The sequence below is a fragment of the Curtobacterium sp. MCBA15_009 genome, assembly GCF_001864895.1.
Taxonomy (GTDB): domain Bacteria; phylum Actinomycetota; class Actinomycetes; order Actinomycetales; family Microbacteriaceae; genus Curtobacterium.
The window spans coordinates 170,759-227,377 of the sequence record NZ_MJGO01000037.1 but is presented as its reverse complement, the minus strand read 5'-3'; the positions used below and the strand labels follow the sequence as shown (position 1 = coordinate 227,377).

Annotated in this window: 54 protein-coding genes (1 of these 54 running past the window's edge); 31 read left to right on the top strand and 23 right to left on the bottom strand. The window is 72.2% G+C overall.

Features of this window, described 5'->3' with window-relative positions; all coding sequences use genetic code 11:
- A protein-coding gene (locus tag BIU97_RS17680) for a DUF1697 domain-containing protein (RefSeq protein ID WP_071259506.1) crosses the window boundary here: on the bottom strand, positions 1-301 show its 5' portion. It extends 221 nt beyond the left edge of the window; only the first 301 of its 522 coding nucleotides appear in the window; it begins with the start codon at positions 299-301; its stop codon lies beyond the left edge, outside the window.
- Between the two features lie 91 nt (positions 302-392).
- Between BIU97_RS17680 and BIU97_RS09360 the strand changes: the two genes are divergently transcribed.
- Complete coding sequence (locus BIU97_RS09360) at positions 393-965, top strand: ArsR/SmtB family transcription factor (protein WP_139195982.1); 573 nt, start codon at positions 393-395, stop codon at positions 963-965.
- Positions 962-2,212 carry an MFS transporter gene (locus BIU97_RS09355; RefSeq protein ID WP_071259512.1) on the top strand — a complete coding sequence of 417 codons (1,251 nt, stop codon included), beginning with the start codon at positions 962-964 and terminating at the stop codon, positions 2,210-2,212. The genes BIU97_RS09360 and BIU97_RS09355 overlap by 4 nt, the downstream gene beginning before the upstream one ends.
- Positions 2,213-2,243: 31 nt before the next feature.
- On the opposite strand, the gene BIU97_RS09350 is transcribed toward BIU97_RS09355, so the two are convergent.
- Positions 2,244-2,507: a hypothetical protein gene (locus tag BIU97_RS09350; protein WP_071259515.1), complete on the bottom strand. Its 264-nt coding sequence runs from the start codon at positions 2,505-2,507 to the stop codon at positions 2,244-2,246.
- A gap of 133 nt (positions 2,508-2,640) precedes the next feature.
- On the opposite strand from BIU97_RS09350, the gene BIU97_RS09345 reads away from it, so the two are divergent.
- Complete coding sequence (locus tag BIU97_RS09345) at positions 2,641-3,093, top strand: hypothetical protein (RefSeq protein ID WP_071259526.1); 453 nt, start codon at positions 2,641-2,643, stop codon at positions 3,091-3,093.
- Positions 3,094-3,323: 230 nt separating this feature from the next.
- On the opposite strand, the gene BIU97_RS09340 is transcribed toward BIU97_RS09345, so the two are convergent.
- Entirely contained in the window at positions 3,324-4,796 is a 1,473-nt protein-coding gene (locus BIU97_RS09340) for an NCS2 family permease (protein WP_071259529.1), read from the bottom strand.
- Positions 4,797-4,942: 146 nt separating this feature from the next.
- Between BIU97_RS09340 and folE the strand changes: the two genes are divergently transcribed.
- From folE to BIU97_RS09315, 5 genes are all read left to right on the top strand, one after another.
- Positions 4,943-5,560 (top strand): GTP cyclohydrolase I, encoded by a 618-nt coding sequence (gene folE, locus BIU97_RS09335; RefSeq protein ID WP_071259533.1) that lies wholly within the window; start codon positions 4,943-4,945, stop codon positions 5,558-5,560.
- Positions 5,557-6,459, top strand: a complete 903-nt coding sequence (gene folP / locus BIU97_RS09330; protein WP_071259536.1) for a dihydropteroate synthase — start codon at positions 5,557-5,559, stop codon at positions 6,457-6,459. Before folE ends, folP begins: the two co-directional genes overlap by 4 nt.
- Positions 6,456-7,193: a pyrimidine reductase family protein gene (locus BIU97_RS09325; protein WP_071259539.1), complete on the top strand. Its 738-nt coding sequence runs from the start codon at positions 6,456-6,458 to the stop codon at positions 7,191-7,193. The genes folP and BIU97_RS09325 overlap by 4 nt, the downstream gene beginning before the upstream one ends.
- 119 nt (positions 7,194-7,312) lie before the next feature.
- On the top strand, positions 7,313-7,966 hold the full coding sequence (locus BIU97_RS09320) for an HAD-IA family hydrolase (RefSeq protein ID WP_071259542.1): 654 nt from the start codon (positions 7,313-7,315) through the stop codon (positions 7,964-7,966).
- Between the two features lie 117 nt (positions 7,967-8,083).
- Positions 8,084-8,626, top strand: coding sequence for a type 1 glutamine amidotransferase domain-containing protein (locus tag BIU97_RS09315; RefSeq protein ID WP_071259545.1), 543 nt, complete (start codon positions 8,084-8,086; stop codon positions 8,624-8,626).
- 15 nt (positions 8,627-8,641) lie between these two features.
- Here BIU97_RS09315 and BIU97_RS09310 read toward each other — a convergent pair whose 3' ends face one another.
- On the bottom strand, positions 8,642-9,220 hold the full coding sequence (locus BIU97_RS09310) for an MOSC domain-containing protein (protein WP_083404755.1): 579 nt from the start codon (positions 9,218-9,220) through the stop codon (positions 8,642-8,644).
- A gap of 113 nt (positions 9,221-9,333) precedes the next feature.
- Here BIU97_RS09310 and BIU97_RS09305 point away from each other — a divergent pair, with 113 nt between their 5' ends.
- The 5 genes from BIU97_RS09305 (at position 9,334) to BIU97_RS09285 (ending at position 14,979) form a co-directional block, all read left to right on the top strand.
- The gene (locus BIU97_RS09305) at positions 9,334-10,899 is read left to right on the top strand and encodes a DNA-3-methyladenine glycosylase 2 family protein (protein WP_071259548.1); all 1,566 of its coding nucleotides are present in this window, start codon (positions 9,334-9,336) and stop codon (positions 10,897-10,899) included.
- The gene (locus BIU97_RS09300) at positions 10,896-11,408 is read left to right on the top strand and encodes a methylated-DNA--[protein]-cysteine S-methyltransferase (protein ID WP_071259551.1); all 513 of its coding nucleotides are present in this window, start codon (positions 10,896-10,898) and stop codon (positions 11,406-11,408) included. The genes BIU97_RS09305 and BIU97_RS09300 overlap by 4 nt, the downstream gene beginning before the upstream one ends.
- A gap of 177 nt (positions 11,409-11,585) precedes the next feature.
- Positions 11,586-12,407, top strand: coding sequence for an alpha/beta fold hydrolase (locus BIU97_RS09295; RefSeq protein ID WP_071297496.1), 822 nt, complete (start codon positions 11,586-11,588; stop codon positions 12,405-12,407).
- Positions 12,408-12,425: 18 nt separating this feature from the next.
- Complete coding sequence (locus tag BIU97_RS09290; RefSeq protein WP_083404756.1) at positions 12,426-13,298, top strand: hypothetical protein; 873 nt, start codon at positions 12,426-12,428, stop codon at positions 13,296-13,298.
- Positions 13,299-13,503: 205 nt separating this feature from the next.
- Positions 13,504-14,979, top strand: coding sequence for an APC family permease (locus BIU97_RS09285; RefSeq protein ID WP_071259561.1), 1,476 nt, complete (start codon positions 13,504-13,506; stop codon positions 14,977-14,979).
- Positions 14,980-15,105: 126 nt separating this feature from the next.
- On the opposite strand, the gene BIU97_RS09280 is transcribed toward BIU97_RS09285, so the two are convergent.
- Positions 15,106-15,870 (bottom strand): LysE/ArgO family amino acid transporter, encoded by a 765-nt coding sequence (locus tag BIU97_RS09280; protein WP_254782954.1) that lies wholly within the window; start codon positions 15,868-15,870, stop codon positions 15,106-15,108.
- A gap of 69 nt (positions 15,871-15,939) precedes the next feature.
- On the opposite strand from BIU97_RS09280, the gene BIU97_RS09275 reads away from it, so the two are divergent.
- A complete protein-coding gene (locus tag BIU97_RS09275; RefSeq protein WP_071259564.1) occupies positions 15,940-16,869 on the top strand; it encodes a LysR family transcriptional regulator ArgP in 930 nt (309 codons plus the stop codon).
- On the opposite strand, the gene BIU97_RS09270 is transcribed toward BIU97_RS09275, so the two are convergent.
- Positions 16,866-17,411, bottom strand: a complete 546-nt coding sequence (locus tag BIU97_RS09270; RefSeq protein WP_071259567.1) for a TetR/AcrR family transcriptional regulator — start codon at positions 17,409-17,411, stop codon at positions 16,866-16,868. The genes BIU97_RS09275 and BIU97_RS09270 overlap by 4 nt on opposite strands.
- A gap of 114 nt (positions 17,412-17,525) precedes the next feature.
- On the opposite strand from BIU97_RS09270, the gene BIU97_RS09265 reads away from it, so the two are divergent.
- Positions 17,526-18,563, top strand: coding sequence for an aldo/keto reductase (locus BIU97_RS09265; RefSeq protein WP_071259570.1), 1,038 nt, complete (start codon positions 17,526-17,528; stop codon positions 18,561-18,563).
- Between the two features lie 22 nt (positions 18,564-18,585).
- Here BIU97_RS09265 and BIU97_RS09260 read toward each other — a convergent pair whose 3' ends face one another.
- Together BIU97_RS09260 and BIU97_RS09255 are read right to left on the bottom strand one after the other, a co-directional pair.
- A complete protein-coding gene (locus BIU97_RS09260; protein WP_071259574.1) occupies positions 18,586-19,365 on the bottom strand; it encodes a DNA-formamidopyrimidine glycosylase family protein in 780 nt (259 codons plus the stop codon).
- Positions 19,358-24,112 carry an ATP-dependent helicase gene (locus BIU97_RS09255; protein WP_071297495.1) on the bottom strand — a complete coding sequence of 1,585 codons (4,755 nt, stop codon included), beginning with the start codon at positions 24,110-24,112 and terminating at the stop codon, positions 19,358-19,360. The genes BIU97_RS09260 and BIU97_RS09255 overlap by 8 nt, the downstream gene beginning before the upstream one ends.
- 160 nt (positions 24,113-24,272) lie before the next feature.
- Here BIU97_RS09255 and BIU97_RS09250 point away from each other — a divergent pair, with 160 nt between their 5' ends.
- Positions 24,273-24,920 (top strand): PadR family transcriptional regulator, encoded by a 648-nt coding sequence (locus BIU97_RS09250; protein WP_441294393.1) that lies wholly within the window; start codon positions 24,273-24,275, stop codon positions 24,918-24,920.
- A gap of 156 nt (positions 24,921-25,076) precedes the next feature.
- Here BIU97_RS09250 and BIU97_RS09245 read toward each other — a convergent pair whose 3' ends face one another.
- Positions 25,077-25,694 (bottom strand): alpha/beta hydrolase, encoded by a 618-nt coding sequence (locus tag BIU97_RS09245; protein WP_254782953.1) that lies wholly within the window; start codon positions 25,692-25,694, stop codon positions 25,077-25,079.
- A 74-nt stretch (positions 25,695-25,768) separates the two neighbouring features.
- Here BIU97_RS09245 and BIU97_RS09240 point away from each other — a divergent pair, with 74 nt between their 5' ends.
- Positions 25,769-26,323, top strand: coding sequence for an NUDIX hydrolase family protein (locus BIU97_RS09240; RefSeq protein ID WP_071259587.1), 555 nt, complete (start codon positions 25,769-25,771; stop codon positions 26,321-26,323).
- Between the two features lie 79 nt (positions 26,324-26,402).
- Here BIU97_RS09240 and BIU97_RS09235 read toward each other — a convergent pair whose 3' ends face one another.
- Both BIU97_RS09235 and BIU97_RS09230 read right to left on the bottom strand, forming a co-directional pair.
- Positions 26,403-26,606: a CsbD family protein gene (locus tag BIU97_RS09235; RefSeq protein WP_071259590.1), complete on the bottom strand. Its 204-nt coding sequence runs from the start codon at positions 26,604-26,606 to the stop codon at positions 26,403-26,405.
- Positions 26,607-26,735: 129 nt separating this feature from the next.
- The gene (locus BIU97_RS09230; protein WP_071297494.1) at positions 26,736-28,349 is read right to left on the bottom strand and encodes a DEAD/DEAH box helicase; all 1,614 of its coding nucleotides are present in this window, start codon (positions 28,347-28,349) and stop codon (positions 26,736-26,738) included.
- Positions 28,350-28,638: 289 nt separating this feature from the next.
- On the opposite strand from BIU97_RS09230, the gene BIU97_RS09225 reads away from it, so the two are divergent.
- On the top strand, positions 28,639-29,496 hold the full coding sequence (locus BIU97_RS09225) for an endo alpha-1,4 polygalactosaminidase (RefSeq protein ID WP_139195981.1): 858 nt from the start codon (positions 28,639-28,641) through the stop codon (positions 29,494-29,496).
- A 35-nt stretch (positions 29,497-29,531) separates the two neighbouring features.
- On the opposite strand, the gene BIU97_RS09220 is transcribed toward BIU97_RS09225, so the two are convergent.
- From BIU97_RS09220 to BIU97_RS09205, 4 genes are all read right to left on the bottom strand, one after another.
- A complete protein-coding gene (locus tag BIU97_RS09220) occupies positions 29,532-29,891 on the bottom strand; it encodes a GntR family transcriptional regulator (protein WP_071260361.1) in 360 nt (119 codons plus the stop codon).
- A gap of 10 nt (positions 29,892-29,901) precedes the next feature.
- Complete coding sequence (locus tag BIU97_RS09215) at positions 29,902-30,474, bottom strand: DUF1684 domain-containing protein (protein WP_071297710.1); 573 nt, start codon at positions 30,472-30,474, stop codon at positions 29,902-29,904.
- Between the two features lie 130 nt (positions 30,475-30,604).
- Positions 30,605-31,087 carry a hypothetical protein gene (locus tag BIU97_RS09210; RefSeq protein ID WP_071259618.1) on the bottom strand — a complete coding sequence of 161 codons (483 nt, stop codon included), beginning with the start codon at positions 31,085-31,087 and terminating at the stop codon, positions 30,605-30,607.
- Positions 31,088-31,112: 25 nt separating this feature from the next.
- The gene (locus tag BIU97_RS09205) at positions 31,113-31,745 is read right to left on the bottom strand and encodes a GNAT family N-acetyltransferase (protein WP_071297493.1); all 633 of its coding nucleotides are present in this window, start codon (positions 31,743-31,745) and stop codon (positions 31,113-31,115) included.
- Positions 31,746-31,863: 118 nt separating this feature from the next.
- On the opposite strand from BIU97_RS09205, the gene BIU97_RS09200 reads away from it, so the two are divergent.
- Positions 31,864-32,469 (top strand): hypothetical protein, encoded by a 606-nt coding sequence (locus BIU97_RS09200; RefSeq protein WP_071297492.1) that lies wholly within the window; start codon positions 31,864-31,866, stop codon positions 32,467-32,469.
- Positions 32,470-32,511: 42 nt separating this feature from the next.
- Positions 32,512-32,814, top strand: coding sequence for a DUF427 domain-containing protein (locus BIU97_RS09195; RefSeq protein WP_071259627.1), 303 nt, complete (start codon positions 32,512-32,514; stop codon positions 32,812-32,814).
- A gap of 29 nt (positions 32,815-32,843) precedes the next feature.
- On the opposite strand, the gene BIU97_RS09190 is transcribed toward BIU97_RS09195, so the two are convergent.
- Positions 32,844-34,094: an Nramp family divalent metal transporter gene (locus BIU97_RS09190; RefSeq protein WP_071297491.1), complete on the bottom strand. Its 1,251-nt coding sequence runs from the start codon at positions 34,092-34,094 to the stop codon at positions 32,844-32,846.
- A 201-nt stretch (positions 34,095-34,295) separates the two neighbouring features.
- Here BIU97_RS09190 and BIU97_RS09185 point away from each other — a divergent pair, with 201 nt between their 5' ends.
- The 4 genes from BIU97_RS09185 to BIU97_RS09170 all read left to right on the top strand — a co-directional run bounded on the left by BIU97_RS09185 (position 34,296) and on the right by BIU97_RS09170 (position 36,419).
- Complete coding sequence (locus BIU97_RS09185; RefSeq protein ID WP_071259636.1) at positions 34,296-34,982, top strand: hypothetical protein; 687 nt, start codon at positions 34,296-34,298, stop codon at positions 34,980-34,982.
- Entirely contained in the window at positions 34,982-35,548 is a 567-nt protein-coding gene (locus tag BIU97_RS09180) for a GTP-binding protein (protein ID WP_071259655.1), read from the top strand. The genes BIU97_RS09185 and BIU97_RS09180 overlap by 1 nt, the downstream gene beginning before the upstream one ends.
- Positions 35,548-35,985, top strand: a complete 438-nt coding sequence (locus BIU97_RS09175; protein WP_071259658.1) for a roadblock/LC7 domain-containing protein — start codon at positions 35,548-35,550, stop codon at positions 35,983-35,985. The genes BIU97_RS09180 and BIU97_RS09175 overlap by 1 nt, the downstream gene beginning before the upstream one ends.
- A gap of 74 nt (positions 35,986-36,059) precedes the next feature.
- Positions 36,060-36,419, top strand: a complete 360-nt coding sequence (locus BIU97_RS09170; RefSeq protein ID WP_071259664.1) for a hypothetical protein — start codon at positions 36,060-36,062, stop codon at positions 36,417-36,419.
- A gap of 70 nt (positions 36,420-36,489) precedes the next feature.
- On the opposite strand, the gene BIU97_RS09165 is transcribed toward BIU97_RS09170, so the two are convergent.
- From BIU97_RS09165 to BIU97_RS09145, 5 genes are all read right to left on the bottom strand, one after another.
- Positions 36,490-37,185 (bottom strand): CGNR zinc finger domain-containing protein, encoded by a 696-nt coding sequence (locus BIU97_RS09165; protein WP_071259668.1) that lies wholly within the window; start codon positions 37,183-37,185, stop codon positions 36,490-36,492.
- Between the two features lie 47 nt (positions 37,186-37,232).
- Positions 37,233-37,724 carry a SprT-like domain-containing protein gene (locus BIU97_RS09160; protein WP_071297490.1) on the bottom strand — a complete coding sequence of 164 codons (492 nt, stop codon included), beginning with the start codon at positions 37,722-37,724 and terminating at the stop codon, positions 37,233-37,235.
- Complete coding sequence (locus tag BIU97_RS09155) at positions 37,721-38,551, bottom strand: hypothetical protein (protein WP_111040844.1); 831 nt, start codon at positions 38,549-38,551, stop codon at positions 37,721-37,723. The genes BIU97_RS09160 and BIU97_RS09155 overlap by 4 nt, the downstream gene beginning before the upstream one ends.
- 151 nt (positions 38,552-38,702) lie before the next feature.
- On the bottom strand, positions 38,703-39,416 hold the full coding sequence (locus tag BIU97_RS09150; RefSeq protein ID WP_071297489.1) for a DUF4064 domain-containing protein: 714 nt from the start codon (positions 39,414-39,416) through the stop codon (positions 38,703-38,705).
- Positions 39,417-39,513: 97 nt separating this feature from the next.
- A complete protein-coding gene (locus BIU97_RS09145; protein WP_071259684.1) occupies positions 39,514-40,356 on the bottom strand; it encodes a spermidine synthase in 843 nt (280 codons plus the stop codon).
- A 342-nt stretch (positions 40,357-40,698) separates the two neighbouring features.
- Here BIU97_RS09145 and BIU97_RS09140 point away from each other — a divergent pair, with 342 nt between their 5' ends.
- The 3 genes from BIU97_RS09140 (at position 40,699) to rpoC (ending at position 49,053) form a co-directional block, all read left to right on the top strand.
- Positions 40,699-41,268 carry a hypothetical protein gene (locus tag BIU97_RS09140; RefSeq protein WP_071259687.1) on the top strand — a complete coding sequence of 190 codons (570 nt, stop codon included), beginning with the start codon at positions 40,699-40,701 and terminating at the stop codon, positions 41,266-41,268.
- 370 nt (positions 41,269-41,638) lie between these two features.
- Positions 41,639-45,127 (top strand): DNA-directed RNA polymerase subunit beta, encoded by a 3,489-nt coding sequence (gene rpoB, locus BIU97_RS09135; protein ID WP_071259690.1) that lies wholly within the window; start codon positions 41,639-41,641, stop codon positions 45,125-45,127.
- 44 nt (positions 45,128-45,171) lie between these two features.
- A complete protein-coding gene (rpoC, locus tag BIU97_RS09130) occupies positions 45,172-49,053 on the top strand; it encodes a DNA-directed RNA polymerase subunit beta' (protein WP_071259693.1) in 3,882 nt (1,293 codons plus the stop codon).
- A gap of 87 nt (positions 49,054-49,140) precedes the next feature.
- Here rpoC and BIU97_RS09125 read toward each other — a convergent pair whose 3' ends face one another.
- Together BIU97_RS09125 and BIU97_RS09120 are read right to left on the bottom strand one after the other, a co-directional pair.
- Positions 49,141-50,310 (bottom strand): hypothetical protein, encoded by a 1,170-nt coding sequence (locus tag BIU97_RS09125; RefSeq protein ID WP_139195980.1) that lies wholly within the window; start codon positions 50,308-50,310, stop codon positions 49,141-49,143.
- 110 nt (positions 50,311-50,420) lie between these two features.
- A complete protein-coding gene (locus BIU97_RS09120) occupies positions 50,421-50,816 on the bottom strand; it encodes a VOC family protein (protein ID WP_071259699.1) in 396 nt (131 codons plus the stop codon).
- A gap of 62 nt (positions 50,817-50,878) precedes the next feature.
- Here BIU97_RS09120 and BIU97_RS09115 point away from each other — a divergent pair, with 62 nt between their 5' ends.
- The 4 genes from BIU97_RS09115 (at position 50,879) to BIU97_RS09100 (ending at position 56,594) form a co-directional block, all read left to right on the top strand.
- On the top strand, positions 50,879-51,904 hold the full coding sequence (locus BIU97_RS09115) for a GNAT family N-acetyltransferase (RefSeq protein ID WP_175472078.1): 1,026 nt from the start codon (positions 50,879-50,881) through the stop codon (positions 51,902-51,904).
- 192 nt (positions 51,905-52,096) lie between these two features.
- On the top strand, positions 52,097-53,764 hold the full coding sequence (locus BIU97_RS09110; protein WP_071259705.1) for a GspE/PulE family protein: 1,668 nt from the start codon (positions 52,097-52,099) through the stop codon (positions 53,762-53,764).
- Between the two features lie 20 nt (positions 53,765-53,784).
- A complete protein-coding gene (locus tag BIU97_RS09105; protein ID WP_302846699.1) occupies positions 53,785-55,362 on the top strand; it encodes a type IV pilus twitching motility protein PilT in 1,578 nt (525 codons plus the stop codon).
- The gene (locus BIU97_RS09100) at positions 55,362-56,594 is read left to right on the top strand and encodes a type II secretion system F family protein (protein ID WP_083404759.1); all 1,233 of its coding nucleotides are present in this window, start codon (positions 55,362-55,364) and stop codon (positions 56,592-56,594) included. Before BIU97_RS09105 ends, BIU97_RS09100 begins: the two co-directional genes overlap by 1 nt.
- The last annotated feature ends 25 nt before the right edge of the window (positions 56,595-56,619 follow it).

Sequence of the window (56,619 nt, the reverse complement as noted above, 5' to 3'; positions counted from 1 at the left end):
AGTCGTGGCGGTCCGGTGCCGAGGCGAACGGGAACGCGTCGAGGACCGCTCGCAGGTCGTCGTGCCGGACGAGCACGATCCACGCGTCGTAGCCGAACCGGTCGCGCAACGCCTGTTCGATCGTGCCGGAGAGCCGGGCGACGTCCTGCTCGTCGTCCGTGCTGAAGACCACGTTGCCCGAGGCCAGCACGGTCCGGACGTCCGCGTAACCGAGCCCACGGAACAGCGCACCGAGGTCGGCGCTCCGGATCGTGATGCCGTTGACGTTCACCCCGCGCAGCAACGCGATCCACTTCGCCATGCCGGAACCGTAGCGCGGTCGCCCGTCCGCCGGTACGGCGACATCGACAAGAACCATTGCGCAATGACTCTTGTGCATCTATGGTCGTGCCGTGACCGTTCGCAGACTCGACGATGCCGCCCACATGCGCGCACTCGCCCATCCCACCCGGCTCCGGATCGTCGGCCTGCTGCGCACCGGTGGCGCGCAGACCGCGGCGATGCTCGGCGACGTGATCGACGAGGCGCCCGGCACCATCAGCTACCACTGTCGGCGTCTCGCCGAGGCCGAGCTCATCGAACCGGCGCCGGACCTCGGGGCCGACCGCCGCGAGCGGTGGTGGCGTGCGACGGCCGACCGCACGTCGTGGGACCTGGCCGAGGCGTTCGGCGACCCGCAACGGCTGGTCGCCGCGACCGAGCTCGGCCACACCGTCGCCCAGGCCTACGCGACCGAGTACCAGCGCTTCATCGACCAGGCGCCGGTGCTCGGCCGCGAGTGGGTCGCAGCGTCGACCAGCTCGGACCAGGTGCTCCGGCTCACGCCGGACGAACTCGCCGGCCTCGGCGCGGAACTCGCCGCCGTCCTCGACCGGTGGACGGCCGTCAGCGACGCCCACACCACGGACGACGGGGCCGAGCAGGTCATCGCCGTCACCCAGGCCTACCGGACGACGCGACGGTGACGCCGAAGGCACGGCTGCGAGCCCTGCTCGCGGTCCACATCCTCTCGCGGACCGGGAACGTCGTCACGACCGTGGCGGTGCCGTTCGCCGTCCTCGCGCGGGGCGGTTCGGCGACGGACGTCGGCATCGCCGCCTTCGCCGCCACGGTGCCGATCGTCCTCGGCGGCCCGTTCGGCGGGGCGCTCGTCGAGCGGGTCGGCTTCGTCCGTTCGAGCGTGGTGTCCGACCTCGTCAGCGGCGTGACGCTGCTCGCGATGCCGGTGCTGGCGTGGACGGTGGGGCTGCCCTTCTGGGCGCTCCTGGCGCTCGTCTTCGTGAGCGGTCTGCTCGACCTGCCCGGGGAGTCCGCGCGCCGGGTCCTGCTGCCGGGACTGGCCGGCTCGTCCGGGGTGCCGCTCGAGCGTGCGGTCGGGCACTTCGAGGCAGCGCAGCGACTCTCGGTGCTCATCGGTGCACCGCTCGGCGGTGTGCTCGTCGCGGCCGCCGGGCCGATGGCCGCGCTCGTCGGCACCGCGGCGGCGTTCGGCGCCGCCGCACTGCTCGCCGCGGTGCTGGTCCGGCCGGCCGACGCCCCGGCGCCAGCGGCCGCCGACGCCGACGCCGAACCGGCCTCCGGGTACTGGCGGGACATCGCCGAGGGCTTCCGGTTCTGCGTCCGTGACCCGTTCTTCCGACTCGTGGTCGCCCTCGTGCTGGTCACGAACCTGCTCGACGCCGCCCGGTCGACGACGCTCCTGCCGCTCTACGCCGCGGACGTGCTGGGCGGGGCACAGGCGCTCGGCTTCGCGACGGGGACCTTCGGCGGTGCGGCCTTCATCGGGTCCGTGGCGTTCGGGTACGTGGCCCACCGGGTCCCGCGTCGTGCCACGTTCGTGGTGTGCTTCGTGCTCGCCGGCGGTCCGTCGCTCCTGGTGCCGGCGCTCGGCCTCGGACTGCCGTGGATGCTCGGCGCCGCCGCGCTGTCCGGACTCGCGGCCGGGGCGCTCAACCCGATCCTCGGGGCGGTCGAGCTCGAGCGCATCCCGGAGCACATGCGTGCCCGGGTGTTCGGGCTCCTCGGCGCGGGTTCGTGGGCGGGCATCCCGCTCGGCGGCCTGCTGGCCGGCTTCGCGGCGGAGGGCGTCGGGGTCCAGACGACCTTCGGTGTGGTCCTCGTGCTCTACACGGTCGTGACGCTCGCGCCGCTGACCGGTGGTGCGTGGCGGCTCATGGAGCGCCCGGTGGCGACGGAGCGCGCACCGGCCTGACCCGTCGCGCCGACGACGTCGGGTGGACCGTTCACGTCCACGTCCGCGCGACGCCCCAGCCGTCCCCCTCCGGCACGATGTCGACGACCAGGGCCTCGCCGTCCTCGGCGGTCGCCTGGAACCGCCAGCCGACCGTGCGCTCCGGCGCGTGCGTGATCGCGGTCGGCAGTTCGGCGCGCGTCACGGTGAGGCGCGTGGGGGTGTCGGACACCCGCCAGCGTCGTCCGGCCCAGACCAACCGGGCCGGTGCCCCCTCGGACCACCACACGGTGGCGGTCGTGTCGGTGATCATCATCGGCTTCTCCGTTCGAACGTGTGTTCGAATGCTAGGTCGCCCGCGTCCTCCGCCGCAAGCGCCCACGACGCGCACGGCGGGTCGTGGACGATGCCGGTCCCGGGGCCAGGTCCGGTCGTGTAGACGAGGGTCCATGACGAACGACGCACAGGGTCCCGACGCGCAGCACCAGGTTCCGGAGGGGGTGTCCGAGGCCACGGTCGAGGCCCTCGGCAGTCTGTCCGCCGCGGTCGAGGTCATCGAGCACGCCCGTGGTCTGCTCTACGGCTTCCACCGCCTGACCGGCACCGCCGACCTCGACCTCGGCGAGGCGGTCGAGCAACTGCGGAAGGCCGGCCACACCGACCTCGCCGACCGGATCGACACGGAGCTGGTGGGCCGCAACGTCATCGCGGGGCGCTGGACGTTCCAGATCGTCGAGGACTACGACGACGGCTACTACGCCCTGGCCAAGGAGCTCGAGCGCACCGCGCGCGACGAGCTCGTGCAGGGCCGCCGCCACCTGTTCGAGGCAGGCATGAAGGAGGACCGGCGCACCCCGGACCAGCGCCACCACGAGGCGACGCCGGGTGACCTGCCGGACTGAGCCCGGGCCTCCAGGCCGCCCGAACGCGAAAGCGACAGTTCTCCGCGGATGGTTCGCGGACAACTGTCGCTTTCGCGGACCGCCCTTAGGCGGCCCCACGGGAACTGTCGCTCTTGCAGACCGACCGGCCCGACCAGCGGGGCCCAGCCGACCGGCCCGACCAGCGGGAGCCGGCCGACCGGCCCGCCGAGCGGGCGTCAGCCGGCGCCGACCGCCACTCGCCCCAGGCGTCAGCCGACGCCGAGCAGCGCCTCCAGCGGTCCGCGCGCGAAGTACAGCAGGAAGCCCGCGGCGACCACGTAGAGCAACCACGAGACCTCGCGGCCGCGGCCGGACAGCAGCTTGATGAGCACCCAGCTGATGAAGCCGGCGCCGATGCCGTTCGCGATCGAGTAGGTCAGCGGCATGACGACGATCGTCAGGAACGCCGGCAGGGCCGACCCGAAGTCCGTCCACGAGATGTCGGCGACCTGCGCGACCATGAGCGCGCCGACGACGACGAGGCCGGCGGCGGCGACCTCGAGCGGGACGACCTGGGTGAGCGGCGTCAGGAACATCGACGCCAGGAACAGCAGACCGGTCACGACCGAGGCCATGCCCGTCCGGGCGCCCTCGCCGATGCCGGAGGCCGAGTCGATGAACACGGTGTTCGACGAGACCGAGGCACCGCCACCGGCGATGGCACCGACGCCCTCGACGACGAGCGCCGACTTCAGGCGCGGGAAGGTGCCGTCGGGCTTCGCGACGCCGGCGGCCTTGGCGAGGCCGGTCATGGTGCCCATCGCGTCGAAGAAGTTCGTGAACACGAGGGTGAAGACGAGCATCGACGCGGCCAACGGTCCGATGCGGCTGAACGCGCCGAACAGGTCGGCGTGCCCGACGAGCGACAGGTCGGGGAACGCGAAGAGCGCACTCGGCAGGCCGGGGGCGTTGAGGTTCCAGCCGGTCTTCGAGTCGACCGAGGTCGGCACCTGGAAGACCGCCTGCAGGATGATCGCGATGATCGTCGTCGCGACGATGCCGATGAGCAGCGCACCCTTGACGCGGCGGGCCATGAGCGTGCCGATGATGATCAGGCCGATCAGGAACACGATGGTCGGCAGGGCGCCGACGGAGCCGTCCTCGCCGAGCTGCAGCGGCGGCGACGACAGGCCGGAGGACCGCACGAAGCCGGAGTCGACGAGCCCGATGAACGCGATGAACAGGCCGATGCCGACCGTGATCGCGGCCTTGAGCTGCGCGGGCACGGCGGTGAAGATCATCGTCCGGATCCCCGTCAACGCCAGGACCACGATGATGACGCCGTTGATGACGACGAGGCCCATCGCCTCGGCCCACGTGACCTGCTGCACGACGCTGACGGCCAGGAACGAGTTGATCCCGAGGCCCGCGGCGATGCCGAACGGCAGGTTCGCGATGACGCCCATCGCGATGGTCATCAGCCCGGCGACGAGACCGGTCGCCGCGGCGACCTGTGCGTTCTCGAGCCAGCCACCGCTGACGTCCTTCGCGGCCTGGTCGGCGCTGAAGCCGCCGAGGATGAGCGGGTTGAGGATGACGATGTACGCCATGGTCACGAACGACACGAGGCCGCCGCGGACCTCGCGCGGGATCGAGGACCCGCGTTCGGTGATCGAGAAGAAGCGGTCGAGGCCGGTCGCGAAGCGGTTCCGGTGTGGGGTGTCGGTCTTCGTGGCGCTCACCGACTGAGTTTAAAGGACGCTGGGTTTCGCGCGTGTCACAGGATCCTCACAGGGCTTCCGGACAGGAGGCCCGGCGCGCGTCCCCGGGGACGTCATGGCGGGCGGCCGCTCGCGTCCACGGCGCGCGGCTGGTGTTGGATGAGCGGGTGACGTCTCCCCTGGACCGCGCCCGCGTCGAGGCCGCGGTGCGCGAACTCCTGCTCGCCGTCGGCGAGGACCCCGACCGCCCCGAGCTGGTGCGCACGCCGTCCCGGGTCGCCGACTCGTACGCCGAGTTCTTCAGCGGCATCGGCACGGACGCGGTCGCGATCGCCCGCGACGGCACGGTGCACGCCGAGGACGGGGAGCGCGGTCGGCTCGTCGTCGTCCGCGGCATCCGGTTCCGCTCGGTCTGCGAGCACCACCTGCTGCCGTTCCTCGGGGTCGCGCACCTGGCGTACGCCCCGGGCGAGCGGCTCATCGGCCTCGGCACCCTGTCGCGCGTGCTCGACGCGGTGGCCTCCCGCCCGCAGCTGCAGGAACGGCTCGGCGAACAGGTCGCGGCGACCATCGCCGAGGGCCTCGGCGCAGCGGGCGTGCTCGTGGTCCTCGACGCACAGCACCAGTGCGTCACGAGCCGCGGGGAGCGCCAGAACAGCTCGACGACCGTGACGGTCGCGGCGAACGGCACGCTGGCCGGCGCCGCGGAACGGGCCGAGGCGATCGCGCTCATCGGTGCCGGGTCGGCCACGCCGCCGGCCGCCGAGCCGGGGGCGGACGCGTGACGAGCCCGCCCGGGTGGGTCGTCCCCGAACTGCGCGACCCGGTCCGCACGATCGGACGGCGGACCGTCGACTTCGACCACCGCATCGCCGTCATGGCGATCGTGAACCGGACGCCCGACTCGTTCCACGACCGCGGCGCGACGTTCGCGCTCGACCGTGCGGTCGCGGCGGCCGTGCGCGCGGCGGAGCAGGGTGCGGACTGGGTCGACATCGGCGGGGTGAAGTTCGCGCCGGGGCCCGAGCTCCCCGCGGCCGACGAGATCGACCGCGTCGTGCCCGTCGTGCGGCAGCTCGCCCAGGAGTCCGACGTCACGATCAGCGTCGACACCTTCCGACCCGAGGTCGCGGCCGCGGCGATCGCCGCCGGCGCGAGCGTCGTCAACGACACGACCGGACTCCGCGACCCGCGGATGGCGGACGTGGTCGCCGACTCCGAGGCGACGGTCGTCATCACGCACTCGACCGCCGAACCGCGCCGTCCGCTCGCCGCGCCGCCCCGGTACGACGACGTCACCGCGTCCGTCGTCGGGTTCCTGCGCGAGCGGGTCGACCGGGCGCTCGCCGCGGGGATCCCGGAGTCCCGGATCGTCGTCGACCCCGGCCACGACCTCAACAAGAACACGGTGCACACGCTCGAACTGACCCGGCGGTTGCCCGAGGTCGTCGCACTCGGCTACCCCGTGCTCGCGGCGGTGTCGAACAAGGACTTCGTGGGGGAGTCGCTCGGCCGCCCCCGTGGCGAGCGCCTCGCCGGGTCGCTCGCCGTCGCCACCCTCAGTGCGGTGCTCGGCGCCCGGATCGTCCGGATGCACGACGTCGCCGAGAGCGTCGACGCGATGCGCATGGTCGAGGCGACGCTCGGCTGGCGGGCACCGGTGGAGTCGAGGCACAACACGTGAACCCGCTGCCCCCGTCCGTCGCCGACCTGTCGGACGACGACCTGCTCGCGCTCTACACCGACGGCGTCGGCGACCGCTGGCTCCGCGTCAACTTCGTCGCGACCCTCGACGGGTCGGCGACCGCGGCGGGCCGGACGGGTGCGCTCGGTGGTGCCGACGACCTGCGTGTGTTCGACCTGCTCCGCCGGGTGGCCGACGTCGTGCTCGTCGCCGCCGGCACCGTCCGTGACGAGGGCTACGGCCCGATGGTCCTGCACGACGCCGACGTCGCCTGGCGGCGGGCGCGCGGCCTGTCCGACCACCCCGTCTTCGCGATCGTGACGAACTCGGCGTCGCTCGACGCGTCCTCGCGGGTCTTCACCGAGGCACCGGTGCGGCCGGTCGTCCTGACGTCGGCGTCCGGCGCGGCGTCGTCGTCCGGTCGTGCCCTGGCCGAGGTCGCCGACGTCGTGGCGTGCGGGGCTCCGTCCGTCGACGTCGCCGCGGTGCTCGGCGCGCTGGCCGCCCGTGGGCTCGGGAGCATCCACTGCGAGGGCGGTCCGTCGTTCCTCGGGGCGCTCGTCGCCGCGGACGCCGTCGACGAGCTGACCCTGACGATCGACCCGTCCCTCGAGGGCGGCGCCGGACCCCGCATCGCGACAGGGTCATCGCCCGAGCTGCGGCGGATGCGGCCGGCACACGTGCTGCTCGGCGAGGGCGGGGTGCTGTTGACGCGGTGGGTCCGCGCACGCTGACGGGCCGTTCGGGCACCGAGTGAGCAGGAGACGTCGCCCCGGCCCGCTCGACCCGACGTCTCCTGCTCACTCGACACCGCCCCGGGCCCGTCGGACACGCGGGCGCTAGGGTCGGGCGTGTGATCGACATCGTGGCGTCCGGGGTCCTCTTCGACATGGACGGGACCCTGGTGGACTCGACCGCGGTGGTCGAGGCGACCTGGACGCGCTTCGCCGAGGAGCACGGCATCGACCCCGCCGAGATCCTCGCGTTCTCGCACGGCCGCCAGGCGATCAGCACGATCCAGCGCTTCCTGCCCGACCTGGACACCGACGAGCAGCTGCGCATCGCCGCCCGCCTGGTCGACGAGGAGAGCGCCGACACCGAGGGCATCGCCGAGATCCCGGGCGCCGCGGCGTTCGTCGAGCGGCTCCTCGCGGCCGGCGTGCCCGTGGCGCTCGTGACGAGCGCGCCCCGCGACCTCGCCGTCGGGCGGATGGCCGCCGCCGGGCTGACGATGCCGCCGGCGTTCGTGCCCTCGGAGGACGTCGAGCACGGCAAGCCGCACCCCGACGGCTACCTGCGCGGCGCCGCCCTGCTCGGCGTCGACGCCGCCGACTGCGTCGCCTTCGAGGACGCGCCGGCCGGGCTCGAGTCCGCGATCGCCTCCGGTGCGACGACCGTCGTGGTGGGCGGGCACGAGTCGGACGTCACGGCCGGGTTGCACCGCGTGCCGGGGTACGACGGCATCACCGTGACGGCCGACGGGGCCGCTTTCCGCATCCGAGGCTGAACGTCGGCTCCGTCCTGCGGACGTGCCCAGCCGTCGGCGACGACCCTGGACGAGCGGCCGGGACACCGACCGCGCAGGAAGTGCGGCCGGAACCACCGGGCCGCGGAAGGAGCGACCATGGCAGCCCTCGACGGCAAGAAGATCCTCGTCATCGCGACGAACTACGGCGTGGAGCAGGACGAGATCGTCGTCCCCACCGACCAGCTGCGCGAGCGCGGTGCGACCGTGACGGTCGCGGCGCAGGAGTCCGGCTCGATCGCGACCCTCGTCGGCGACAAGGACCCGGGCAAGTCGGTCGACGTCGACACCACCATCGACGGTGTCACGGCGGCGGACTACGACGCACTCGTCGTCCCCGGCGGCACCATCAACGCGGACACCCTGCGCACCGACGGCCAGGCCGTCGCGCTCGTGAAGTCGTTCGTCGAGGCGGGCAAGCCCGTCGCCGCGATCTGCCACGGTCCGTGGACCCTCATCGAGGCCGGTGTCCTCACCGGCAAGACGATCACCTCGTACCCGTCGCTCCAGACCGACGTCCGCAACGCCGGCGCGGAGTGGGTGGACCAGGAGGTCCAGGTCGCCGACGGCTTCGTCACCTCTCGCAACCCCGACGACCTGCCCGCCTTCGTCGACGGCATCGAGCGCGTCCTCACCGCGTAGGACCGCACCCGCCGGTCAGCGCAGCGCGACGGGGCGGGTCGTGCGGAGCACCGCGGGTCCGAGGGTGAGCACACCGTCGGACTCGGGGTCGCACCGCACGCCGCCCCGTCCGCGCATCGCCCGGAACGCCCCCGGCGCCACCTCGTGGTCCATCCAGGCGCAGGGGTTCGCCGGCCGGTGACCCCGGAACAGCACCGGGACCGACCCGTCGGCCGTGCTCGTCAGCGAGAACGGCTCCCCGCGGAGCGCCTCGACGTCGGCCCCGCGCAGGAACACGTTCCGCCGGGTCGCGACCGGGTCCACCGGTACCCCGAGCTCGGCGCCGACGGCCTCGAGCGACTCCAGGCCGATCACCGTCACGGACGCGTGCACGTGCGCCCGCGAGGCGAAGTACCGGTCCCCGACGATCCCGAGGCCCGCGCGCAGCTCGACACGGTCGCGGCGCTCGTCCGGATCGGTCGGCAGCACCGGTTCGGCGCCGTCCGACGGCCGCCCCAGGTACCGGTGCCGCCGTGACACCAGGAGCAGCGCGACCTCGACCTCGGTGGCGTACGGCAGGTCGCCGGGACCGGCCGCGTCGTCTCCGGAACTCACCCGCCCAACGCTAGTCGGGCCTCCCGGTCGACCGCCCCGCTCCTGACGCGACCCGCACTGCCCCGTCCGATTCCCGCCAGAACCGCGTCGGTGGTGCGTGCCACGCTGGACCGGTGTCCACCCCCGTCACCGACCCGCTGCACGCCGAACGGCACCGCGTCGTCGCCTCGCGCGACGCCCGGTTCGACGGCCAGTTCGTCACGGCCGTGCACTCGACCGGCATCTACTGCCGGCCGTCCTGCCCCGCCAGGACCCCGAGCGAGGCCGGCGTCACCTTCTACCGCACGAGCGCCGCGGCACACCTCGCCGGCTTCCGTGCGTGCAAGCGGTGCCTGCCCGAGGCCACGCCGGGCAGCCCCGAGTGGGACCTGCGCGAGGACGTCGCCGGACGCGCCATGCGCCTCGTGCTCGACGGCGTCGTCGAACGGGACGGCGTTCCGGGCCTCGCCGCCCGCCTCGGCTACTCCGAGCGACAGCTCAACCGGATCATGACCGCCGAGCTCGGTGCCGGCCCGAAGGCGCTCAGCCGGGCGCACCGCGCGCAGACCGCACGCACGCTGCTCACCTCGTCCGACCTGCCCGTCGCCGACGTCGCCTTCGCCGCGGGGTTCACGAGCGTCCGGCAGTTCAACGACACCGTCCGCGAGGTCTTCGCCGTCACCCCGACCGAGCTCCGCGCCCGGCGCACCACGCGCGCGACCCCCGACGGGGACCTGCACGTGCACCTGCCCGCCCGCGAGCCCTTCGACGCGCAGGGCCTGCTCGACTGGCACGCGCTGCACGCGCTGCCGGGCACGGAGCAGGTGGGGCTCGACCCGGCCGGCCGGGTCACCTCCTACGGTCGGGTGCTCTCCCTGCCAGGAGGCCCGGCCCGCTTCACCGCGACGGCTGCGGTCCCCGGGACGGCCGGGTCCACGGCGTCGGGTCGCGGCACCGGCATCGACCTGCGGGTCCGGGTCACCGACCTGTCGGACCTGCCCGCACTCGTCGCGCGGGTCCGTGCCGCCTTCGACCTCGACGCCGACCCGGTCGCCGTCGACGCCGTCCTCGGGTCGGTCCCCGAGCTCGCCGAGGCCGTGGCCCGCGTGCCGGGCATCCGGCTGCCCGGGGTGGTGGACGCGCACGAGCTGGTGGTGCGCACCCTCATCGGGCAGCAGGTCTCCGTCGCGGCGGCCCGCACGGCGCAGGGCCGGCTCGTCGCGGCGCTCGGCAGCCCCGTCGACCCGGCCGTCGCACCCGACGCGGTGCTGTTCCCGTCGGCGGCCGTGATCGCGGAACGGGGCGCCGAGGTCCTGCGCGGTCCCGCGGCGCGGGTGGACACGATTCTGCGCGTGACCGCGGCGCTCGCCGACGGGTCGCTCGTCGTCGACGCGGCGCAGTCGGTCGACGAGCTCCGCGCCGGGCTGCTCGCCGTGAAGGGCATCGGACCGTGGACCGCCGACTCGGTGGCGCTGCGGGTGCGGCACCACCCGGACATCCTCCTCCACAGCGACCTCGCGGTGCGGAACGGTGCACAGGTCCTCGGCCTGCCCGGAACGGCGCGCGAGCTCTCCCTATGGTCGGAGCAGGTGGCGCCCTGGCGGAGCTACCTGACGATGCACTGCTGGCGACCGGTCATCGACCGCGCGATGGCCGCGGCAGCCGTGCGCCCCACCGACTCCCGGAAGGACGAACGATGACCCACGCGACCATCCAGACCCTGGACACCCCCGACGGACCCTTCACCGTGCTCGAGGACACCGAGGGGCGCGTGCTCGCCTCGGGGTGGACCGACTCGGTCGACCGCGTCCTCGGCCGCATCGCCGACCGGCACCGGCCCCAGCACGTCACCGTGGGCCGGGTCGCCTCGGCCGGGGCGGTCGACGCCTTCTACGACGGCGACGTCGAGCACGCGATGCAGGTGCCGGTGCGGCAGTTCGGCACCGAGCTCTTCGCCGAGGGCTGGCGCCAGTTGCGCCGCATCCCGGCCGGCACGACCCTGACGTACACCGGCTTCGCGGCGGCGATGGGCCGACCGGACGCCGTCCGCGCCGCCGCGAGCGTGTGCGCACGGAACGCCCCGGCCCTGTTCGTGCCGTGCCACCGGGTCCTCCGCTCGGACGGCACCCTCGGCGGCTTCGCGTGGGGGCTCGACGTCAAGCGCTCCCTGCTCGAGCGGGAATCGGTCGGCACCTCTGCGCTCGTCTGAGCCGGCCGGCCACCGGAGCGCCGCCCGGGGCCGCGGTGGCAGACCGACCGTTCCGCCCTTCCCCCTGGTTGCGGGTGTCGACGTGGGAGCGCTCCGCTGTCACGATGAACGGACCGACCCGCACGGTCCGACCCGAGGACCCGACGCAGCGCCGTCGACCCACCTCGCAAGGACACCATGGACCAGCACGTCGACCGCACCGTCGTCTCCGCCGACGGGACCGTCATCGCCGTCACCGACTCGGGGACCGGGCCGGCGCTCGTCGTGCTCGCCGGCGCCTTCGACCACCGGGACAGCCACTACCTCGGACGGGTCACGACCGCCCTGCGCGACCGCTACCGCGTCATCACCTACGACCGCCGTGGCCGCGGGGCGAGCGGGGACACCCGGCCGTGGTCGGTCGACCGCGAGGTCCAGGACCTCGCCGCCGTCGTGGCGAGCGTCGACGGCCCGGTGTCCGCGCTCGGCATCTGCGTCGGCGCCGGTGTGGTCCTGCGCGCCCTCGCCGCCGGTGTGCCGATCGACGCAGCCGTGCTGTACGAACCGCCGTACCGGGCGAGCGTCGACCCACACGCCGACGACGTGGTGTTCGCCGACCTGCTCGACGAGCACGTCGCCGCCGGTCGCCGTGCCCAGGCGGTGCGCGCCTTCCTCGCGCACGTCCTCGGGGTGCCGATGGGACAGATCTCGGCGCTGCGCCTGCGGAGCGGGCTCTGGCGGTCGCTCGTGGCCGACGCGCACGTGCTCGGCCGCGACGTCCGGGTCATGAACGGTCTGGCGATCCCGGAGCGCGTGGCCTCGGCCGTCGGCGTGCCGGTGCTCGTCGCCGCGGGGTCGGACAGCCTCGAGTGGATGCGTCGGGCGGCACGCGCCGTCGTCGGGGCCGTGCCCGGGTCCGAGTACACCGAGGTCGCCGGGCAGGGCCACGTCCCCGACCCCGCGGCCGTCGGTCAGGTGCTCGACGCGTTCCTCGCCCGGGTCGGCTCGCCGAGCAGCTGACTGCGAGAGGATGGAGGGGTGAACGCACCCCGCCTCGGTCTCCTGCTCGACGTCGACGGACCCATCGCGAGCCCGGTCTCGCGCACCATCGCGATCCCGAGCATCGTCGACGACATCGTCGCCCTGGCCGCCGAGGGCATCCCCGTCGTCTTCAACACGGGTCGGAGCGACGCGTTCATCCGGAGCGAGGTCGTCGGCCCGCTGCTCGCGGGTGGCCTCGCCGAGGGCGGCCGCGTGCACGCCGTGTGTGAGAAGGGCGCCGTGTGGTGCTCGATCGGTCCGCAGTACGACGGCGGGATGGGCGAGCTGACCGTCGCCGAGGACCTCGCGCTCCCGCGGGACTTCGCCGACGAGATGCGCGACCTCGTGCGCGCCGAGTACGCCGACCTGGTGTTCTTCGACGAGACGAAGCACGCGATGGTCTCGATCGAGCAGCGCGTCGAGGTGCCGAACGCCACCTACCTCGCCCGCCAGGCCGAGTTCGACGCGAAGGCGATGGCTGCGCTCGAGCGTCGTGGCCTCGGCGTGCGCCGCCTCGACGACGTCCGCCCCGATGCCGACGGTGCGGTGCAGTGGCGCATCGACCCGACCATCATCTCCACCGACGTCGAGTCGGACCGCAGCGGCAAGGACCTCGGCGCGGAGCGGTCGCTCGAGCTCCTGGCGCAGGACGGCGACCTGCCGACGGCCTGGCGCACGATGGGGGACTCGCGCAGCGACTACGCCATGGCGGACTGGCTGCACGCGAACGGCCACGAGGTCGCGCACGTCGACGTCCGTCCCGCCGACGGTGTCCCGGCGACGCCGTACCCGGTGCTCACGGCGCCGGACGGCGTCATCCACGACGAGGCGGGCGCACGCTTCCTGGCGGACTGGCGAGCGGCCCGCTGAACCGACCCGCCGCCGGGCCGGGAGTCGGACGTCGGAGCCGCACCGCGCCTCCCGGCCGTCCTGCCTGCGGTCCTGCGGTCCCGCGGTGTCGCGGTCGGCACCGGGTTCCCGGGACCGCACCGTCCGGGCGGACGCTTTGCGTGACGCGGTGGTACACCAGTACCCTTCCGAGGTCCGCCGCCCAGTCGATGACGGGAACCACCCCATGGCACCGAAGCTCCGCATCAAGTCGATCGAGGCCAGTCTGGCCGACTCCGAGGAGCAGGGCAGGTCCCTGAAACGCTCCCTCCGGACGTTCGACATCGCCGCGATGGGCATCGCGGTCGCCGTCGGCGCCGGCATCTTCTCGGTCGGCGCGAACGCCGCCGCGAACTTCGCAGGGCCCGGCGTCATCATCTCGTTCCTGCTCGCCGCCGTCACCTGCGGCCTGGCGATCATGTGCTACGCCGAGTTCGCCTCGACGATCCCGGTCGCCGGCTCCGCGTACACGTTCACGTACGCGACGATGGGCGAGCTGCTCGCCTGGATCGTCGGGTGGGACCTCATCCTCGAGACCCTCACCGCCAGCGCCGTGATCGCGAAGTACTGGGGCATCTACCTCAGCACCGCGTTCGACGTCTTCGGCGTGACCCTGCCGAGCACGATCCAGCTCGGCCCGATCCCGTTCACCTGGGGTCCGGTCCTGATCGTCGGGATCTTCACGGTGCTCCTGGCCTTCGGCACCCGCCTGTCGTCGCGGGTGTCGGCGGTCATCACGGTCATCAAGGTCGCGATCGTCGTGTTCGTCATCGTCGCCGGCGCGTTCTTCGTCAAGGCCGCGAACTTCACGCCCTTCATCCCGCCGGCCTCACCCGCCCGTGGTTCGGAGGGCAGCGTCTGGACCCAGTCGCTCGTGTCCTGGTTCACCGGCTCGGAGCCCGCGCAGTACGGCGTCTTCGGCCTGCTCGCCGCGGCGTCCCTGGTGTTCTTCGCCTTCATCGGCTTCGACGTCGTCGCGACGAGCGCCGAGGAGACCGAGAACCCGCAGAAGACCCTGCCCCGCGGCATCTTCATCGGCCTCGGCATCGTGACCCTGCTCTACGTCGGCGTCAGCATCGTCATCACCGGCATGGTCTCGTACCAGCGCCTGGCAGAGGAGAAGGCGCCGTCCCTGGCCTCGGCGTTCGACATCGTCGGGCTGCCCTGGGCCGCCGGCATCATCGCGATCGGCTCGCTCATCGGCCTGACCACCGTCGTCATGGTGCTGCTGCTCGGTCTGTCCCGCATCGTCTTCTCGATGAGCCGCGACGGCCTGCTGCCCCGCTGGTTCTCGAAGACCAACGCGAAGACGCAGACCCCGGTCCGCGTGCAGGTCGTCGCCGGCGTCGTGGTCGCACTGCTCGCCGGGTTCACCGCTGTCGACAAGCTCGAGGGCATGATCAACATCGGCACGCTGTCCGCGTTCGTCCTGGTGTCGATCGGCATCGTCGTGCTGCGGAAGTCGCGGCCCGACGCCCCGCGGGCCTTCCGGGTGCCGTGGTCGCCGGTCCTGCCGATCATCTCGGCGGTGCTGTGCTTCTGGCTCATGCTCAACCTCGAGGTCGAGACGTGGCTCCGGTTCGTCGTCTGGCTCGTCATCGGCTTCGCGATCTACTTCGGGTACAGCCGCCGCCACAGCCGCGTCGGCCAGGGCATGCAGTAGGTCCGTTCCGTCACGCCACGTCCCGTCCCCGCCGGAACCAGGTTCCGGACACAGCACCGCGCGGTTGCGTGGTGCTGTGTCCGTTTCACGGTGTGGTGGCCCGCCGGGGGTGCGGTGGCCTGCCTCCTAGAGGCCGACGAGCAGCAGGACGCCGAAGGTGAGCATCACGACGGCGACCAGGCCGTCGAACACCCGCCAGGTCCCCGGCCTCGCGAACAACGGCCGGAGCAGCCGTCCACCGAACCCGATGGCGGCGAACCAGAGACAGCTCGCCGCGACGGCGCCGACGGTCCACAGCCAGCGGTCGTCGACGCCCTGCTGGTTCGCGACCGATCCGAGGAACACCAGCGTGTCCAGGTACACGTGCGGGTTCGCCCACGTGAAGACGAGCATGGTGAGGACGGCCGTCCGCACGGTCACGTCCCGGTCGCGCCGGTCGGCGGCAGCCGCTGCTCGGGGCGCACCCGCGTCGCGCCCCCGCACGGGCACCGCGCCCGGATGAGTCGGGGCGCGATGCCCGTCCACGGGCGCGGCGGACGCGGGCGCCGTCACCGCTGGCACGCCGTCGTCGGCCGCCTCGGACCCCACGCGCATCGCGTCGCCCGAGGGGCGCAGTGCCCGCCGTGCCGCCAGCACCCCGTACGTCACCAGGAACGCAGCGCCCACGAGCCGGATCACCACGACCGCGGCCGGGAACCGCTCGACCACCGCCCCGACCCCGAGGACTCCGGCGACGATGAGCACGGCGTCCGAGGCCGCGCACACCACGACCGCCGCGGCCACGACACGGAGCCCGGCACCCACCGCGAGCCGGAGCAGGTACGTGTTCTGCACGCCGATCGCGACGATGAGGGCCAGGCCGGTGCCGAGGCCGGAGAGCAGGGGGATCACGCTCCGACCATAGGGGCGTGATCGTGTGTAGACCAGCTCACGTTCCTGCAGCGCCGTAAGCTCAGCTGCATGCTCCGGCTGCAGCGCGACCACCTCGAGACGCTCCTCGCCGCCGTCGACCACGGCACCCTCGACGCCGCGGCTCGCGCGCTGGCGGTCACCCCCTCCGCGGTGTCGCAGCGCATCAAGTCGATGGAGCAGCAGCTCGGCCGGGTGCTCCTGCAGCGCACCACCCCGGTGCGGCCGACCGCCGACGGCGAGGTGGTCCTCCGGCACGCGCGGCAGGCCCGACTCCTCGACGAGGAGACCGCCCGGGCCCTCGGCGACGGCGGGTCCGTCGTGCCGTCGATCCCCCTCGCGGTGAACGCCGACTCGCTCGGCACCTGGTTCCTCGACGCCCTCGCCCTGGTCCGCGCCGACACCGAGGTCGTCTTCGACCTGCACCGGGAGGACCAGGACCGCACCGCCGAGCTCCTGCGCGCCGGCACGGTGATGGGCGCGGTCACGGCCGAGGCGGACCCGGTGCAGGGCTGCTCCTCGGTGCCGCTCGGCATCGACCGGTACCGGGCCGTCGCCTCGCCCGCGTTCGTCCAGCGGTACCTCGGCGACACCGGGACCGAGCGGCGGATGCTGCGACGGCTCGACGAGGTCCCGCTCGTCGACTACGACCGCGACGACGACCTGCAGCAGGGCTACCTGCGCCAGGTCCTCGGCCACGCACCGGGTGGCCCGCGCCACTTCGTGCCCACCTCGGCCGACTTCGCCCGTGCCGTCGCTCTCGGCTTCGGCTGGGGGTTGCTGCCCGAGGCGCAGTGCCTCGGAGCGATCGCGCGCGGGGACCTCGTCGAGCTGGCGCCGGGGCGGCAGGCCGACGTGGCGCTGTGGTGGCAGCGGTGGAACCTGGCGTCACCGCTGCTCGAGCGGGTGTCCGAGGCGGTCCGGGCGACGGCGGCCGACCGGCTGCACCCGCCACGGGGGCGACGGGTCGCGGGCGCCTAGACCGTCGCGCGGTAGCGGAGGCCGTCCACGAGCAGCCCCACCATGAGCAGGCTCTGTTCGGCGGTGGGTGCGCCGTGGCACAGGTTCGCGACGGCGTGCAGGAGCTGTGGGGCGTCGACGTCGGCGCGGATCGTCCCGGCGTCGGCCGCGGCGGCGAGCAGGCCGGCGAGTGCGCCGCCGAGGTGTGCGAGGAAGTAGTCGGGGAGCGCCTCGAACGCCGGGTCGCCGGAGTGCAGGGCTGCGGCGAGGCCCCGCTTCGTGGCGACGAACTCCGTGAACCGCTGCAGCCAGCGGGCGAGGGCCTCGTCGGGTGCGTGGGTGGCGGCGAGCTCCGGAGCGGCGGCGGCGCAGGCGTCCACCGCCTGCTGGAAGACCGCGACGACGAGGTCCGAGCGCTGGGGGAAGTGTCGGTACAGCGTCCCGACGCCGACTCCGGCTCGATCGGCGATCACCTTCGCCGGGGCGTCGACGCCGTCGCTGGCGAAGACCGCCTTCGCGGCGTCGGTCAGGGCGTCGGCGTTGCGACGGGCGTCGGCGCGCACGGATCCTCCTCTTGCGGAAACGGAAAGCCCTTCCGTATCCTTCCGGAAGGGTGTTCCACTTGGTGCCACGATACGGTACCGACCCGCGGAACGCCACCGACAGGAGGCACGCACATGCAGTACCGCACCCTCGGCCGCACCGGCATCCAGGTGAGCCCCTTCGCCCTCGGCGCCATGATGCTCGGCACCGACGGCCGCATCGGCAACGGCGACGAACAGGACTCGATCCGGATCGTCCACCGGGCCCTCGACGCCGGCATCAACTTCATCGACACCGCCGACCGTTACTCGCAGGGCGGGTCGGAGTCCCTCGTCGGGAAGGCGCTGGCAGGCCGTCGCGACGACGTCGTCATCGCGACGAAGTTCAACGGGCCGATGGGCGACGACCCGAACCGCCGCGGGAACTCGCGACGGTGGATCACGACCGCGGTCGAGGACTCGCTCCGCCGCCTGCGGACCGACCACATCGACCTGTACCAGGCGCACCGCCCGGACGACACCGTCGACCTCGAGGAGACCCTGTCCGCGCTCACCGACCTGGTGCGGAGCGGCAAGGTGCGGGCGATCGGGTCGTCGGACTTCCCGGCCTCGATGCAGGTCGAGGCGCAGTGGACGTCGGAGCGCCGCGGTCTCGAGCGCTTCCGCACGGAGCAGCCGACGTACTCGATCCTCAACCGCGGCATCGAGCGCGAGGTGCTCCCCGTCGTCCAGCGCTACGGCATGGGGGCGCTCGTCTGGAGCCCGCTGGCGGGCGGCATGCTGACCGGCCGGTTCCGCAAGGGGCAGGAGAGCGACCTCGCCCGTGTCGGCATGTTCCGGCACAACAGCGACGAGCGGCGCATCGACGCGGTCGAGCAGGTGGTGGCCCTGTCCGAGGAGACGGGGATCCGGATGACCCACCTCGCGATGGCGTTCGCGATCGCGCACCCCGGGGTCACGAGTGCCCTGATCGGCCCGCGGTCGATGGAGCAGCTCGACGATCTGCTCGCGGGCGCCGACGTCGTGCTGTCGGACGAGGTGCTCGACCGGATCGACGCCATCGTGCCGCCCGGGTCCGACGTCGGTCGGCTCGACCAGCAGTACGACCCGCCGGCCGTCCTCGACCCTGCGCTGCGCCGTCGCACCGTCGCGGACCGACCCGCGAGCGCCTGACCGCGACAGCCCGCGCTGCCGGTCAGGTCTGGCAGCGCGGGCACCAGTAGGTGTCCCGCAGGGTGAGTTCCGAGTCCCCGAGCTCGCCGTGCCGGACCGGGGTGCCGCACCGCAGGCACGGCTTGCCGGCCCGTCCGTAGACCCAGAACCGCCGCCCGGGGCGGTCGACGCCGGTGGTCACCCGGTTGCTGCGGTCGCGGTTCGCCGTGATGAGCCGGCTCGCGAGCGCGATCGTCCGCGCCGGGTCGGGGACCTCGCTCACGGGGCGCGTCGGCAGCACACCGCGCAGGAAGCAGAGCTCGTTCCGGTACACGTTGCCGAGCCCGGCGAGCACCCGCTGGTCGAGCAGGGCGAGTCCGACCGGGCGGGACGGGTCCCGCAGCAGGTTCTCGCGTGCCAGGTCGGCGTCCCAGTCGGGTCCGAGCAGGTCCGGTCCGAGGTGCCCGACGACCTCGGACTCGCGGTCGCGCGGCACGATCTCGAGCACGCCGAGCGTGAAGCCGACGGTGGAGACGTCCGCGGCGTCGAGGACCGCACGGGCCTGGTGCGCTGGTCGTCGCCAGCGGTCACCGGGGGCGTACACGTCCCACCGCCCCTCCATCTTGAGGTGCGAGTGCACGGTGAGATCACCGATCCGGTGGAGCAGGTGCTTGCCGCGGGGCACGACCTCGTCGACGGTCCGGCCGACCAGGTCGACCGTCGCGAACGCGGGCACGCGGAAGTCGCTGCGCGTCAGCACCTTGCCCGCGAGCGCGGCGTGCAACCGACGTGCCGCTCGGTAGACGGTGTCGCCCTCAGGCACGGAGCCGGAGTCCCTGCGGGGTGGCGGTGAACCCGGCCTCGCGCAGTGCGCCGCCGAGCGGGGTCTCGAGGACGAAGTCGCCGTCGACCCGTTCCACGGCGAGCTTCCGCAGCCCGGTCCGCACGGTCGTCGCGATCGACGCGGCCGCGACCGCGAGGTCCGCCGGGTCGTCGGTGAACGTCAGCACGGACTTGCCGCCGCGCTCGACGTAGACCGCGAGTCGACCGTCGACCGTCGTCACCAGGGCGCCGGCCTTGCGACCGGGGCGGTGACCGCGAGCCTTCGTCCCGACGTCGTCGCCGCCCGCAGAGCCGCCAGAGCCGCCGGAGCCGCCGGAGCCGTCGGTGTCGTCGGTGTCGCCCGTCGGCGCATCCGTCGGCCACGGCAGCGACGCTCCGAAGGGGTTCGCGGGGTCGGTCGCCGCGAGCGTCAGTGCCTCGCGCTTCCGGTCCGGGTCGGTGCGTTCGTCGTCGTCGAGGTCACGGGCGTAGGTGCGCAGCCGGTCGATGGTCGGACCGGTCGCGAACTGCGCCGCCCCGAGTCCCTCGATGAAGTACCCGCGGCGGGCCCGGCCGGACTCCTCGAACCGGGAGAGCACCCGGTAGACGCCGGCGAACCCGCCCCGGACCCCCTCGACCTGCACGGCCCCGCGGGTCACGACGCCGTAGCGCTCGAGCAGTTGTTCGGCGGTCGCGGCGGCGCGCAGCGTCGAGTCGGACTCGGCCAGGGGCAGCAGCGACCAGCGGCCGCCGACGGACGGCGGTCCGGACTGCGTCGGCAGGGTCGGACGGCGACGACCGCGGTAGGCCCGTGCCCGGGGCGTGCTCGTGCTCTTCGCCGCACCGCCGAGCATGGCGCGGAGCGGCGCGAAGGTGTCGTTCGTGATCTGCCCGGCCCAGACGAGGTCCCACAGGGCGGTGGTCAGTGCCTTGTCGTCGGTGCTGCCGACGGCCTGTCCGAGCTGTCGGAAGAAGTACGCGCCGCCGCCGGCCAGGGCGCCGAGCACGTCGCGCTGCAGCTCGGTCGTCTCGTCGCCGGAGGGCTCGGCGAGCGTCGTCGCGGCGGACTCGGCCAGGTGCAGGCGCACCCACCCGTCGTTGCCGGGCAGGGTGCCGCCGCCGGACCAGAGGACCTCGCCCGTGGCGGTGAGCTCGTCGAGCATGCTCGTCGAGTAGTCGGTCACACGGGTCGGCAGCACCAGGGTCTCCCACGCGCTGGCCGGCAGCGCGACGCCGGCGAGCTGGTCGACGACCTGCAGCACGCCGTCGACGCCGCGCAGGCCGCCGCGGGTGCCGGGGGCCTGCACGTGCTGCCATGCCGGCAGGAAGCGGGCGAGCGTGTCCGGTGAGACCGGCTCGACCTCGTGGCGGAGGGCGGCGAGCGACTTGGTGCGGATCCGGCGGAGGACCTCGGAGTCGCACCACTCGGCGCCCTGGCGGTCGGGTCGGAACTCGCCCTCGACCACCCGGCGGTCGGCGACGAGCCGGCGCAGGGTGTCCTGCACGACGGCGATGCCGAGCCCGAGCCGTCCCGCGGCGTCCTGCGCCGAGAAGGGCCCGTGCGAGCGGGCGTACCGGCCGATCAGGTCGCCGAGGGGGTCGGCGACGGGTTCCACGAACGCCGTCGGCACCCCGATCGGCAGGGGCACGCCGAGGGCATCGCGGAGTCGGGAGGCGTCCTCGATCACGGCCCACCGGGTCGACCCGGCGTGCGAGAACGACAGGACGCGGCGGTCGCGTTCCAGGGCGGTGAGGGTCTCGCGGACCTCGGTCTCGGCCGCCGCGCGGTCCGGGGCGTCGGAGAGCCAGCTGCGGTCCACGGCCTCGGACAGCTCCAGCGCCCCGACCAGGCGCAGCACGTCGACGAGCCCCTCGGCGTCGCGGGCGCGACGGTCGGGCGAGAGCCGTTGCAGGTCCTGCTCGACGGACGCGATGACGGCGGGGTCGAGCAGCTCGCGCAGTTCGGCGCGGCCGAGCAGCTCGCCGAGCAGGGTGGAGTCGAGCGACAGCGCCGCGGCCCGTCGCTCGGCCAGGGGCGAGTCGCCCTCGTACATGAACGCCGCGACGTACCCGAACAGGATCGACCGGGCGAAGGGCGACGGGGTCTCGGTCTCGGTCTCGACCAGGCGGATGCGGCGGCCCGCGATCTCGTCCGCGATGCCGAGCAGGGCCGGCACGTCGTACACGTCCTGCAGGACCTCGCGCACGGTCTCGAGCACGATCGGGAACGTCGGGTACTTGCGGGCGACCTCGAGCAGCTGCGAGGCCCGTTGCCGCTGCTGCCAGAGCGGCGACCGCTGCCCCGGGTTCCGGCGCGGCAGCAGGAGCGCACGCGCCGCGCACTCGCGGAACCGGGCCGCGAAGAGTGCCGAGCCGCCGACCTCGTCGGTGACCAGGGCTTCGAGGTCGTCGCGCTCGAACACGAACAGGTCGGCGCCGGGGGGTTCGGCGTCGGTCTCGGGGATCCGGACGACGATGCCGTCGTCGGCGGCCATGGCGTCGCCGTCGATGCCGTGCCGCTCGTGCAACCGGGCACCGACCGCGAGCGCCCACGGTGCGTGCACCTGCATGCCGTACGGCGAGTGCAGGATGAGCCGCCAGTCGCCGAGTTCGTCGCGGAACCGTTCGACCACGAGCGTGGTGTCGTTCGGCACGTGCCCGGTGGCGACGCGCTGGTCACGCAGGAAGGTCAGCAGGTTCGTGACGGCGCGCTCGTCGAGGCCGCCCGCCGCGACCCGGGCACGGGCGTCGTCGTCCGAGGCGCCCTCGACCTCGCGCACGAAGGCCCCCGTCGCACGCCCGAGCTCGGCGGGGCGGCCGATGCCGTCGCCCTTCCAGAAGGGCACCCGACCGGGCTGCCCGAAGGCGGGGCTGACGATGACGCGGTCGTGCGTGATCTCCTCGATCCGCCAGCTCGTCGCACCGAGTGCGAAGACGTCGCCGACGCGGGACTCGTAGACCATCTCCTCGTCGAGCTCGCCGACGCGGGACGCCTTCTCGCCCACCATGAACACCCCGAACATGCCGCGGTCGGGGATGGTGCCGCCGCTCGTCACCGCGAGCCGCTGGGCCCCTGGCCGGCCGGTCAGGGTGCCGTGCACGCGGTCCCAGACCAGCCGCGGGCGGAGTTCGGCGAACTCGTCGCTCGGGTAGCGGCCGGTCACCAGGTCGAGCGTGGCGTCGAACGCCGAACGCGGGAGTCCGCTGAAGGGGGCGCTGCGGCGGACCAGGTCGAACCAGTGCTCGACGTCGACGGTGTCGATCGCCCCGGCGGCGACGGTGTGCTGGGCGAGGACGTCGAGCGGGTTGGCGGGGACCGAGATCGACTCGATCTGCCCGGAGACCATCCGCTCGACGGTGACCGCGCTGTTGACGAGGTCGGCGCGGTGCTTCGGGAACAGCACGCCTCGGGAGATCTCGCCGACCTGGTGGCCGGCGCGGCCGACGCGCTGCAGCCCGCTGGCGACGGACGGCGGCGCCTCGACCTGCACGACGAGATCGACCTCGCCCATGTCGATGCCGAGTTCGAGCGAGCTCGTGGCGACCACGCACCGCAGTCGTCCGGACTTCAGGTCGTCCTCGATGATGGCGCGCTGGTCCTTCGACACCGAGCCGTGGTGGGCGCGGGCGAGCGCGGGGACCGTGGCGTCGGACCCGCCGCCGCCCGTCTGCCCGGACGCACCGATGAGCTGCGCGGGCGGCCGTTGCGGAGCGACGGCGTGCGCCGACGTCCGCGCGGGGGACTGCGGACGGCCGCCACCGGCCGACGGACCACCCGCCGGCACGAGGGACGCTGCGGCCTCTGTCGGTGCTGCGGCCGCGAGCACGCGTTCCTCGTGGATCTCGTTGAGCCGCGCGGTCAACCGCTCGGCCAGTCGCCGCGAGTTCGCGAACACGATGGTCGACCGGTGTTCCTCGATGAGGTCGACCACGCGTTCCTCGACGTGGGGCCAGATCGAGCCGTTCGTCGGCGCGTCGGTGGCGTCGGCGCCGACGGGCGGTGCGCCGAGCTCGGTCATGTCGTCGACCGGCACGACCACACGCAGGTCGAAGGTCTTCTGGGCGGGCGGCGCGATGATCGTCACCGGGGCGCGGCCACCGAGGAAGCGGGCGACCTCTTCTGCCGGGCGGACGGTCGCGGACAGCCCGATGCGCTGCACGGGCTTCTCGAGCAGGTCGTCGAGGCGTTCCAGCGAGACGGCGAGGTGGGCGCCGCGCTTGGTCGACGCGACGGCGTGGACCTCGTCGACGATGACGGTGTCCACGTTGACCAGCGTCTCGCGCGCCTGCGACGTGAGCATCAGGTAGAGGGACTCGGGGGTCGTGATGAGGATGTCCGGCGGCTGTCGCAGCAGCTTCTGCCGGTCGGACGACGGGGTGTCACCGCTCCGGACGCCGACGGTGACGTCCGGGGGTTCGAGTCCGAGGCGTCGCGCGGTCTGGGTGATCCCGACGAGCGGGCTGCGCAGGTTGCGTTCGACGTCGACACCGAGGGCCTTGAGCGGGGAGACGTAGAGCACGCGCGTGCGCTGCTTCGCCGGCGGGCGGTCCGTCGCGCTGATGAGCCGGTCGATCGACCACAGGAACGACGCCAGGGTCTTGCCGGAGCCCGTCGGGGCGATGACGAGCGCGTGCTGCCCCGTGGAGACGGCGTCCCATGCGCCGGCCTGCGCCGGGGTGGGGGCGTCGAAGGCGCCGCGGAACCACTCGGCGGTGGCGGGGGAGAAGCGCTCGAAGACGTCCGTCATGGTCCGACCCATCCTGCCCGTCACCACCGACAGCGGCCCGTGCGGACGTACCCCTTGACGAAGCGATAGGTAACGATCTATCGTTCAGACATCGCGATACGACGAAGACGATCCTGTCACACCGTCCGCGAGCCGACTCAGCACGACGGAAGGACGCACCATGCGACCCATGCACGACCACTTCGACACCGACCAGCACCCGCGCGGCCCCCACTTCGGCGGCGCGCGGCACCACCACGGCGCCGGCTTCCCCGGCCGCGACCGCGGCGACCACGACCACGGCGGACGCGGCGGCTTCGGTCGCGGCTTCGGCCCCGGATTCGGACCCGGCTTCGGCGGTCCGGGGTTCGGCGGTCCCGGCTTCGGCCGGGAACGCCGTCGCCGCGGCGACGTCCGCCTCGCGATCCTCGGCCTGCTGGCCGAGGGCCCGCAGAACGGCTACGCCGTCATCAAGACCATCGCCGAACGCACCGACGGCGCCTGGAAGCCGAGCCCCGGCTCGGTCTACCCGACGCTCCAGCAGCTGGTGGACGAGGACCTCGTCGTCTCGACGGGCGACGGCCGGAAGACGCTCTTCGAGCTCACCGACGCGGGCAGGGCCGAGGCGCAGGCCAAGGCGGACGACATCGCCGCGGCCTTCGACGCGCCGGGCCTGCCGGACTCGTCGCGCGAGTTCGTCGAGGCGCTCCGGAAGACCATGGGCGTCCTGCACATGTACCGCACCAGCGCGACGGAGGAGCAGGCGAAGGCCGCCACCGCCAAGATCGACCAGCTCCGCAAGGACCTGCTGCAGATCCTCGCCGACTGACGGACAGCAGGCACGGTGGCGGCCCACCCCGCGCCTCCCGTCCACATCGTGAGCAGCAACGGTCGAGTCCGCACACCGGACCCGACCGTTCCTGCTCACCGAGCGCCTCGAGCGCCTCGAGCACCTCGAGCGCCTCGAGCGCGCCGAGCGCGCCGACTACGCCCCGATGAACGCGGCCACGTCCGCCAGCTCCGCCGCCGACACCGCGTGCGGCAGGCCCGCGTACGTCCGGTCGGTCACGTCGGTGTGCGTCACCGCCCACGCCTGCGTGCGCGCGGTGGCCTCGACCGGGATCACCGGATCGAGGTCGCCGTGCCCGAGGAACACGCGCGGCCGGACGGCTGCCACGGCCTCGTCCCGTGCGTCGGTGACGCCGGGCACCACGAACCCGGACAGCGACACTGCGAAGGCGAAGCCCGCGGGCCGGGCACGCAGGAGCTGGAGCGCCATCGAACCGCCCTGCGAGAAGCCGAGCAGTCCGATCCTCGGGTGGTCGGCGGCGACGGCGTCGACCCAGCGGAGCACCCCGGCGACGGCGTCGTCCACCGGCGCGAGCGCGGGGGAGCCCTGCGTCCCGAGCGGGTACCAGCTGAACCCCTGACCCCACGGCATCGGGGCGCGCAGCGACGCGACCGTCCAGGCCGGCGGCAGTGCGGGTGCGAGGCCGAGCAGGTCCTGCTCGTCCGACCCGACCCCGTGCATGGCCACGAGCAGGGGCGTCCCGGCCCGTTCCGACTCCGGTCTGGTCCACCGCACCACGTCCGCATCGATCACGGTGACCACGCTAACCGTCCACAGGTGCCCGCGCCGTGCGCCGAACTCGCCGCCGGCCCTGGTAGACACGGTGCATGGCCACGCTGCGAACCCCCGACCCCGATCCCGACTCCGGTTCCGGCTGGCTGTCCGACGAGGAACTCGCGACCGTCCGACGCCGGCTGCCGATCTGCTACGTCGAGGCCGTCCCGGTCCGCACCGACGGTCTCGGCGTCGTGACCGAGGTGGGCGTGCTCCTGCGGGTCTCCCCGAGCGGTTCGATCGCCCGCACGCTCGTCTCCGGCCGCGTGATGTTCGGCGAGTCCATCCGCACCGCCCTGTTCCGGCACCTCGAGAAGGACCTCGGTCCGATGGCGTTCCCGCAGCTGCCGTCGAGCCCGACCCCGTTCACCGTCGCCGAGTACTTCCCGCTGCCGGGCGCCTCGGTCTACACCGACGAGCGCCAGCACGCGATCTCGCTCGCGTACGTCGTCCCGGTCACGGGCACGTGCGAGCCGCGCCAGGACGCCCTCGAGCTCACCTGGATGAGCCCGATGGAGGCCGCCTCGGACGCGGTCGCCAACGAGATGGAGGGCGGCCGTGGTGCACTGCTCCGTGCCGGCCTGGCCTCGGTCGGCGCGTTGCCCTGACCGGTCCCCTGGACCCGACACGACGAAGCCCCCGGATCCGATCGGATCCGGGGGCTTCGCAGCGCGGTGCGGGACCGGCTTACTTGTTGTCGTTCTTGAAGCTGTCGGCGACGCCGTGTGCGGCGTCCTTGACGTCCGTGACGCCCTGCTTCGCCGAGGCCTTGCCCTGGTCGGTCTGGCCCTCGGCCTTGAGGCGGTCGTTGTCGGTCGCGTTGCCGACGGCTTCCTTGACCTTGCCGGCCGCCTTCTCGGCGGCGTTCTTGATGTCTTCGATGCCTGCCATGGGCACTCCTTCCAGTAGCTGACGTTTCCCCGTCAGCCGCTCGCGCGGCATCCGGTGCCCTGGAAGGTACCCGGTGACGTGCGCCGCTTCGCAGCGCACGTCAAGGTTCGCCGAGGCCGGTCGAACGGGTCAGTGGCGGTCGGCGGCACCGGCCGGACGGGAGGCGCGGCGCGAGTTCCCGCGACGGTTGCCGCCCGACTCGTTGCCGGCGCCACGGCCGGCGGCGTAGCCGCCGTCCGAGGACCAGACGGCCGACGAGCCACCGCGCACGACGTCGCTGCTGCCCGAGCGACGGGCACCGCCGCCGCGACGACCACCCGTCGAACCGGCGGCCGGGGCGCCCGAGCGACCGGCGCCCTCGGACCGGGTGCCGCGGGCCGGACGACCCTGACGGCCGCCGGCGGTACCGGCGGACTCGGTGGCCGAGCCGGCGCGCGCGGGCTGCCCCGCGCCTCCCGACCGACCGCCGCGACCACGGCGACGACCGGCGCCGTCACCGGCGGACTCGGCGGAACGCTGGCGGGGCTGGCGCTGCTGCTGCACGGGCTCCTCGGCCACGTGGCGGACCGGGGCGACCTCGCCGACCAGGGTGGTGACGGCGGGCGACTCGGCGGTGACGCGCTGCGGCTGGACGGAGATCGCTGCGGCGCGCATCATCTGCGCGACGTCCCGACGCTCGGCGGGCATCGTCACCGTGACGACGTCGCCGGACGAGCCGGCACGAGCGGTGCGGCCGGAGCGGTGCAGGTACGCCTTGTGCTCGGTCGGCGGGTCGACGTGCACGACGAGCTCGACGTGGTCGACGTGCACACCGCGGGCGGCGACGTCGGTGGCGACGAGGACGAGGGCCTCGCCGGACGAGAACTTCGCGAGGTTCCGCTCACGGGCGCCCTGGGACAGGTTGCCCTGCAGGTCGACCGCCGGGATGCCCTGACTGGTGAGCTGCTTGGCGAGGCGCTTGGCGTGGTGCTTCGTGCGCATGAAGAGGATGCGGCGGCCGGTGCCCGAGGCGAGCGTCGTGACGAGCTGCTTCTTGGCGTCGGCGTCGGCGACCTCGAACAGGTGGTGCGTCATCGCCTCGACCGGGCTGGTCTCGTCGTCGACCGAGTGCATCACCGGGTCGTGCAGGAACTTCTTGACGAGCTTGTCCACGCCGTTGTCGAGCGTCGCCGAGAACAGCAGGCGCTGCCCCTTCGTCGGCGTGGCCTGCATGATCTTGGTGACGCCGGGCAGGAAGCCCATGTCGGCCATGTGGTCGGCCTCGTCGAGGACGGTGACCTCGATGTCGTCCAGGTGCACGTGGCCCTGCTGCATGAGGTCGGCGAGACGACCCGGGCACGCCACGACGACGTCGACGCCGCCGCGGAGGGCGTCGACCTGACGGCCCTGCCCGACACCGCCGAAGATCGTCGTGGTGTTGAGGCCCATCGCCTTGGCGAGGGGAGCGAGGGTCGCGTCGATCTGGGTCGCGAGCTCACGGGTGGGGGCGAGCACCAGGGCGCGGGGGCGACCGGCGCGGCGCTTGCGGCCGCTGGCGGCGAGGCGGGCGGCGAGCGGGATCGCGAAGGCGATCGTCTTGCCGGAGCCGGTGCGACCGCGGCCGAGGACGTCCTTGCCCTGCAGGGAGTCGGGGAGCGTGTCCGCCTGGATCGGGAACGCGGTCTCCTTGCCCTGCTGTGCGAGGACGTCGGCCATCGGCGCGGGGACGCCGAGGTCGGAGAAACGGATGTCTTCGGTGGTCATGGTGACCTTTCGAGCCGGAGGGGTCCGGCTGTGGGCGCACTTGCGAGGCAGCGCGCGGGCGGGATGCGCGCCAACGGAGGTGGCTGGCGCAGTCGCCGCAGCAGAGAAGCCTGGGCACCTTCGTGAGGTGCTCGATCATCGACCGCGATCCGTGGGATCGGTGGTCGGGAGTTCGGGGCGTCCGTACGACGCACGAGGCGATCGGCGCCTCGAGTACGTCCAGCATAGCGCGCCGAGGCCGGATCGCCGAGGACCGGGCCGTTCGCCGCGCGCGTGCGAGGATTCCGGGGTGCGCACACGAACCGTCCTGCTGACCACCGCGATGGCCCTGGTGGCCGTCCTCGGCACCGCCGGGTGCGCCGAGGCCGCGCCGGCCGGGGGCGCCGGCACCGCCCGGGCGGCATCGACGGCGGGGTACACGAACCTGCCGACGTCGGGTCGCCCGGACTACCAGCTCGGCGGGGCGTACGCGCCGCCGTCCGGTGTGACGATCGTCGAGCGCGACAGCACCGCGAAGCCCGCGAAGGGCACGTACGACATCTGCTACGTCAACGGGTTCCAGACCCAGCCCGAGGCCGCGCGCACGTGGACGAAGTCGTACCCGTCCGCGATCCTCCGCGACCGAGCGGGCAAGCCGGTCTCGGACCCGGGGTGGCCGGACGAGATGCTCCTCGACACCCGGACCGCCGCGAAGCGCGCCCTCATCACGAAGGTGCTCGCGAAGACCATCGCCCGCTGCGGTGACCGCGGCTTCGACGCCGTCGAGTTCGACAACCTCGACTCCTGGACGCGGAGCGGGAAGCGGCTCACCCGGGCCGGCAACCTCGCGCTCGCGAAGTCGCTCGTCACGACCGGCCACCGGCACGGGCTGGCCGTCGGGCAGAAGAACACCCCGCAGCTCGGCGCGTCCGGCCGCGAGCAGACCGGGTTCGACTTCGTCGTCGCCGAGGAGTGCGTGCAGTACCGGGAGTGCGCGGCGTACACGAAGGCGTACGGCGGGCGGGTCATCGACGTCGAGTACGCCGACACCCTCGAGCGCTCGTGGGGGTCGGTGTGCCGCCTGACGAGCCGCCCGGCCATGACGATCCTGCGCGACCGCGATCTCGTGACCCCGTCGAGCGACGAGTACGTCTTCGAGCACTGCTGACGGCGGACGCCGGGCCGCGGCGAGGGGCTCCCCGTCTAGGCGGGCCAGGCGTCGCGGAGGGCCGTCGCGGCCTGCTCGGCGGACAGGCCGGCCGCCCGCGCCGCCGCGGCGAGCTCCCGCGCCGCGTCGGCCACGGCGTCCGGCACCTCGGCCGGGCGCACCACCCGGGTGCCGGCACCGCGCGCCGTGTGCACGAGTCCGGCCTCCTCGAGCAGCTGGTAGGCCTTCGCGACCGTCCCCGCCGCCAGCCCGAGCTCGTCCGCGAGCCCGCGCACGCTCGGCAGCCGTTCGCCGTCGACCAGGTACCCGGCGGCGATCTGCGCCGCGATCTGCGAGCGCACCTGTTCGAAGGGCGGGATGCGCCCGCCGGCGTCGATCGCGACCAGTCCAGCCATGCGTTCCACCCTAGAAGTCGTACTGCTCGCCGACCGGGATCGGCACGGCCACGGTGTTGCCGCGCGGCGCGAGCGGGCACGCCCACGCCGGGTCGTACGCGCACGACGGGTTGTACGCGAAGTTGAAGTCGAGGACGAGCGACCCGGCGTCGTCGCCGCCCAGGTCCGAGCCCTTGATCGTGTCGAGCAGGTAGCGCCCGCCGCCGTACGTCCCGCGCGCCTTGCCGGCACTGGCGTCCTTCACCGGGACGAACAGGCCGCCCGCGTAGCCGCCGTGCGACCACACGTCGAGCGTGCCGACGCCCGGCACGCTGACGACGCCGAGCCGGTCGAAGTGCACGATGCCGTCGGTGCCGGTCTCGAAGTCGAACGCCGCGGGCTCCGTGGGCTCGATGCGGACCTCGAACCGCCAGTGGGGGTCGTAGTCGGGGACGGGCAGCGACTCGAAGTCACGGGCGTCCTCGTCGAGCAGCGGTGACGCCGGGTGCTCCGCGAACATCGCGTCGCGCGTCTCCCGCCACATCGCGTGCGCGACCTGCGGGTCGGGGGTCGCCCGGACCCGCCGGTACAGGTCGAAGGTCATCCGTCGCCAGTCGACCGTCGCGAGCGTGCTCCGCACGTGGTCGTCGGTCGTCGGCTCGTCGGGGCGCGTCTGGCTCACGTGGTCGAGGCTACGCCGCTGCGCGGTGGACGGGAGGCCCGACCCGCGCCCGTCAGGCACCGTCCGTCCGCCACGTGGGCGCGAGGGCGCGCATCCGGGACGCCCGCCACTGCCAGATCACCCACATGCCCGGCCAGAGGAGCGCGCCGAGGGGCCACGGCCGCATCCGGTAGGTCAGGCGGTCGAGCAGCAGCGTGCGCCCGCCGGGTGCGGGGACGACGGCCATCCGGTGCCGCATCGTCATCCGCCCGAACAGCCCCGAGGTGCCGCCGCCGTTGTCGCGCTGCACCGGGACCCCCTCGACCTCGTACAGGTCGAGGTCGACGTGCGTGTCGCCGCTCGGCACGAGGCCGAAGGCGCTCGCCGTGATCGGGTGCGGGTGCCCGGGCTCCCACCGGCGCGGGAACCCCTGCGGGTCGCGCGAGCGGTAGACGAGGAACGGCTTCGTCACCGCCACCATCACGGACGGGGACAGCAGGGCGTCGCGCACGGTGTCGACCGGCGCGTCGAGGATGATCCGGAGGCCGACGTGCATGGGTCGACCGTACGCGTGCGCCGCCCTAGGCGTGCCGGGCCGAGCGACGCCGGGCGCCCTCGGCCCGGTCGTGCCGGCGGAGCCGCTCGGCCAGGGACATCCGGACCGTCGGCCACTCGGACGCGATGACGGAGAACACGACCGTGTCGCGCAGGGTGCCGTCGCGGCCGATCCCGTGGTTCCGCAGCACGCCGTCCTGCTTGGCGCCGAGGCCGGCGATCGCCGCGCGGGACTGCTGGTTGTGCCAGTGCGTGCGGAACTCGACCGCGATGCACTGCCAGGCCTCGAACGCGTGGGACAGGAGCAGCAGCTTCGACTCGGTGTTGATGCCGGAGCGCTGTGCCGAGCGGGCCAGGAACGTGCTGCCGATCTCGACGCGGCGGTTCCCGGTGTCGATGTTCATGAAGGTCGTCGCACCGACCACGCGCCCCGTCGGTCGGTCGCGCACCGCGAAGGGCACCATCCGGCCGGCGCGGTGCTCGGCGAGCCGCCGGTCGATCTCGTCCTCGACCTGGGCGGGGGCGGGGACCGACGCGTACCAGGTGCGCCACAGGTCGCCGTCCGTGACCGCCGCCCGCAGGTCCTCGGCGTGCTCCTGCGCGAGGGGCTCGAGCGTCACACGGTCACCGGTCAGGGTGGGCACGGGGGCGATCTCCATGGAAGGTCATCCTACGGACGCGCGCTCCCGCGGACCGCCCCGAGCGACCTCCCTGTGGAGAGGGACAGCGGATCCTGTGGGCGCGGACAGGTGCGTGCCCGCGGCTATCGTGGCGGGCGTGGCAGAACGCACCCAGGAGCAGTACCAGGTCCGGTTCGCGTGGGGCACCGGCGGTGCGGCGCGCGTCGCCCACGGCGCGCACCTGCTCGTCTGGGTCGACGTCCTGCCGGCGTCCGCGGACCCGGCCGCGCAGCGGCGGGCGCTCGCCGACGCGACGGACGCGTTGCCGGAGGGGCCGGAGGTCGTGCTCGGCCACCTCGGCAACGCGGCGGCGGTCGCCGAACGGGTGACGGGCCTCCAGGCCGAGCGGGGCGACCGGTGCGTCGTCGCGGTCGTCGCCGCCGGGCTGCACCACCCGCCCGCCCTCGACGACGCCGCGGTCGCAGCGGGGGAGTCCGCCGACGTGCCGGACGCCCCGGACTTCGCGGTGGACGACCTGCTCGGCGCGGGCGCCGTCGTCGACGCGCTCGTCGCCGTCGGGATCGACCACACCTCGCCGGAGGCCGCGGCCGCGTGCGCCGCGTGGACGGGGCTGCGCCGCGGGGTGCGACACCTCGTGACGGCCTCCGAGTCCGCCGCCGGACCGGGCCGCGACGCGGCGCACGCGGCGCTCGCCGCGGGGCCGGAGCTCGTCGTCCTGCGGGAATCCCGGAGCCGGGCGTAGCGTTCGGTCCGATCAGCACCCAGCGAGCGAAGGAGCAACGCCATGAAGGCAGTCGTCGGAGACACCGTGGTCGCAGAGGCCCCGCAGGAGGACCTCATCCAGATCGAGGGCAACTGGTACTTCCCGCCGTCGAGCGTGAAGTCCGAGCTGTTCACCGAGAGCCCCACCCAGTACCACTGCCCGTGGAAGGGCGACACGCAGTACTACACGGTGAACGTGGACGGGCAGGCGCTGCAGGACAACGCCTGGTCGTACCCGACGCCGATCCCGTCGTCCTTCGACCGCGTCGGCAAGGACTACTCGGGCTACGTCGCGTTCTGGAAGGGCGTCCGCGTCGTCGACTGACGCACCGGACGGCCCGACGTCGCGCGGCCTCACCCCGTCAGCGTGAGGACGACCAGCGCGACGTTGAGCGCCACGATCACCGCCGCGATCACCCACGCCACCGCGCGGGTGATCGCGGCGTTCACGTCCGCACCCATCACGCTCCGGCGCGAGGTGTAGGTGACGAGCGGCACGATCGCGAAGGCGATGCCGAAGCTCAGCACCACCTGGCTCACCACGAGCAGCATCGTCGCGTCCGCCTGCACCGCGAGCAGGACGATCGCGGGGACGAGGGTCACCAGCCGTCGGGCGACGAGCGGGATCCGCACGTGCAGGAGCCCGCGCATGATCTCGGCCCCGGCCATGCAGCCGACCGAGGTCGACGCCAGCCCGGAGGCGAGCAGCCCCACGGCGAAGAGCACGCCGACCACCGGGCCGACGTGCTCGGCGATCGCCCGCTGCGCGCCCGGGATCGAGTCGGTCCCGGCGACGCCCGGCAGCGTCGCCGCGGCGAGCACGAGCATGCAGATGTTCACGCCGCCGGCCACCACCAGGGCGAGTCCGACGTCCCACCGGGTCGCGACGAGCACGCGCCGGCGTTCCGGACCGGCCGGGACCTCGCCGTGCCGGTCGCGGGCGAGCGCCGAGTGCAGGTACACCGCGTGCGGCATCACCGTGGCGCCGAGCATCGAGGCCGCGAGCAGCACCGAGCCGGCGCCCTCGAAACGGGGCACGAGGCCGCCGACGAGCTCGGCGGGCGAGACCTGCGCGAACAGCAGGCCGCCGCAGAAGCCGACGGTGAGCACGACGAGCATGGCGGTGACGACCGTCTCGAAGGCGCGGGTGCCACGGCGGCTCTGCAGCGTGAGCAGCAGCATCGAGACGACCCCGGTGACGAGCCCGCCGGCCACGAGCGGCAGCCCGAAGAGCAGGTGCAGGGCGAGTGCGCCGCCGATCACCTCGGCGACGTCGGTCGCGGCGGCGACGATCTCGGCCTGCCCCCAGAACAGCAGCCGGGGGGTGCGGCGCAACCGCAGCCCGAGGTGCTCCGGCAGGGACCGGCCGGTCACGACGCCGAGCTTCGCGGACAGGTACTGCACGACGACCGCGCTGGCGTTCGCCGCGACGAGCACCCACAGCAGCAGGTAGCCGTGCTCCGCGCCGGCGGTCAGGTTCGCCGCGACGTTGCCGGGGTCGACGTAGGCGATGGCCGCGACGAACGCCGGACCGAGCAGGGTGAGCCCGGCCGCGCGACGGCGCGGGGTCTGCTCGGCGGGTGGTGCGGCGGCGGTGTCGGTCACGATCCCAGCATGCCAGAGGATTCGGCGCACCGAATCTTCGTCTTCGGTGTGGCACCGTCCTCCTGCCCTCACAACAGGTGACGCCCGCACGGGGGCTTCCTGCAGAACGTCCCGATCCACTTGGATCGACACGTCAGATCGGCGCGGACGGTGTCGAGGGAGCAACGGCCGGGGGACCGGCGCCAGGAGGACGACCCAGGGATGGAATCGACACAGCTCTCGGGTCCGGGGGACCTCGACGCGACGCCCGCGCACGAGGCGACGCCGATGCCGCGCTTCGGCTGGACCCGGGTCGCCATGGCCGTCCGGCCGATGTGGGACGCGCCCGGCGAGGTGCTCCGCATCGAGATCGCCGGCCACGACCCGCTCATCATCGACGTCGCGACGGACGCCTACTGGACGAGCACGCCGCTCGACGCGCTCCCGATCGAGCCCGACGACCTGCGCGTCGGCCGCGAGGCACGCGACGCCGAGTCCGTCGTCTCCGCCGGCCCCGGCAACGAGCTGCAGGCGTTCCTCTGGTACGTCGGCCTGAACTCCTTCCCCGGCGAGCTCGCCTGGTGGCTGCAGCGCGACGACCGCTACCGGCTGCAGCGCTGGCCGAACTTCACCACCCTCGCGCACACCCCGGACCACGTCCGGATGACCTCGCTGCTCGGGTACGCGTCGCTCACCGTCGACGAGCTCGCCGAGCAGGCGAACGTGGCCCCCACCGAGGCGCGACGCCTCATCAACGCCTTCAGCCTCATGCGCATCCTGCGTTCCGAGACGCCCGACGTCGCGATGGCGCGTCCGGCGTTCGACCGTCCGGTCCCCGCCGCAGTGCAGTCCGCACCGGCGCCCCGCAGCGGCCTGTTCCGTCGCCTGCTCGACCGGCTGGCCCGCTGATGGCCGAGCACGTCATCCTGTTCGCCGGCCCGATGGGCGCCGGCAAGACCACGGCGATCGAGGCGCTCAGCGAGGTGCCGGTCGTCCGCACCGAGGCCGCGAACACCGACCGCGAGACCGCCGACAAGGACACCACCACCGTCGCGCTCGACTACGGCGAGATCACCGTCGGCGACACCGACAAGGTGCGCCTGTACGGCATCCCCGGGCAGCGCCGGTTCGACTTCATGTGGCAGATCCTGCAGGAGCGCGCCCGCGGACTCGTCGTGCTGGTCAACGCCGACGCGCCGGACCCGGTCGCCTCGCTGATCGAGTACGTCGACGAGTTCCGCGACCTGTACGACCGCGGCGGCGTCGTCGTCGGCCTCACCCGGGCGGACGTCGCCCCCGGGATCACCGCGGCGGCGCTGTCCGACGCGCTGCAGGCGGCCCACCCCGAGATGCTCGTGCCGGTCTTCACCGTCGACCCCCGACGGACCGAGCAGATGACGACGGTGCTGCTGACGCTCGTCGCCAACATCGAGATGCGTGCGGCCATGACGCCCCCGCAGGAAGTGCACCGCTGATGTCCACCGCCCCCCACCAGGACCCCGCCGTCATCGAACTCGGCCGGGTCGAACTCTCCGCGATGCGCGAGGCCGCGAGCTCGCTGCTCACCGCCTCGCTGCTCAGCGACGACGGCTTCGAGGTCGTCCGCGTCGCCGAGTCGAACGCCGCCGCCACCGACGGCGGCCGCTTCGCCAGCATGGCGAGCTCGATCCAGGCGCTGAGCGAGGCCGTCGGCCGCGAGCTCGCGATGGGCGCCGGCGAGTACGTGATCATCGCCGCCGAGCGCGGCCACCTGATCCAGATGCGGATCCCCGGCTCCACCATCGTGCTCGCCGCGCTCTTCGACACCGACGAGATGCTCGGCAAGGCGCTCACCGTGGCCCGCCGCTGCTCCACCCGCATCGGCGAGGGTCTCGCGCAGGCGCAGCGCACCCCGACCGCGGCCACGTTCTGAACCGACGTCGGCCCCTCCACCGATCGGACCCGACCCGGGACCGGTCGACCGCACCGAACGACAAGGAAACCCGAATGTCCTCCATCACCGACTCCCTGAACGAGCTCGTCGCGGTCGACGGCGCCATGGCCGCCGCGGTCGTCGACAGCGGCTCCGGCATGCTGCTCGGCGGCGCCGGCTCCGGCATCGACCTCGAGCTCGCCGCCGCCGGCAACACCGAGGTCGTGCGCGCCAAGCTCAAGACCGCGCGCTCGCTCGGCCTCGCCGACTCGATCGACGACATCCTCATCACGCTGTCGTCGCAGTTCCACATCATCCGCCCGCTCGCCGCGCAGCCCGAGGTCTTCATCTACTTCGTGCTCGACCGTGCGAAGGCGAACCTGGCGCTCGCGCGCATGAAGGTCAAGTCGGTCGAGGGCGCTCTGCAGTTCTGATCCGCCGACACGACGAAGCGGCCCCGCGTGTGCGGGGCCGCTTTCGTCGTTCCGGGGGCGTCGCGGCAGGTCAGGCCGCGGCGCGACGGGCGCGGTGCGCCCGCACCTTCGCCCGGTTGCCGCAGCGCTGCATCGAGCACCAGCGTCGGGTCCCGCCGCGCGAGGAGTCGTAGAACACGAGCCCGCAGTCGTCCGCCGAGCAGCGGCTCAGGCGGGTGGCGCGGCCGTCGGCCTCGACGTCGTCGAAGCCGACCTCGCTGAAGAGCGCGACCGCGTCGCGCGCGACGCTCGACAGGGCCTGTGCCAGGCGCACGCGGTTCGCCCCGGCGCGACGGCGGCCACCCGGGAGGCTCGGGGGCACGTCCGGCAGGGCGGCGAACAGGTTGACGGTGTCGATGTCGTCGGGCGCGGGGCGCGTCCGGCCGGTCCCGGCACGCAGGCCCGCCGCGACCGCGGTGCGGTCGGCTGCGGTCGCCGCCGGGGCGGGTGCCGCCGCGGTGGCGAGGCGTGCGATGGCGGCGCGGAGCGCGCGGGCGTCCTGCAGCTCACGGGCACTCGCGCCGGCGTCGATCGGTTCGGTGTGGTCGCCGAGCCACTCGTCCAGGTCGGCCGGGCTCGCGAGCAGCTCGCCGAGCTGGGACCGGGGACGGCGGCCGTCCGGGTCGTCCGCGAAGCCGCCGGTGTGGGCGAAGTCGAGCGCGATCCGACCGGCGTCGAAGAACCAGGAGGATCCGGCGTCCGTGCGGATGTGCTGCCCCGTGTGCATCAGGCCAGGCTAACGGTTCACCGGCGCGCCTCCGAGCGCGGAGTGGGTCATGCGGTAGGCGCGGACACCGTCGTCGGGGCGTCGGCGGCGGTCCGGCGCCGCCACGCGATGACGTTGCGGCTGTCGAACCGTCGCGAGCACCGCGCACAGGCCAGCTGGCGCGTGGGCGTGCGGTAGCGGAAGTGCTCGTGTCCGGCCGGACAGACGCCGATCCACGGGGCGAGCTCGCTGGCGATCGGGCCGTCGTGCAGGCGGGAGCCGGTGTAACCGAGGGCGCTCGCGGTCCGCTTCCACCCGGCTCCGTGGCCGGCTCGGGGCCCGGCGAGCGCGTGGGCGACCTCGTGCAGCAGCACCTGTTCGACGTCGTCGTCGGAGAACCGTGCCGCCAGGTGCCGGCTCACCGTGATGCGCCGACGGGCGAAGTCGCACTGCCCGGCACGGGTCTTCGCGTGGTCGAACCCGAACGTCCAGGTGCCGGTGCCGAGGTGCTCCGCGATGAGCTCCTCGGCGCGCAGTCGCACGGCGTCGAGGGCCGTCACTGCTCGGCGCGGGGGTCGGCCTGGCCCTTCTTCGCCGCCCGGGCCGCGATCCGGCCCCAGATGTCGTCCGCCTCGGTCCGCGCGGCGTCCGGGGCGCCGAGCACGCGGCGACGGATCGGCGGGACCTGCTTGACCGGCTCGGCGACACGGGTCGTCGGCTCATCGTCCTCGGACCGCCGGGCGGCGATCTCCCGCGCCGTCCGGGGCTTGTCGGCGGACTCCGTCGGGTTCGAGATGGACGCGCGCATCGCGGCCTCCACCGCGGTGCGCAGGGCGTCGGTGCGCTCTGACGGGGCGCCGGCCTGGCGGAAGGCCTGGTAGGCACGCGACAGGGCGGCACGGGCCTCGTCGAAGCGGTCGACCTCGAACAGCGACCAGCCCTCGATCTCGGCGGCGGCGCCCTCGAGCTCGGGCCACTCCTCGGTCGCGGCGGTGTCCCGTGCCAGGGCGGCCTCGGACGCGGCGCGCTCGTGCCGGCCGAGGTCGTGCAGCACGTGCGCACGGCGGATGCGGGCGGCGACCTTGTCCTGGCGCTCCCCGGTGAACATCGCGAGGCGGAAGACCTCCTCGGCGACGACGAGCGACTCGTCGAGGCGGCCCAGCAGGCGGAGGAGCTCCGCTCGCTCGGCGAGGGCATCGGTGCTGCGGCTCTGCCCGAGGTCGCGGAGGCGCTGGTGCACGGCGTCCGCGTCCACCGCGGGGCGGAGGCTGATGGGCGCGAAGGTGCTGCCCGGGCTGACCCCGGCCGTCACGGGAGCCGCGTGGCGCGGTTCGCGGGATCGGTCGGACGGGTCGGGCTGCTGACGGTCATCGGGCGGGAGGGACATCGGTTCGAGGGTAGCCGCGCTCTGCCGGGAGCCGACGGTGCGACGCGCTCGGGGTTGCTCAGGCCGGGCGCGGTACCGGCGCGCCGACGGGCCTGGCAAGCCGAACGGCCCGCCGTGCCGGAGCGCGACGGGCCGTTCAGGACGGTCTCGGTCAGGAAACGGCGCCGGCTGCGGCAGCAGCGACGACACCGATGTAGACGACGAACGTCGCGATCGTCGCCACGACGGCCAGGACGATCGCGAAGATGCCCCATCCACGACCGCGCTTGGTCACGGCGGCGACGATGCCCTGCACGAGTGCCCAGAGGCCGAGCAGCGCCGCGACGCCGATCACGGCGAACGCGGTGACGAGCTGCGAGCGAACCGCCGGGTCGTTCAGCAGCTGCTGCTGGACCTCCGACTGGTCGAGCGTCGAGCCGTCCGCACCCTGACGCAGGGTGTCGATCACGTCGCCGCTGACGAGGCCGGAGCCGAGCAGGTAGCCGCCGATGACCCCGATCACGAGCGAGAGCAGCCCGAGCACGAACGCGACGACGCCGAGGGTCTTCTTCTTGGCCTTCGGCTCCTCGTAGCCCTGCCACGAGGGCGCTCCGCCGTCGTGCGTCGGCGCCGCGGCGTACTGCTGCTGCCCGTACTGCTGCTGCCCGTGGTCGTGCTGCTGCCCGTACTGCTGCTGGCCGTGCTGCTGTCCGTACTGGGGCTGGCCGTACTGCTGCTCGCCGTACTGCGGCGCCGAGCCCGGTGCCGCGTCGGTGCGCTCGCCGTAGCGGGGCGCGTCGGCGGCGGGCTGCTGCGGCGAACCGTTCCAGTCCGGCGTCCGGCCGTCGCCCGCGCGGTCCTCGTTGCTCCGGTCGTCGTTCGTCATCGGGGGTTCCCATCGCTCGGTCGTGCTCGTGCACGGTCGTGCTGTCCATCCTGACAGCCGCCCCCACCGCTGTCCGGAACCCGGGGCCCGCCGGTGGTCAGCCCCCGAACACGCTCCGGTTCGGCTCCGGCGACGCCACCGCGGTCGCGTCGGTCACGATCGGCGCTCCGGCGACGAACGCCCGCAGCTCGGCGCCGTGCACGACCTTCGCCGGCATCGGGTCGGACGAGTACCGCCGCGGCATGTCCGCCACCGGCAGCTCCGTCGGTGAGCCGAGCAGCACGATGTTGCCGAACCGCCGGCCCTTGAGCATCCCGGTGTCCGCGACGGCCGCGACCGACGGCAGCACCGACTGCAGCGTCGAGGCCTGCCCCCGCGCGAAGGCCAGCCCCGCACCGTCGGCGACGTTGACCGCGACGACGCCCGTGGGTGACAGGAACTCGGCCACCGAGCGGTAGAACTCGACGCTCGTCACGTGCGCCGGGATCCGTGACCCGCCGAAGACGTCGACGACGGCCAGGTCGACCGTGCCGTGCAGGCCGGCGGGCAGCTTCGACAGGACCTCGCGGGCGTCGCCGTACCGGACGCGGATCGAGGCCCCGCGCGGGAACGGCAGGGCCTCGCGGACGTGGTCGACCAGGTCGCGTTCGAGCTCGACGACCTGCTGGCGCGAGCCCGGCCGGGTCACCGCGACGTAGCGGGGGAGCGTCAGCGCGCCGGCGCCGAGGTGCAGCGCCGTGATCGGCCCCTCCGGCAGCAGGTCGATCGCGTGCCCGATCCGGCGGATGTACTCGAACGCCAGGTGCGTCGGGTCGTCGAGGTCGACGTGCGACTGCGGGGTGCCGTCGACCACGAGCGTGAACGAACCGGGACGGTGCCGGTCCGGCTCGATCACGGAGTGCCCCGCACCGATCCGGAACCCGTCGAACGCATCAGCCATGTCGTCAATCGAACACCACCGGCGGACGCGCCGCGATCACGGTGCCGACCACGGTCCCGCCGCGACCTGCGGGGCGGACGCGGGGCGGGCCTCCCGGGAGGCCACCGACGGACAGCAGATGCCAAGCCACGCTCGGTATTCTGACCGCAGTCGTCGCGTCGAAGGCGTCGAGGCCCGGGGCCCCACACCCCGAGCGTCCGTCCTCCCCGCGACCACGACGTGCCCGTGAGCGCCCCCACCGCTCGAGCGTGCGCGCCGTCGGCGTGCGCAGCACGCCCCCTTCCGGTCACCCGCGAGCGCTGGCCGTCGAGCACCAGCACGCCCTGTCCGCAGGAGACCCGCATGACCGCCGACACCATGAGCGTGCCCACCGCACGCGCCGCCCGCCCCCGGGCGGTCCACGTCCCCCGACCCGTCCACACCGACCGCGAACCGGCCCCGGCCTGGATGCGCGCCACCGGCGCCGTCCTGTTCGTCGCGGGCGCCGCGCTCACCGCCGCGGTCCTCGGCTGGCCCGGCGAGGCCCCGGAGAGCGCGCTCGTGCTGCCGGGGGTCCTCGGCGTGGTCGTCGGCCTGCTGTTGCTGCTCGCCCGCTCCGGCTGCACCGTCACCGCGGACCACGTGGTCCTGCACTTCCGTCCGCTGCCGCCCCGCCGGATCCCGCGTCGACGCATCGCGGACGTGCGCCTCGTCGAGGCGGACGCCGCCACGTACGGCGGCATCGGTCTGCGGTTCCGTCGCGGCGTCCGCGCGCTGATCCTCACGCCGGGGCTGGGCATCGAGTTCACCGACGACCGCGGTCGCCGGACCTTCGTGCGCACCCGCCGACCCGAGGGCGTCTTCCGTGCACTGGCGGGGCCGCAGGGCCGGTCTGGAGGCACGGCGGGCGTCGAGCGGGAACGCCTCGGCTGAGCAGGTGGCGGGCTTATACACGCCCGCGCCGAATCCGGTCAAGCCAGGACTGGACAGCACGCTCCGACGCGACCTATGATGACAGTTCGCGCTCCCTGGCATCCGTGTCGTCATATTGCGGTCGACGCAGAGTCCTCTGAGCCTGGTCCACACAACCAGGTTCTTCTCCGCCCTGGTGCAGCCGGACCCGTATATGGCGGCGGGTACCGCTCACGGAGATCATCCCACACGTGCACCGACGTCCTGCGTCCGGCACGCGTCGGCGTGGTCACAGGGCACGGACTCTTCGGGGATCGCCGAGCGATCAATCCACTCACCTACACACTGCTTCGTCAGTGTCGGCCCGACGGGGCCTACGGAGGTCACACCCTTGGCTGCTGCGCCCAACGCATCCACCAACCCCAAGAACGGTCGCAACCACTCGCGACTCTCGTTCGCCAAGATCACGGACACCCTCACGGTTCCTGATCTGCTCGCACTCCAGACGGAGAGCTTCGACTGGCTCGTCGGCAACGACGTCTGGAAGGCCCGTCTCGCAGAGGGACAGGAGCAGGGTCGCACCGACCTCGCCCTGCACTCCGGCCTCGAGGAGATCTTCGAGGAGATCTCCCCGATCGAGGACCTCGGCGAGACCATGCAGCTCTCGTTCACGGCTCCCGAGCTCGAGGACCCGAAGTACTCGATCGACGACTGCAAGGAGCGCGGCAAGACCTACGCCGCCCCGCTGTACGTCAACGCCGAGTTCATGAACCACATGACGGGTGAGATCAAGACGCAGACGGTCTTCATGGGCGACTTCCCGCTCATGACCGAACGCGGCACGTTCATCATCAACGGCACCGAGCGCGTCGTCGTGTCGCAGCTCGTCCGTTCCCCCGGTGTGTACTTCGAGCGCCAGCAGGAGAAGACCTCCGACAAGGACATCTACTCCGCCCGTGTGATCCCGTCGCGCGGTGCGTGGCTCGAGTTCGAGATCGACAAGCGCGACCAGGTGGGCGTGCGCATCGACCGCAAGCGCAAGCAGTCCGTCACGGTCTTCCTCAAGGCCCTCGGCCTGACGAGCGAAGAGATCATGGACGAGTTCCAGGGCTTCGCCTCGATCGAGTCGACCCTCGAGAAGGACGCCATCCTGACGAAGGAAGAGGCGCTCAAGGACATCTACCGCAAGCTCCGTCCGGGCGAGCAGGTCGCTGCCGAGGCCGCGCGTGCGCTCCTCGACAACTTCTACTTCAACCCGAAGCGCTACGACCTGGCGAAGGTCGGCCGCTACAAGGTCAACCGCAAGCTCGGCATCGACGCCCCGCTGTCCGACTCGGTGCTCACCGTCAAGGACATCGTCGCGACGATCAAGTACCTCGTGTCGCTGCACGCCGAGCGCACCACGATCGACGGCGTCCGCGACGGCGAGCCGGTGCAGCTGCGCCTCGACGTGGACGACATCGACCACTTCGGCAACCGTCGCATCCGCGCGGTGGGCGAGCTCATCCAGAACCAGGTCCGCACCGGTCTGTCCCGCATGGAGCGCGTCGTCCGCGAGCGCATGACCACGCAGGACATCGAGGCGATCACGCCGCAGACCCTGATCAACGTGCGCCCCGTCGTCGCCGCGATCAAGGAGTTCTTCGGGACGTCCCAGCTGTCGCAGTTCATGGACCAGAACAACCCGCTCGCGGGCCTGACGCACAAGCGTCGTCTCTCGGCCCTCGGCCCGGGTGGTCTGTCCCGTGAGCGTGCCGGCGTCGAGGTCCGCGACGTCCACCCGTCGCACTACGGCCGCATGTGCCCGATCGAGACCCCGGAAGGCCCGAACATCGGCCTGATCGGTTCGCTCGCGTCGTTCGGTCGGATCAACTCCTTCGGCTTCATCGAGACCCCGTACCGTCGCGTCGTCAACGGCGAGGTCACGAAGACCATCGACTACCTCACCGCTTCGGAAGAGGACGACTTCGTCGTCGCGCAGGCCAACGCCCCGCTGACGAGCGACTTCCACTTCGCCGACGACAAGGTGCTCGTCCGCAAGAAGGGCGGCGAGGTCGAACTCGTCGCCAAGGACGAGGTCGACTACATGGACGTCTCCCCGCGCCAGATGGTGTCGGTCGCGACGTCGCTCATCCCGTTCCTCGAGCACGACGACGCGAACCGCGCCCTCATGGGTGCGAACATGCAGCGTCAGGCCGTCCCGCTGCTCCGTTCCGAGTCGCCGCTCGTCGGCACCGGCATGGAGGGCTACACGGCCATCGACGCCGGCGACGTCGTCACCGCCGACAAGGCCGGTGTCGTCTCCGAGGTCTCGGCCGACGCCGTGACCCTGCAGCTCGACGAGGGCGGCACGCAGACCTACTACCTGCGCAAGTTCGACCGCTCGAACCAGGGCACGAGCTACAACCACCGCGTGGTCGTCTCGGCCGGCGAGCGTGTGGAGCAGGGCGAGGTCATCGCCGACGGTCCCGCGACGGAGAACGGCGAGCTCGCGCTCGGCAAGAACCTCCTCGTCGCGTTCATGCCGTGGGAGGGCTACAACTACGAGGACGCGATGATCCTGTCGCAGAACCTCATCAAGGACGACACGCTCTCCTCGATCCACATCGAGGAGTACGAGGTCGACGCCCGCGACACGAAGCTCGGCAAGGAGGAGATCACCCGTGACCTCCCCAACGTCAGCCCGGACCTGCTGGCCGACCTCGACGAGCGCGGCATCATCCGCATCGGTGCCGAGGTCCGCCCCGGCGACATCCTCGTCGGCAAGGTCACGCCGAAGGGCGAGACCGAGCTGAGCGCCGAGGAGCGCCTGCTCCGCGCGATCTTCAACGAGAAGTCGCGCGAGGTCCGCGACACCTCGCTGAAGGTGCCCCACGGTGAAGAGGGCACGATCATCGGCGTCAAGGTGTTCGACGCGCAGGACGGCGACGACGAGCTCGGCTCGGGCGTCAACCAGCGCGTGGTCGTCTACATCGCCCAGAAGCGCAAGATCACCGCGGGCGACAAGCTCGCCGGTCGTCACGGCAACAAGGGCGTCATCTCGACGATCCTGCCGGTCGAGGACATGCCGTTCCTGGCGGACGGCACCCCGGTCGACATCGTCCTCAACCCGCTCGGCGTCCCCGGCCGCATGAACTTCGGCCAGGTGCTCGAGATCCACCTCGGGTGGCTCGCCAAGCAGGGCTGGAACGTCGAGGGCATCCAGGAGTGGGCAGCCGACCTGCCGGAGGCAGCGCGCAGCGCCGAGCCCGGCACGAAGGTCGCCACCCCGGTGTTCGACGGTGCCTACGAGCGTGAGATCGAGGGCCTCCTCGACTCGACCCTGCCGAACCGCGACGGCGAGCGCCTCATCGGCTCGTCCGGCAAGGCGCAGCTCTTCGACGGCCGCTCCGGCGAGCCGTTCCCGGAGCCCGTCTCGGTCGGTTACATGTACATCCTCAAGCTGCACCACCTGGTCGACGACAAGATCCACGCGCGTTCGACCGGTCCGTACTCGATGATCACGCAGCAGCCGCTGGGTGGTAAGGCGCAGTTCGGTGGACAGCGATTCGGTGAGATGGAGGTGTGGGCACTCGAGGCGTACGGCGCCGCCTACGCCCTCCAGGAGCTCCTGACGATCAAGTCCGACGACATCCTCGGCCGCGTGAAGGTCTACGAGGCGATCGTCAAGGGCGAGAACATCCAGGAACCCGGCATCCCCGAGTCGTTCAAGGTCCTCATGAAGGAGATGCAGTCGCTCTGCCTGAACGTCGAGGTCCTCTCGGCCGACGGCCAGGCGGTCAGCCTCCGCGACACGGACGACGAGGTCTTCCGCGCCGCCGAAGAGCTGGGCATCAACATCTCCTCGCGGTTCGAGTCGTCCTCTGTCGACGACATCTGATCCCGCCCGTACATCGAAGCCTGAATCAGCAAGAGAGAAGAACATTGCTCGAAGCAACTTCCTTTGACGCCATTCGGATCGGCCTCGCGACCGCCGAGGACATCCGTCAGTGGTCGTACGGCGAGGTCAAGAAGCCGGAGACCATCAACTACCGCACCCTGAAGCCCGAGAAGGACGGTCTGTTCGGCGAGCAGATCTTCGGTCCCTCCCGCGACTGGGAGTGCGCCTGCGGCAAGTACAAGCGTGTCCGGTTCAAGGGCATCGTCTGCGAGCGCTGCGGCGTCGAGGTCACCAAGTCCTCGGTCCGTCGTGAGCGCATGGGCCACATCGAGCTCGCCGCCCCCGTCACGCACATCTGGTACTTCAAGGGCGTCCCGTCGCGCCTCGGGTACCTCCTCGACATGGCGCCGAAGGACCTCGAGAAGGTCATCTACTTCGCGGCGTACATGATCATCGACATCGATGAAGAGGGCCGCCACGCGGACATGCCGGGTCTCGAGAACGAGATGCGTCTCGAGATCAAGACCCTCGAGGGCCAGCGCGACTCGATCATCGCCGACCGCCTCAAGAAGCTCGAGGACGACCTCGCAGCCCTCGAGGAAGAAGGCGCCAAGGCCGACGTCAAGCGCCGCACCAAGGACACCGCCGAGAAGGAGATGTCCCAGGTCCGCAAGTCGTTCGACGAGGACATCACCCGTCTCGAGCGTGTGTGGGAGGACTTCCGCAACCTCAAGGTGGGCGACCTCAAGCCCGAGGACGCCGTCTTCCACGAGCTCCAGGACCGCTTCGGGATCTACTTCGACGCCTACATGGGCGCCGAGGCGATCAAGCTGCGGCTCGAGGCGTTCGACCTGGCCGCCGAGGCCGAGGCGCTGCGCCTGCAGATCGCCGAGGGCAAGGGCCAGAAGAAGATCCGCGCGATCAAGCGTCTGCGCGTCGTCAGCTCCTTCCTCGCCACCGGCAACTCGCCGGCAGCGATGGTGCTCGGCGTCGTGCCGGTCATCCCGCCGGAGCTGCGCCCGATGGTGCAGCTCGACGGTGGCCGCTTCGCCACGTCGGACCTCAACGACCTCTACCGTCGTGTGATCAACCGCAACAACCGTCTCCGCCGCCTGCTCGACCTCGGTGCCCCCGAGATCATCGTGAACAACGAGAAGCGCATGCTGCAGGAAGCGGTCGACGCGCTGTTCGACAACGGTCGTCGTGGCCGCCCGGTCACGGGTACCGGCAACCGCGCCCTGAAGTCCCTGAGCGACATGCTCAAGGGCAAGCAGGGTCGTTTCCGCCAGAACCTGCTCGGCAAGCGCGTCGACTACTCGGGCCGTTCGGTCATCATCGTCGGCCCGCAGCTGAAGCTGCACCAGTGCGGTCTGCCCAAGCAGATGGCGCTCGAGCTCTTCAAGCCGTTCGTGATCAAGCGCCTCATCGACCTGTCGCACGCGCAGAACATCAAGTCGGCCAAGCGCATGGTCGAGCGTTCGCGTCCGCAGGTGTGGGACGTGCTCGAGGAGATCATCCGCGAGCGCCCCGTCCTGCTGAACCGTGCGCCGACGCTGCACCGTTTGGGCATCCAGGCGTTCGAGCCGCAGCTCGTCGAGGGCAAGGCCATCCAGCTCCACCCGCTCGTGTGTGCTGCGTTCAACGCGGACTTCGACGGTGACCAGATGGCCGTGCACCTGCCGCTGTCGGTCGAGGCCCAGGCCGAGGCCCGCATCCTGATGCTCGCCTCGAACAACATCCTCAAGCCGTCCGACGGCCGCCCGGTGACCCTGCCCGCACAGGACATGATCATCGGTCTGCACCACCTCACCACCGTCCGCGAGGGCGCCGTGGGCGAGGGCCGTGCGTTCTCGTCGGTCGCCGAGGCGATCCTGGCGAACGACCAGCACACGCTGCACCTCAACGCGATGGTGAAGATCCGCATGACGGGTGTCCACTTCGCCGAGGGTGAAGCACCCGAGGGCTACGAGCAGGGCGACACCGTGCTGCTCGAGACGACCCTGGGCCGTGCGCTCTTCAACGAGACCCTGCCGGCGAACTACCCGTTCGTCCAGAAGGTCACCGACAAGGGCGTGCTCTCCGCGATCGTCAACGACCTCGCCGAGCGCTACTCCAAGACCGAGACGGCCGCCGCGCTCGACCGGATCAAGGACGCCGGCTTCTACTGGGGCACCCGCTCCGGTGTGACCGTCGCCCTGTCGGACGTCGTGACGCCTCCTCGCAAGAAGGAGATCATCGCGGGCTACGAGGTCCAGGCCGCCAAGGTGCAGGGCGAGTTCGACAAGGGTCTGATCACCGACTCCGAGCGTCGCGCCGACCTGATCAAGATCTGGACCGAGGCCACGAACGAGATCGCGCAGGAGATGCGCGACAACTTCCCGGTCGACAACACCATCAACCGCATGGTGTCGTCCGGTGCTCGTGGTAACTGGCTGCAGGTCCGCAACATCGCCGGTATGCGTGGTCTGGTGAACAACCCGAAGGGCGAGATCATCGCCCGCCCGATCATCAACTCGTACCGCGAGGGCCTGACCGTGGCGGAGTACTTCATCGCCACCCACGGTGCTCGTAAGGGTCTTGCCGACACCGCGCTCCGTACCGCGGACTCCGGGTACCTCACCCGTCGTCTCGTGGACGTCTCGCAGGACGTCATCATCCGCGAGGACGACTGCGGCACGACGCGTGGCCTCGAGCTGCCGATCGCGACCGTGGACGCCGACGGCAAGCTCGTCCGCGACCCGCGCGTCGAGAACACCGTGTACTCCCGCACCCTGGCCACCGAGGCCGTGGACGCGAAGGGCACGGTCGTCGCCGAGGCCGGCGAGGACGTCGGTGACGTCCTCATCGACAAGCTGCTCGCTGCCGGTGTCGAGAGCATCAAGGTGCGCTCGGTCCTGACCTGCGAGTCGGCTGTCGGTGTCTGCGCGAAGTGCTACGGCCGTTCGCTCGCCACGGGCAACCTGGTCGACATCGGTGAGGCGGTCGGCATCATCGCCGCGCAGTCCATCGGTGAGCCCGGTACCCAGCTGACGATGCGTACCTTCCACACGGGTGGTTCGGCCTCGGCCGACGACATCACCCAGGGTCTGCCGCGTGTCACGGAGCTCTTCGAGGCCCGTACGCCCAAGGGCGCGTCCCCGATCGCCGAGGCCCCCGGCCGCGTCGTGGTCGAGGACACGGACAAGGGTCGTCGGATCATCCTCACGCCGGACAACGGCGACGAGCCGTTCATCTACCCGGTGCTCAAGCGTGCGACGCTCCTCATCGAGGACAACCAGCACGTCGAGCTCGGCGAGCAGTTCATCGCCGGCACCGTCGACCCGAAGGAAGTCCTCCGGGTCAAGGGTGTCCGCGAGGTCCAGAAGCACCTGGTCAACGGTGTGCAGGACGTCTACGGCTCGCAGGGTGTGCCGATCCACGACAAGCACATCGAGGTCATCGTCCGCCAGATGCTCCGCAAGGTCACCGTCGTCGACCACGGCGACACCGACCTGCTGCCGGGTGAGCTCGTCGACCGGTCGCGCTACAACGCGCTGAACCGTGCGGCGCTGCAGGAGGGTCGCAAGACCGCCTCGGCTCGCCAGGAGGTCATGGGCATCACGAAGGCGTCCCTCGCGACCGAGTCGTGGCTGTCCGCCGCGTCCTTCCAGGAGACCACCCGCGTGCTCACGCAGGCGGCCATGGAGGGCAAGCAGGACCACCTCGTCGGCCTCAAGGAGAACGTCATCATCGGTAAGCTCATCCCCGCCGGGACGGGCCTCAGCCGGTACCGCGACGTGGACGTGAACGCGACGGAGGAGGCGAAGGCGGAGCGGTACCCGAACCGCATCTTCTCCGACGACTCGTCGTTCTCGGACGCCGACCTGAGCTTCGTCGACTTCGACAGCTTCTCGTCGGACGACTTCACGCCGGGCACGTACAACTGAACCGAGTGAGCTCGACGGAAGGGCCCTGCATCCACCAGGATGCGGGGCCCTTCCGCTTGTCGCCTCGCGGTCAGCGACGGCTGCCGTTCAGCGGTAGGTGACCGTCGCGTCCCCGAGGGGCCCGTCGTCACCCATGGCGTGCACGGTCACGGTCCCCCCGGCCAGCCGACGGGGGTCGAGCTTGACCGTCCACTTGCCGAGCCCCGGGACCCGCGGCTCGACGGCGTTCCCGTCGGCGTCCGTCGCGGGCGCACCGTCGGCGTCGGTGAACGACAGGCGGGCGTTCGGCTCCGCCGACCCGGACAGCACCAGCTTCCGCGGCGCGTACCGGTCGACGGCGGCCGTGGTCGGGAACGGGATCATCGCGCCCGACGTCGCCGACCCGACCAGCTTGCCCTCCTCGTGGACCTCGGCGATGATCCCCATGAACCGGGTGCCGTCGGCGGGGTAGGCGAGGTCGGCCTCCCAGGTGCCGTCGGTGTTCTCGATCCAGTCCGTGTCGCCGTCGACCAGGGACCACGGTGCGCCGGACTCGTCGACGAAGCGCATCTGGGTCGCCGCCGGGCCGCGGCCCGAGACGTGGACCGTGTGCCCGACCGCGTCGACGACGACGTCGTCGATCCTCGGGTCGGCGTTCTGGTCGGCGGTGGCGTTCACCCGCAGCTGTTCGGCGCCGTCGAAGCGCAGGACGGTGGTGAGCGTGTGCTTGCCGAAGCCGACCCCGGTGATGCGGTGGGCGACCTTCCCGTCGCGGTCGACGACGGTCGACCCAGAGGGTGCACCGTCGACGCTGAACTCGAGACGCGCGCCCGGTTCGAACCCACCAGGCGAGGACACCTTCAGTGAGCGGTTCCAGCCCTCGCGCGTGATCAGCAACGCGAGCCAGGTCACCGGCTTGGTGGTCGCACGGACGGTCCGCTGCGGCGAGCCGATCGAGTCGGAGACCGTGAACGTGTGGTCGCCGAAGTCGTCGACGTGGGTCACGGCGCGCCAGGATCCGTCCGTGCGGACACGGGCGTCCACGGCTGCTCCGTCCGACGGCTGGACGGTCACGCGGTCGCCGGGGTCGCCCGTGCCGGCGAGCGTCACCGTGCCGGCGTTGTGCACGATGGAGGCCACCCGGGCAGTCAGGATGGGCACGGTGACGACGGCTCGGGCGGGTGCGGCGAACCCGATGACGGTCAGGAGCACGACGAGGACAGCGGCGATGACGAGCGGCCGGTGCGACCGACCTGCTGAAATGTGGAACATTGTCATGCCGGACATCGTGCAACTGCGGTGCGGCCGGTGTCCAGGCCTTGAAACGAACTGTTCACAACCGTGCTGCACCGCAGAACCGAGGGCAGCTCGGTCCGGGAGGCAGCGGGTCAGACGGCGCGGCCGGTGTCGTCGGCGCGGCCGCCGCCCGTGCCCGTCTCGTCGACGAGCGAGTACAGACTCAGGACGTTCCCGTCGGGGTCGCGGACGTCGAACCACGCGACCGCGCCGTCGACGCACGCGACCGGGCCCACGTCGATGCCGAGTGCCGCGATCCGGGCGTGCTGCGCAGCCACGTCGTCCACGCCGAAGCGGACACGGGCAGGGTGCTCCTCGGCGTCCGGTTCCTCGAGGAGCTGGACCCAGATGCCGCCGATCTCGTACTCGGCGACGCCGTCGGTGGGTTCGAGGTCCGGTTCCGCACGCTCGAACACCGCGCCGTACCAGAGGCACGACGCCTCGATGTCGGCGACCGGCAGGCCGACGGTCACGCTCGTGATGTCCATGACTCATCATGGCCCGCGTCGCGGGGTTCGTCGAGGGTGGGCGGACCTGGCAGGGTGGTGGGATGGCGACCCTGCGCGAACGGATCACGGCACCGGCACACCTCGAGCTGCCGAGTCCGGTCGGCGGTCTGACCTTCCGGCCCGCGACCCTCGACGACCTGCCGGCGATGCACGCCGTGGCGGTCGCCGCGGCGGCCGTCGACGACCCGCATGCTCGTCCCTCCACAGCGGACCTGCACCGCTCGCTGTCCACAGAAGGACTCGACGTCGCCCGCGACACCGTGGTCGGCGCCGATGCTGACGGGCATGTGCAGGCCTACGGCATCGTCGTCGACGTCCCCTCCCGTGTCACCGCGGCTCGTGTGGTCCTCGACGGCGCGGTCCACCCCGACCATCGCGACCGCGGCGTCGGCCGACGGCTGCTCGCCTGGCAGAGCGGGCGGGCGCGCCAGCGGCTCGCCACGCTCGACGTCGACCTGCCCGCGGCGCTCGACGTCGGTGGGCGCCGCGGATCGTCCGTCCTGCGCCTCGCCGCGCGGGCGGGGTTCGAGCCGATCCGCGACTGGGTCGACATGCAGGTCGTGTTCGACGAGCGGTCCGACGAGGTCGCGGTTCCGTCCGTCCCGGACGGCCTGGTGGTCCGACGGACGACGGCCGACGACATCGAACCGATGCGCCTCGCCAAGAACGACGCCTTCCGCGACCACTGGGGATCGCAGCCGATGGTCGCCGCCGACTGGCACGGGTTCCTCACCGCACCGAAGAGCCGTCCCGACCTGTCGCGCGTCGTCGTGGACGGGGACGGCTCCGTCCTGGCGTTCGCCGTCGTGGAGTCCGACCCGGAGTCCTTCGCGGCCCGCGGGCACTCCTTCGGCTACGTCCACTGGGTCGGGGTCGTCCGCGCGGCGCGCGGCACGGGGCTGGCACCGATCGTGCTCGACGCCGCACTGCAGGCGATCCGCGCCGACGGGCTCGCCGCCGCGGTGCTGCACGTCGACGCCGAGAACCCGAGCGGTGCCGGCCGGATCTACGAGCGCCTCGGCTTCGTCGCGGGCGACGTGCACGTCACGGCGTCCACAGCGCTCTGACCGGACCCGCCTCCACCGGACCCAGCTCCACCGTGCACCCCTGTTCTGGGTGCACCCGACCCCTGCTCGCCCCCTCTTTCTGGGACTGCGGTCCGTCGGTGCGCCAGAAGTAGCGTGGTCGGGCGCCTTCTCCCTGGTGGCGCACGACCCGACGACGTCTCGCGCCCGCGAGTCCAAGGAGGTGGGGGCCTGATGGCGACCCTGTCCGAGATCCTCATCCTGAACGGCGCCCTGCCCATCGAGCACCTCGACTCGATGACCGGCGACGAGGAGCTCGACGAACGCGCCATCCGCGGCCTCGTCGACCAGGGCGTCGTGAGCGAGGCCCAGTTCATCACCGCCCGCGCGGCCTCGAACAACTCCCGCACCGTCCCGCTGACCGACTACCCGGTCGACGGCACCGCCGTGTCGATGCTCCCCGCCGCGCTCTGCCGCCGGCACGGCGTGCTCGGCGTCGGCTTCGAGGGCGAGCTGCTCATCCTCGCGATGGTGAACCCGACCAACGTCCTGGCGATCGACGACGCCCGTGCCGCCTCCGGCCGTCCGATCAAGCCCCTGCAGGTCGAGGAGCGCGACCTCGCCACCGCCCTCGACCGCTACCTGCGTGCCGACGACGAGCTGAACGACCTCACCTCCTCGCTCGAGGAGGAAGCGTCCGTCAGCGCCTCCGCCCAGGTGGACATCGCCGACGGTGCGCTCGACGACGTCCCGATCGTCCGTTTCGTCAACCTGCTCGTGTCCCAGGCGATCCAGGACCACGCCTCCGACATCCACATCGAGCCGGGCGAGCACGAGGTCCGGATCCGCTACCGCATCGACGGCGTGCTGCACGAGATGGCCCCGGCGCCGAAGAACATCCAGAACGGCGTGATCAGCCGCCTGAAGATCATGAGCGACATCGACATCGCGGAACGGCGCAAGCCCCAGGACGGCCGCATGTCGGTCCGTCACGGCGGCCGTCAGATCGACCTCCGCGTGGCGACGCTGCCGACGGTGTGGGGCGAGAAGGTCGTCATGCGGATCCTCGACAACACGAACACGTCGTTGACCCTCAAGGACCTCAACCTGCTCGAGCAGAACTTCCAGGCGTACCAGAAGTCCTACTCGAAGCCGTACGGCATGATCCTGGTCACCGGTCCGACCGGTTCGGGCAAGTCGACCACGCTGTACACGACCCTGAACGCCGTCGCGCGCCCCGAGATCAACGTCATCACGGTCGAGGACCCGGTCGAGTACCGGATGTCCGGCATCAACCAGGTGCAGGTGAACCCGAAGGCCGGCCTGACCTTCGCCTCGGCGCTCCGTTCGATCCTGCGGTCCGACCCCGACGTCGTCCTGCTCGGTGAGATCCGCGACCACGAGACCGCCCAGATCGCGATCGAGGCGTCGCTGACCGGCCACCTCGTGCTCTCCACCCTGCACACCAACGACGCACCGTCGGCCGTGACCCGGCTCACCGAGATGGACATCGAGCCCTTCCTGGTCGGTTCCGCCCTGGACTCCGTGGTGGCGCAGCGACTCGCGCGTCGCCTCTGCGACCGGTGCAAGGCGCCCGCCGTGTACGAGGCCGAGCAGCTCCAGGCCCTCGGCTTCCTGCGCGCCGGCGACGAGGTCCCGCCGTTCTTCGCGCCGGTCGGCTGCGCGGTCTGCTCGAACACGGGCTACCGGGGCCGGATCGCGCTGCACGAGGTCATGACCGTCACCGAGGAGATCGAACGGCTCGCCGTCGCGCGCGCCTCGAGTGCGGAGATCAGCCGCGTCGCCCAGCAGCAGGGCATGCTGACCCTCCGCCAGGACGGCTTCGAGAAGGTCAAGCTCGGCATGACGAGCGTCGACGAGATCCTGCGCGTGGTCGCGTAGGCACCGGGAGGACACGAGCGATGACCGATTCCGTGTACGACATCACGACCCCCGGCGACGAGCCCGTCGCCGGCTGGCACCCGGGCAACCCCGGTACCGAGGTGGGGTCCCGACGAGCCGCCCGACTCGCGTCGGCTGCCCCCACGGCGCCTGTCCCGGCGGCCGCGCCCGAGCAGGTCTACGACCTCGGCGACGACACCATGGCCTGGCCGGCCCCCACCGGCTCGCCCATCGCCGTCCCGGTGGCGCAGCCCCTCGCCGCCCCCGCGACGCCGCCGGCAGCGGTGCCGTCGTCGATCGCGACCTACGGGTACACCGAGGCGCCGACGCACCAGCTGCCGGCGATCCCGTACAGCGGCGCGCACCACGCGACCCCGCCGGCGGCTCCCGCCGCGCCGGCCGCGGGCTCGTCGTCGGGTGACATCGACTTCTCGCGGCACGCCCGCGAGGTCGCCGACCCGGACCTCATCACCGCACTCGCCCAGGTCGTCTACCAGGGTGCGTCCGACCTGCACGTCACGGCGGACGCCCCGCCCACCGTCCGCGTCGACGGCTCGCTCCGCCCCGCCGTGCCGGGAGGCGCGTGGTCGCGTGGCAAGGTCATCGCGGCACTCAAGACGCTGCTGTCCGTCGAGCAGGCCGGCCAGTTCGACCACGACCAGGAACTCGACTTCGCGTACTCGCTCTCGCCGGAGTACCGGTTCCGCGTGAACTACTACCAGCAGCGCGGCAACTGGGGCGCGGCCTTCCGCATCATCCCGACGAAGATCAAGACGCTCAAGCAGCTCGGCATCCCCGAGCACGTGGGCGACTTCGCCGGCCTGCCGCGCGGCCTCGTGCTCGTGACCGGGCCCACCGGTTCCGGCAAGTCGACGACGCTCGCCGCCCTCATCGACCTGGTGAACGAGAGCCGCGCGGACCACATCGTGACGGTCGAGGACCCGATCGAGTTCATGCACGAGCACAAGCGCGCCATCATCAACCAGCGCGAGGTCGGTGCCGACACGCACTCCTTCGCCTCGGCGCTCAAGCACGTGCTCCGCCAGGACCCCGACGTCATCCTCATCGGCGAGCTCCGCGACCTCGAGACCATCTCCGTCGCCCTCACCGCCGCCGAGACCGGCCACCTGGTGTTCGCCACCCTGCACACGCAGAGCGCCCCCGGCACGATCGACCGCGTCATCGACGTCTTCCCGCCGCACCAGCAGGGCCAGATCCGCACGCAGCTCGCGGCCACCCTGCAGGGCGTCGTCTGCCAGACGCTCGTGCCGAAGGCGAACGGTGTCGGCCGTGTGGTCGCCACCGAGATCATGACGATCACGCCCGCCATCGGGAACCTCATCCGCGAGGGCAAGACGTACCAGATCACCTCGGCCATGCAGGCCGGGCGTGACCTCGGCATGCACACCATGGACCAGGACCTCGCGGAACTGGTCAACGTCGGCACGATCTCGCGGAAGGCCGCGATGGAGAAGGTGCACGACGAGGACGGCTTCGACCGGCTCGTGCAGCGCGTCGAGTCCCCGTCCGATTCATCGGCCGCCGCGATCGCCGCCAGCGGCATCGACTTCGGCGACAAGTTCTCCGGAGGCTACTGATGTCGCTCGCGTTCGACTACCGAGGCCGGGACGGCGCCGGCAAGCTCGTCAAGGGGCGGCTCGACGCCGCGTCCGAGGGCGCCGTCGTCCAGCGCCTGCGGGGCATGGGCGTCTCGCCCATCGCGATCACCGAGTCCAAGGCCGGCACCGGTCTGCAGGCCGAGATCAAGATCCCGGGCTTCGAGGCGGGCATCAAGCTCAAGGAGCTCGCGATCATGGCGCGGCAGGGTGCGACGATGCTCGCGAGTGGGCTCTCCCTGCTCCGAGCACTCTCGATCCTCGCTGACCAGACCGAGAGCAGGCGTCTCCGGACCATCCTCGGTCAGGTCCGCGACGAGGTCGAGCGCGGCGTCGCCTTCTCCGATGCGGTCGCGAAGTTCCCCGTCGACTTCCCGCCGATCATGATCAACATGATCCGCGCGGGCGAGACGGGCGGGTTTCTCGACAAGGCGATGGAATCGATCGCGACCAACTTCGAGAAGGAGCACAAGCTCCGGACGACCATCAAGTCGGCCATGACCTACCCGGTGGTCGTGCTCGTGATGTCGCTGCTCGCCGTCGTGATCATGCTGATCTTCATCGTCCCCGTGTTCCAGAGCATGTTCGAGGGGCTCGGCAGCAAGCTCCCGCTGCCGACGATGATGCTCGTGTACCTGTCCCACGCCATGCGCTACGTCGCGATCCCGCTGGCGATCGCCATCGCGGTCTTCTGGTTCTGGTGGCGCGCCAACAAGAACACCGATCGCGTACGCGCCTTCGTCGACCCCATCGCACTGCGCCTGCCGGTGTTCGGGGCATTGCAGAAGAAGATCGTGATCGCGCGTTTCGCCCGGAACTTCTCGGACATGATCGGAGCCGGCGTCCCGATCCTGCAGGCATTGCGCATCGTCGGAGAAGTGTCGAACAACTTTGTCGTACAACGGGCACTGAACAATGTCGGCGAATCAGTGCGGAAAGGCGAATCAATTGCGGGGCCGCTCGCAAAGGAACCCGTTTTCCCGTCGATGGTCTCGCAGATGGTCGCGGTCGGTGAGGACGCCGGGTCGCTCGAGGTGATGCTCGAGAAGATCGCCGTGTTCTACGACGCCGAAGTAGAGGCCACCACCGAGGCGCTGACGTCGCTCATCGAGCCGCTGCTCATCGCCTTCCTCGGCGTCGTCGTCGGCGGCATGATCATCGCGCTCTACCTTCCGATCTTCCAGATCACGAGCGTCATCGAGGGCGCTTCCTGATTCCCGACCCCCAGTGCGGGGGCGA

Coding starts and splice junctions, on each gene's coding strand:
- BIU97_RS09150 (WP_071297489.1), bottom strand. CDS start 39,416: ATGACGAACGACGACCGGAGCAACGAGGACCGCGCGGGCGACGGCCGG.
- BIU97_RS09265 (WP_071259570.1), top strand. CDS start 17,526: ATGCAGTACCGCACCCTCGGCCGCACCGGCATCCAGGTGAGCCCCTTC.
- BIU97_RS09140 (WP_071259687.1), top strand. CDS start 40,699: ATGACCGCCGACACCATGAGCGTGCCCACCGCACGCGCCGCCCGCCCC.
- BIU97_RS09100 (WP_083404759.1), top strand. CDS start 55,362: ATGTCGCTCGCGTTCGACTACCGAGGCCGGGACGGCGCCGGCAAGCTC.
- BIU97_RS09240 (WP_071259587.1), top strand. CDS start 25,769: ATGGCCACGCTGCGAACCCCCGACCCCGATCCCGACTCCGGTTCCGGC.
- BIU97_RS09175 (WP_071259658.1), top strand. CDS start 35,548: ATGTCCACCGCCCCCCACCAGGACCCCGCCGTCATCGAACTCGGCCGG.
- BIU97_RS09235 (WP_071259590.1), bottom strand. CDS start 26,606: ATGGCAGGCATCGAAGACATCAAGAACGCCGCCGAGAAGGCGGCCGGC.
- BIU97_RS09350 (WP_071259515.1), bottom strand. CDS start 2,507: ATGATGATCACCGACACGACCGCCACCGTGTGGTGGTCCGAGGGGGCA.
- BIU97_RS09145 (WP_071259684.1), bottom strand. CDS start 40,356: ATGGCTGATGCGTTCGACGGGTTCCGGATCGGTGCGGGGCACTCCGTG.
- BIU97_RS09295 (WP_071297496.1), top strand. CDS start 11,586: ATGGACCAGCACGTCGACCGCACCGTCGTCTCCGCCGACGGGACCGTC.
- BIU97_RS09230 (WP_071297494.1), bottom strand. CDS start 28,349: ATGACCACCGAAGACATCCGTTTCTCCGACCTCGGCGTCCCCGCGCCG.
- BIU97_RS09215 (WP_071297710.1), bottom strand. CDS start 30,474: ATGACCTTCGACCTGTACCGGCGGGTCCGGGCGACCCCCGACCCGCAG.
- BIU97_RS09155 (WP_111040844.1), bottom strand. CDS start 38,551: ATGTCCCTCCCGCCCGATGACCGTCAGCAGCCCGACCCGTCCGACCGA.
- BIU97_RS09205 (WP_071297493.1), bottom strand. CDS start 31,745: ATGGAGATCGCCCCCGTGCCCACCCTGACCGGTGACCGTGTGACGCTC.
- BIU97_RS09315 (WP_071259545.1), top strand. CDS start 8,084: ATGGCAGCCCTCGACGGCAAGAAGATCCTCGTCATCGCGACGAACTAC.
- BIU97_RS09285 (WP_071259561.1), top strand. CDS start 13,504: ATGGCACCGAAGCTCCGCATCAAGTCGATCGAGGCCAGTCTGGCCGAC.
- BIU97_RS09170 (WP_071259664.1), top strand. CDS start 36,060: ATGTCCTCCATCACCGACTCCCTGAACGAGCTCGTCGCGGTCGACGGC.
- BIU97_RS09345 (WP_071259526.1), top strand. CDS start 2,641: ATGACGAACGACGCACAGGGTCCCGACGCGCAGCACCAGGTTCCGGAG.
- BIU97_RS09105 (WP_302846699.1), top strand. CDS start 53,785: ATGACCGATTCCGTGTACGACATCACGACCCCCGGCGACGAGCCCGTC.
- BIU97_RS09300 (WP_071259551.1), top strand. CDS start 10,896: ATGACCCACGCGACCATCCAGACCCTGGACACCCCCGACGGACCCTTC.
- BIU97_RS09275 (WP_071259564.1), top strand. CDS start 15,940: ATGCTCCGGCTGCAGCGCGACCACCTCGAGACGCTCCTCGCCGCCGTC.
- BIU97_RS09125 (WP_139195980.1), bottom strand. CDS start 50,310: ATGACAATGTTCCACATTTCAGCAGGTCGGTCGCACCGGCCGCTCGTC.
- BIU97_RS09255 (WP_071297495.1), bottom strand. CDS start 24,112: ATGACGGACGTCTTCGAGCGCTTCTCCCCCGCCACCGCCGAGTGGTTC.
- BIU97_RS09220 (WP_071260361.1), bottom strand. CDS start 29,891: ATGGCTGGACTGGTCGCGATCGACGCCGGCGGGCGCATCCCGCCCTTC.
- BIU97_RS09120 (WP_071259699.1), bottom strand. CDS start 50,816: ATGGACATCACGAGCGTGACCGTCGGCCTGCCGGTCGCCGACATCGAG.
- BIU97_RS09210 (WP_071259618.1), bottom strand. CDS start 31,087: ATGCACGTCGGCCTCCGGATCATCCTCGACGCGCCGGTCGACACCGTG.
- BIU97_RS09115 (WP_175472078.1), top strand. CDS start 50,879: ATGGCGACCCTGCGCGAACGGATCACGGCACCGGCACACCTCGAGCTG.
- BIU97_RS09180 (WP_071259655.1), top strand. CDS start 34,982: ATGGCCGAGCACGTCATCCTGTTCGCCGGCCCGATGGGCGCCGGCAAG.
- BIU97_RS09185 (WP_071259636.1), top strand. CDS start 34,296: ATGGAATCGACACAGCTCTCGGGTCCGGGGGACCTCGACGCGACGCCC.
- BIU97_RS09250 (WP_441294393.1), top strand. CDS start 24,273: ATGCGACCCATGCACGACCACTTCGACACCGACCAGCACCCGCGCGGC.
- BIU97_RS09195 (WP_071259627.1), top strand. CDS start 32,512: ATGAAGGCAGTCGTCGGAGACACCGTGGTCGCAGAGGCCCCGCAGGAG.
- BIU97_RS09110 (WP_071259705.1), top strand. CDS start 52,097: ATGGCGACCCTGTCCGAGATCCTCATCCTGAACGGCGCCCTGCCCATC.
- BIU97_RS09165 (WP_071259668.1), bottom strand. CDS start 37,185: ATGCACACGGGGCAGCACATCCGCACGGACGCCGGATCCTCCTGGTTC.